Source organism: Vibrio sp. H11, from assembly GCF_004804295.1.
GTDB lineage: Bacteria > Pseudomonadota > Gammaproteobacteria > Enterobacterales > Vibrionaceae > Vibrio > Vibrio ostreae.
Map to the genome: position 1 here is coordinate 345,493 of NZ_SSHN01000003.1, position 57,671 is coordinate 403,163.

General features: G+C 48.9%; 51 protein-coding genes and 1 pseudogene (2 of these 52 only partly in view). 26 read left to right on the plus strand and 26 right to left on the minus strand.

What is annotated here, in order from left to right:
• The 7 genes from E6C74_RS06515 to E6C74_RS06545 form a co-directional block, all read left to right on the plus strand.
• Positions 1 to 497: the 3' portion of an amino acid ABC transporter ATP-binding protein gene (locus E6C74_RS06515; RefSeq protein ID WP_136484011.1), read on the plus strand. The gene continues 229 nt to the left of window position 1, outside the view; 497 of the gene's 726 nt are visible here — the last part of the coding sequence; its start codon lies beyond the left edge, outside the window; it ends in the stop codon at positions 495 to 497.
• A 457-nt stretch (positions 498 to 954) separates the two neighbouring features.
• Positions 955 to 2,127: a D-alanyl-D-alanine carboxypeptidase family protein gene (locus E6C74_RS06520; RefSeq protein ID WP_136483878.1), complete on the plus strand. Its 1,173-nt coding sequence runs from the start codon at positions 955 to 957 to the stop codon at positions 2,125 to 2,127.
• 217 nt (positions 2,128 to 2,344) lie between these two features.
• On the plus strand, positions 2,345 to 2,692 hold the full coding sequence (locus tag E6C74_RS06525) for a helix-turn-helix transcriptional regulator (protein WP_136483879.1): 348 nt from the start codon (positions 2,345 to 2,347) through the stop codon (positions 2,690 to 2,692).
• A 536-nt stretch (positions 2,693 to 3,228) separates the two neighbouring features.
• Complete coding sequence (locus E6C74_RS06530) at positions 3,229 to 3,429, plus strand: DUF1656 domain-containing protein (RefSeq protein WP_136483880.1); 201 nt, start codon at positions 3,229 to 3,231, stop codon at positions 3,427 to 3,429.
• 8 nt (positions 3,430 to 3,437) lie between these two features.
• The gene (locus tag E6C74_RS06535) at positions 3,438 to 4,301 is read left to right on the plus strand and encodes an HlyD family secretion protein (RefSeq protein ID WP_168796973.1); all 864 of its coding nucleotides are present in this window, start codon (positions 3,438 to 3,440) and stop codon (positions 4,299 to 4,301) included.
• Positions 4,302 to 4,306: 5 nt separating this feature from the next.
• Positions 4,307 to 6,373 carry an FUSC family protein gene (locus E6C74_RS06540; RefSeq protein WP_136484013.1) on the plus strand — a complete coding sequence of 689 codons (2,067 nt, stop codon included), beginning with the start codon at positions 4,307 to 4,309 and terminating at the stop codon, positions 6,371 to 6,373.
• A gap of 456 nt (positions 6,374 to 6,829) precedes the next feature.
• A complete protein-coding gene (locus tag E6C74_RS06545; protein WP_136483881.1) occupies positions 6,830 to 7,546 on the plus strand; it encodes a carbonic anhydrase family protein in 717 nt (238 codons plus the stop codon).
• 754 nt (positions 7,547 to 8,300) lie between these two features.
• Here E6C74_RS06545 and E6C74_RS06550 read toward each other — a convergent pair.
• From E6C74_RS06550 to E6C74_RS06585, 8 genes are all read right to left on the minus strand, one after another.
• On the minus strand, positions 8,301 to 9,398 hold the full coding sequence (locus tag E6C74_RS06550) for a nitronate monooxygenase (RefSeq protein WP_136483882.1): 1,098 nt from the start codon (positions 9,396 to 9,398) through the stop codon (positions 8,301 to 8,303).
• Between the two features lie 85 nt (positions 9,399 to 9,483).
• The gene (locus E6C74_RS06555; protein ID WP_136483883.1) at positions 9,484 to 10,098 is read right to left on the minus strand and encodes an outer membrane beta-barrel protein; all 615 of its coding nucleotides are present in this window, start codon (positions 10,096 to 10,098) and stop codon (positions 9,484 to 9,486) included.
• 275 nt (positions 10,099 to 10,373) lie between these two features.
• On the minus strand, positions 10,374 to 10,739 hold the full coding sequence (locus E6C74_RS06560) for an STAS/SEC14 domain-containing protein (protein ID WP_136483884.1): 366 nt from the start codon (positions 10,737 to 10,739) through the stop codon (positions 10,374 to 10,376).
• A 130-nt stretch (positions 10,740 to 10,869) separates the two neighbouring features.
• Complete coding sequence (locus E6C74_RS06565; RefSeq protein ID WP_136483885.1) at positions 10,870 to 11,502, minus strand: response regulator; 633 nt, start codon at positions 11,500 to 11,502, stop codon at positions 10,870 to 10,872.
• Positions 11,502 to 12,887: a HAMP domain-containing sensor histidine kinase gene (locus E6C74_RS06570; RefSeq protein WP_136483886.1), complete on the minus strand. Its 1,386-nt coding sequence runs from the start codon at positions 12,885 to 12,887 to the stop codon at positions 11,502 to 11,504. The genes E6C74_RS06565 and E6C74_RS06570 overlap by 1 nt, the downstream gene beginning before the upstream one ends.
• A gap of 172 nt (positions 12,888 to 13,059) precedes the next feature.
• A complete protein-coding gene (locus E6C74_RS06575; protein WP_136483887.1) occupies positions 13,060 to 14,619 on the minus strand; it encodes a methyl-accepting chemotaxis protein in 1,560 nt (519 codons plus the stop codon).
• Positions 14,620 to 14,897: 278 nt separating this feature from the next.
• Complete coding sequence (locus E6C74_RS06580; RefSeq protein WP_136483888.1) at positions 14,898 to 16,556, minus strand: putative transporter; 1,659 nt, start codon at positions 16,554 to 16,556, stop codon at positions 14,898 to 14,900.
• Between the two features lie 558 nt (positions 16,557 to 17,114).
• On the minus strand, positions 17,115 to 17,294 hold the full coding sequence (locus tag E6C74_RS06585) for a 2-dehydropantoate 2-reductase N-terminal domain-containing protein (protein WP_136483889.1): 180 nt from the start codon (positions 17,292 to 17,294) through the stop codon (positions 17,115 to 17,117).
• A gap of 142 nt (positions 17,295 to 17,436) precedes the next feature.
• Here E6C74_RS06585 and thpR point away from each other — a divergent pair, with 142 nt between their 5' ends.
• The 3 genes from thpR (at position 17,437) to E6C74_RS06600 (ending at position 19,212) form a co-directional block, all read left to right on the plus strand.
• Entirely contained in the window at positions 17,437 to 17,982 is a 546-nt protein-coding gene (gene thpR / locus E6C74_RS06590) for an RNA 2',3'-cyclic phosphodiesterase (protein WP_136483890.1), read from the plus strand.
• A gap of 134 nt (positions 17,983 to 18,116) precedes the next feature.
• Positions 18,117 to 18,473 carry a hypothetical protein gene (locus E6C74_RS06595; protein WP_136483891.1) on the plus strand — a complete coding sequence of 119 codons (357 nt, stop codon included), beginning with the start codon at positions 18,117 to 18,119 and terminating at the stop codon, positions 18,471 to 18,473.
• 160 nt (positions 18,474 to 18,633) lie between these two features.
• Positions 18,634 to 19,212 (plus strand): cold shock and DUF1294 domain-containing protein, encoded by a 579-nt coding sequence (locus E6C74_RS06600; protein WP_136483892.1) that lies wholly within the window; start codon positions 18,634 to 18,636, stop codon positions 19,210 to 19,212.
• On the opposite strand, the gene E6C74_RS06605 is transcribed toward E6C74_RS06600, so the two are convergent.
• Positions 19,209 to 19,571: a DnaJ family domain-containing protein gene (locus E6C74_RS06605; protein ID WP_136483893.1), complete on the minus strand. Its 363-nt coding sequence runs from the start codon at positions 19,569 to 19,571 to the stop codon at positions 19,209 to 19,211. The two genes, E6C74_RS06600 and E6C74_RS06605, sit on opposite strands and share 4 nt — an antisense overlap.
• Positions 19,572 to 19,845: 274 nt before the next feature.
• Here E6C74_RS06605 and E6C74_RS06610 point away from each other — a divergent pair, with 274 nt between their 5' ends.
• Positions 19,846 to 20,400 carry a DUF3750 domain-containing protein gene (locus E6C74_RS06610; RefSeq protein WP_206208384.1) on the plus strand — a complete coding sequence of 185 codons (555 nt, stop codon included), beginning with the start codon at positions 19,846 to 19,848 and terminating at the stop codon, positions 20,398 to 20,400.
• 236 nt (positions 20,401 to 20,636) lie between these two features.
• Here E6C74_RS06610 and E6C74_RS06615 read toward each other — a convergent pair whose 3' ends face one another.
• From E6C74_RS06615 to E6C74_RS06635, 5 genes are all read right to left on the minus strand, one after another.
• Positions 20,637 to 21,635, minus strand: coding sequence for a branched-chain amino acid aminotransferase (locus tag E6C74_RS06615; RefSeq protein ID WP_136483894.1), 999 nt, complete (start codon positions 21,633 to 21,635; stop codon positions 20,637 to 20,639).
• Between the two features lie 335 nt (positions 21,636 to 21,970).
• The gene (locus tag E6C74_RS06620) at positions 21,971 to 22,969 is read right to left on the minus strand and encodes a phospholipase A (protein ID WP_136484015.1); all 999 of its coding nucleotides are present in this window, start codon (positions 22,967 to 22,969) and stop codon (positions 21,971 to 21,973) included.
• A 309-nt stretch (positions 22,970 to 23,278) separates the two neighbouring features.
• The gene (secF, locus tag E6C74_RS06625) at positions 23,279 to 24,181 is read right to left on the minus strand and encodes a protein translocase subunit SecF (protein ID WP_136483895.1); all 903 of its coding nucleotides are present in this window, start codon (positions 24,179 to 24,181) and stop codon (positions 23,279 to 23,281) included.
• A 3-nt stretch (positions 24,182 to 24,184) separates the two neighbouring features.
• On the minus strand, positions 24,185 to 26,020 hold the full coding sequence (secD, locus tag E6C74_RS06630) for a protein translocase subunit SecD (RefSeq protein ID WP_136483896.1): 1,836 nt from the start codon (positions 26,018 to 26,020) through the stop codon (positions 24,185 to 24,187).
• Positions 26,021 to 26,196: 176 nt separating this feature from the next.
• On the minus strand, positions 26,197 to 26,700 hold the full coding sequence (locus E6C74_RS06635) for a hypothetical protein (protein ID WP_136483897.1): 504 nt from the start codon (positions 26,698 to 26,700) through the stop codon (positions 26,197 to 26,199).
• Positions 26,701 to 27,038: 338 nt separating this feature from the next.
• Between E6C74_RS06635 and E6C74_RS06640 the strand changes: the two genes are divergently transcribed.
• From E6C74_RS06640 to bluB, 3 genes are all read left to right on the plus strand, one after another.
• Positions 27,039 to 27,491, plus strand: a complete 453-nt coding sequence (locus tag E6C74_RS06640) for a pyridoxamine 5'-phosphate oxidase family protein (protein ID WP_168796974.1) — start codon at positions 27,039 to 27,041, stop codon at positions 27,489 to 27,491.
• 219 nt (positions 27,492 to 27,710) lie between these two features.
• Positions 27,711 to 29,324: a sensor domain-containing diguanylate cyclase gene (locus tag E6C74_RS06645; protein ID WP_136483898.1), complete on the plus strand. Its 1,614-nt coding sequence runs from the start codon at positions 27,711 to 27,713 to the stop codon at positions 29,322 to 29,324.
• 123 nt (positions 29,325 to 29,447) lie between these two features.
• Positions 29,448 to 30,095 carry a 5,6-dimethylbenzimidazole synthase gene (gene bluB / locus E6C74_RS06650; protein WP_136483899.1) on the plus strand — a complete coding sequence of 216 codons (648 nt, stop codon included), beginning with the start codon at positions 29,448 to 29,450 and terminating at the stop codon, positions 30,093 to 30,095.
• 10 nt (positions 30,096 to 30,105) lie between these two features.
• Here the strand turns inward: bluB and E6C74_RS21260 are convergent.
• A pseudogene (locus E6C74_RS21260) lies at positions 30,106 to 30,438 on the minus strand (IS4 family transposase); the annotation flags it as partial.
• Positions 30,439 to 30,635: 197 nt separating this feature from the next.
• On the opposite strand from E6C74_RS21260, the gene E6C74_RS06655 reads away from it, so the two are divergent.
• The 5 genes from E6C74_RS06655 to E6C74_RS06675 all read left to right on the plus strand — a co-directional run bounded on the left by E6C74_RS06655 (position 30,636) and on the right by E6C74_RS06675 (position 37,938).
• Positions 30,636 to 31,253, plus strand: coding sequence for a TetR/AcrR family transcriptional regulator (locus tag E6C74_RS06655; RefSeq protein WP_136483900.1), 618 nt, complete (start codon positions 30,636 to 30,638; stop codon positions 31,251 to 31,253).
• Between the two features lie 78 nt (positions 31,254 to 31,331).
• Complete coding sequence (locus E6C74_RS06660) at positions 31,332 to 32,447, plus strand: efflux RND transporter periplasmic adaptor subunit (protein ID WP_136483901.1); 1,116 nt, start codon at positions 31,332 to 31,334, stop codon at positions 32,445 to 32,447.
• Positions 32,444 to 35,503: an efflux RND transporter permease subunit gene (locus tag E6C74_RS06665; RefSeq protein WP_136483902.1), complete on the plus strand. Its 3,060-nt coding sequence runs from the start codon at positions 32,444 to 32,446 to the stop codon at positions 35,501 to 35,503. The genes E6C74_RS06660 and E6C74_RS06665 overlap by 4 nt, the downstream gene beginning before the upstream one ends.
• 80 nt (positions 35,504 to 35,583) lie before the next feature.
• Entirely contained in the window at positions 35,584 to 36,870 is a 1,287-nt protein-coding gene (fabF, locus tag E6C74_RS06670; protein ID WP_136483903.1) for a beta-ketoacyl-ACP synthase II, read from the plus strand.
• A gap of 123 nt (positions 36,871 to 36,993) precedes the next feature.
• Positions 36,994 to 37,938 (plus strand): oxidoreductase, encoded by a 945-nt coding sequence (locus E6C74_RS06675; RefSeq protein ID WP_136483904.1) that lies wholly within the window; start codon positions 36,994 to 36,996, stop codon positions 37,936 to 37,938.
• A gap of 156 nt (positions 37,939 to 38,094) precedes the next feature.
• On the opposite strand, the gene E6C74_RS06680 is transcribed toward E6C74_RS06675, so the two are convergent.
• Complete coding sequence (locus E6C74_RS06680) at positions 38,095 to 38,841, minus strand: SDR family oxidoreductase (RefSeq protein ID WP_136483905.1); 747 nt, start codon at positions 38,839 to 38,841, stop codon at positions 38,095 to 38,097.
• Positions 38,842 to 38,982: 141 nt separating this feature from the next.
• Here E6C74_RS06680 and E6C74_RS06685 point away from each other — a divergent pair, with 141 nt between their 5' ends.
• Positions 38,983 to 39,873, plus strand: coding sequence for a LysR family transcriptional regulator (locus E6C74_RS06685; RefSeq protein WP_136483906.1), 891 nt, complete (start codon positions 38,983 to 38,985; stop codon positions 39,871 to 39,873).
• A 177-nt stretch (positions 39,874 to 40,050) separates the two neighbouring features.
• Here the strand turns inward: E6C74_RS06685 and E6C74_RS06690 are convergent, their stop codons facing one another.
• Positions 40,051 to 40,929, minus strand: a complete 879-nt coding sequence (locus E6C74_RS06690) for a LysR substrate-binding domain-containing protein (RefSeq protein ID WP_136483907.1) — start codon at positions 40,927 to 40,929, stop codon at positions 40,051 to 40,053.
• A gap of 108 nt (positions 40,930 to 41,037) precedes the next feature.
• Here E6C74_RS06690 and E6C74_RS06695 point away from each other — a divergent pair, with 108 nt between their 5' ends.
• From E6C74_RS06695 to E6C74_RS06705, 3 genes are all read left to right on the plus strand, one after another.
• The gene (locus E6C74_RS06695; RefSeq protein WP_136483908.1) at positions 41,038 to 41,223 is read left to right on the plus strand and encodes a hypothetical protein; all 186 of its coding nucleotides are present in this window, start codon (positions 41,038 to 41,040) and stop codon (positions 41,221 to 41,223) included.
• A complete protein-coding gene (locus E6C74_RS06700; protein ID WP_136483909.1) occupies positions 41,220 to 41,699 on the plus strand; it encodes a DUF4865 family protein in 480 nt (159 codons plus the stop codon). Before E6C74_RS06695 ends, E6C74_RS06700 begins: the two co-directional genes overlap by 4 nt.
• 237 nt (positions 41,700 to 41,936) lie before the next feature.
• The gene (locus tag E6C74_RS06705) at positions 41,937 to 42,689 is read left to right on the plus strand and encodes an SDR family oxidoreductase (protein WP_136483910.1); all 753 of its coding nucleotides are present in this window, start codon (positions 41,937 to 41,939) and stop codon (positions 42,687 to 42,689) included.
• 100 nt (positions 42,690 to 42,789) lie between these two features.
• On the opposite strand, the gene E6C74_RS06710 is transcribed toward E6C74_RS06705, so the two are convergent.
• From E6C74_RS06710 to E6C74_RS06740, 7 genes are all read right to left on the minus strand, one after another.
• Entirely contained in the window at positions 42,790 to 44,076 is a 1,287-nt protein-coding gene (locus tag E6C74_RS06710; RefSeq protein WP_240798138.1) for a diguanylate cyclase, read from the minus strand.
• 772 nt (positions 44,077 to 44,848) lie between these two features.
• Complete coding sequence (locus tag E6C74_RS06715) at positions 44,849 to 45,049, minus strand: hypothetical protein (protein ID WP_136483912.1); 201 nt, start codon at positions 45,047 to 45,049, stop codon at positions 44,849 to 44,851.
• 11 nt (positions 45,050 to 45,060) lie between these two features.
• Positions 45,061 to 45,210: a hypothetical protein gene (locus tag E6C74_RS20980; protein WP_168796962.1), complete on the minus strand. Its 150-nt coding sequence runs from the start codon at positions 45,208 to 45,210 to the stop codon at positions 45,061 to 45,063.
• A 366-nt stretch (positions 45,211 to 45,576) separates the two neighbouring features.
• The gene (locus E6C74_RS06725; protein ID WP_136483914.1) at positions 45,577 to 45,789 is read right to left on the minus strand and encodes a cold-shock protein; all 213 of its coding nucleotides are present in this window, start codon (positions 45,787 to 45,789) and stop codon (positions 45,577 to 45,579) included.
• Between the two features lie 526 nt (positions 45,790 to 46,315).
• Positions 46,316 to 49,180, minus strand: coding sequence for an aminomethyl-transferring glycine dehydrogenase (gcvP, locus tag E6C74_RS06730; RefSeq protein WP_136483915.1), 2,865 nt, complete (start codon positions 49,178 to 49,180; stop codon positions 46,316 to 46,318).
• 127 nt (positions 49,181 to 49,307) lie between these two features.
• Complete coding sequence (gene gcvH / locus E6C74_RS06735) at positions 49,308 to 49,688, minus strand: glycine cleavage system protein GcvH (RefSeq protein ID WP_136483916.1); 381 nt, start codon at positions 49,686 to 49,688, stop codon at positions 49,308 to 49,310.
• Between the two features lie 261 nt (positions 49,689 to 49,949).
• Positions 49,950 to 51,257, minus strand: coding sequence for a serine hydroxymethyltransferase (locus E6C74_RS06740; protein ID WP_136483917.1), 1,308 nt, complete (start codon positions 51,255 to 51,257; stop codon positions 49,950 to 49,952).
• A 498-nt stretch (positions 51,258 to 51,755) separates the two neighbouring features.
• Between E6C74_RS06740 and E6C74_RS06745 the strand changes: the two genes are divergently transcribed.
• The 3 genes from E6C74_RS06745 to E6C74_RS06755 all read left to right on the plus strand — a co-directional run bounded on the left by E6C74_RS06745 (position 51,756) and on the right by E6C74_RS06755 (position 55,253).
• The gene (locus E6C74_RS06745) at positions 51,756 to 52,379 is read left to right on the plus strand and encodes an XRE family transcriptional regulator (RefSeq protein WP_136483918.1); all 624 of its coding nucleotides are present in this window, start codon (positions 51,756 to 51,758) and stop codon (positions 52,377 to 52,379) included.
• A gap of 399 nt (positions 52,380 to 52,778) precedes the next feature.
• Positions 52,779 to 53,912 (plus strand): glycine cleavage system aminomethyltransferase GcvT, encoded by a 1,134-nt coding sequence (gene gcvT / locus E6C74_RS06750; RefSeq protein ID WP_136483919.1) that lies wholly within the window; start codon positions 52,779 to 52,781, stop codon positions 53,910 to 53,912.
• Positions 53,913 to 54,161: 249 nt separating this feature from the next.
• Positions 54,162 to 55,253, plus strand: coding sequence for a trypsin-like serine protease (locus tag E6C74_RS06755; RefSeq protein WP_168796975.1), 1,092 nt, complete (start codon positions 54,162 to 54,164; stop codon positions 55,251 to 55,253).
• Between the two features lie 98 nt (positions 55,254 to 55,351).
• On the opposite strand, the gene E6C74_RS06760 is transcribed toward E6C74_RS06755, so the two are convergent.
• Complete coding sequence (locus E6C74_RS06760) at positions 55,352 to 56,674, minus strand: GGDEF domain-containing protein (RefSeq protein ID WP_136483921.1); 1,323 nt, start codon at positions 56,672 to 56,674, stop codon at positions 55,352 to 55,354.
• A gap of 114 nt (positions 56,675 to 56,788) precedes the next feature.
• A protein-coding gene (locus tag E6C74_RS06765; RefSeq protein ID WP_136483922.1) for a GGDEF domain-containing phosphodiesterase crosses the window boundary here: on the minus strand, positions 56,789 to 57,671 show its 3' portion. Its footprint extends 839 nt past the window's final position; the window shows 883 of its 1,722 coding nt (coding positions 840-1,722); the start codon falls outside the window, past its right edge — the gene reads right to left on this strand; it ends in the stop codon at positions 56,789 to 56,791.

Consider the following 57,671-nt stretch of genomic DNA (forward strand, 5'->3'; position numbering starts at 1 on the left):
GGCAGAACGTCGGCATGGTGTTCCAGAGCTTCAACTTGTTTCCGCACATGACGGCATTACAGAACGTGATGTTGGCGCCGCTTAAAGTGGCCAAGCGCCAGAACAGCGATGTTATGGTGGATGCCAAAAATCTGCTTAAGCGGGTGGGGTTGGAAGATCGCATGAACAACTACCCGTCTCATCTGTCCGGTGGTCAGCAGCAGCGTGTGGCGATTGCCCGTGCGTTAGCGATGAAGCCTGATCTGATGTTGTTCGATGAGCCGACATCGGCACTGGACCCGGAGATGGTGGGTGAAGTGCTGGATGTGATTAAAGGTCTGGCGAAAGAAGGCATGACCATGGTGATCGTAACCCACGAAATGGGCTTTGCCCGTGAAGTGGCGGATCGTGTCCTGTTTATGGAAGAGGGCAAACTGCTGGTGGATGACCAACCCAAAGCGGTGTTTGATGACCCTCAGCATCCGCGGCTTAAGCAGTTCCTGGCCAAGGTACTGTGACGTTTTATGCGCCCTCACCCGACACTTTGGCGATCAGGTTATAGTTTGTAACCATTTGCCGGGAAATAATCACAAACCGAGCCTCAACAGGCTCGGTTTTTTGTTATCCAAAGCACACTTTCTGTGCCATAGCCTGAATTTTAGCCCGCTTTGGCGCATGATTTCTCTCAGTTTCAGGTGGATTGTAACGATCATTTACAGCTGCGTAAGTCTAAGTAAAGAACACAGCCTTACCGGGTGACTCGGGTACAATAACCACCGTAATGCCCGGCCCTGATGGCCTTACGTTGCGCTGCTTTTTACAGGCGTAACGGATCATCGTATTGGCGCAAACATTTCTGATTGTGATGCGAGTCGTCATGTTGTCAGCACCACAATCAAAAGTCCGATAACCTGATTATCAGGTGGCTGGCAGTACTACAACGTTAATCAATATTAATGGTTCTGGATGCGGGTTATGAAAACAACTGGATGGATGGTCGCCATTTCTGCGACCGGTATGAGCTTATTTTCTGCATGGGCGTCGGCCGAGCCGATCGTGATTCCGAATCCGCCGCAATTGTCTGCCAAAGGGTATGTGCTGATGGATTATCACACCGGGCAAGTCCTGGTTGAGCACAATGGCAATGAAAAAATGAATCCGGCTAGTTTGACTAAGCTGATGACGTCTTATGTCGCTGGTCAGGAGATGAAAAGCGGCAAAATTTCCGCCAGTGATAATGTCACCATCAGCGAACATGCCTGGGCCAAAAACTTCCCCGATTCTTCCAAAATGTTTATTGAGGTAGGGACCAGTGTCAACATGATGGATCTCTACCGCGGCTTAATTGTCCAGTCCGGCAACGATGCCAGCGTCGCGATTGCCGAACATGTGGCAGGGTCGGAAAGTGGCTTTGTCGATTTGATGAATTCATGGGCGCAGCGCCTCGGGTTGAACAATACCGCCTTTACTAACCCGCACGGACTGGACAGCGATGGCCTCTACACCACGCCGTATGATATTGCCAAGCTTGCTCAGGCGATTATCCGTGATTTGCCGGATATCTATCCACTGTATAGCGAAACGTCTTTTACCTACAACGGTATCACGCAGTATAACCGCAATGGTCTGTTGCATGACCGCAGTATGAATGTGGATGGGATGAAAACCGGTTATACCAGTGGCGCTGGTTACAGTCTGGTGACGTCAGCCACCAATGGTAACATGCGCCTTATCTCTGCGGTCATGGGTTCAGGCAGCCAGAAAGGACGTGAGTCGGACAGCAAACAGTTGTTGAGTTATGGCTTTCGTTTTTTTGAAACCGTGGCTCCCCATCAGCAAGGTGAAGCCCTCGAACAGGCACCTATCTGGATGGGAGAGAAAAGCACTGTGGCGGTCGGTGTGCCGCAAACCACATACATTACGGTCATGAAAGGGGAGCTGGCGCAGCTCAGCGGCCTGATTGAAATGGATAAAGAGTTAGAGGCACCAATAGAACAAGGTCAGGTTGTGGGTAAAGTGGTCTATCAGGTGGATGGCCGCAGTGTAGGAGAATCACCTTTGGTCGCACTTGAAAGCGTGCAAAAAGGCAGTTGGTTCAGCCAGGCGATGGACTGGATTAAGCGCTTGTTTGCCAGTCTGTTCTCCTGATTCTCTCAACTGGAATGACTGTGTTCTCAATGCCCGCGATTTGCGGGCGTTACTTTTTGCGGCGTTACTTTGGTGACAGAGAGCTGACATTGAGGGCGATTTGGCTCGCAAACAGAGGCTCGCGGGGCAAACTCTGGACAGAAACTCACTTTCGATTGACATTGTGATTAACTGTTTTTGTCATTTTTATCGCATTGAGTTCAAGCGAGGAAATACGATGGAATTTGGCCCAGAAGATCGTCATGCACTGTACGATATTTGGATGTCCCAAAAAGCAAAAATGCATTTAACCCAGATGGAAATGGCAAAACGGCTGGGTGTCAGTCAGGTGGAATTTTCTAACCTATTACGCGGTAACGCTCCGCTGACCATGTCCTTTGTGACCACCTTCTGCCAGCATTTGCATGTCGAGCCTTACAATGTGCTGCCGACATTAAAAAGTAAGTTTACCTCCGGTGAGCATTTAGTGCGTTTGCAAAATCGCATTACTGTCGACGGTGAAATTCAACGCGTTCAGGTTGATGGCAACCAGGTCATTATCGAATATACCCATCTGTCTCACTAGTCGAGCCGTCTTAGGCCTGTATCACACGTGAGTCGTCACTTCACAACGGATTAAGCAATCCCGCATCAGCCGGATATCCGCTCGTTGTTTGAGCGGGCGATATCCTTTCCTTACAGGCCTTATTCTGACGCTCTGCGGAATCATTTATTCTTTAAAGTTAATAGTCTGCGTCCTGACAGGTGCTTGATGGCTGGCGGCCAAATAGGCACAATGGTGTAATTAGTCACAATTCATTAAGAAGTAACAACTCATTAAGAAGTAACAATTCATTAAGAATAAGCTGTCTTCGTCTGTTTATCCCATTTCGTTCTCTCTTTTTGATGCCGGCACTAAACGGTGGTTACCTGGCGGGATCGCCGATCCAGCAGCCTGCGCTGTCATTGAGTTCTTCAGAATTACGAAAGCGATGGTTGATTGTAACTGAGGCCTGCTTATTCAGCCGGTGTGATCTGCCTGCCGGCGGAGTGTCACCAATTCGGCATATTGTCCTGACTTGGGTATATACTATTAATCTAACCTACTGAGATGATTTCGTTATGTTTGAAGAATTAGCGCTGGGAGGCTTGCTGTTCAGCCCGTTGGTGATGTTTGCACCTATGGCCTTTGCGCTCTCCTGTGTGTCCAGGCTAGTGCTGCACAAGACGGGCGTGTATCAGAAACTGTGGAAAGTAGCTTGGTTTGAGGTCGGGCTGTTTGTCTGTTATCTGGCGATTATTATTCATTTTTTCGGGAGTTAATGTTGAATATGGGAAAAGTATTGCGTATTTGTCTCACTCTGGCGGTGGTTATCATTGCCGTGATTGCCGGCCACTGGGTATGGGATCATTATCTCTACTCACCCTGGACCCGTGATGGCCGAATCCGCGCCCAAGTGATCACCATAGCTCCGGACGTGTCTGGCTGGGTTGATACCCTCAATGTGCAGGATAACCAGCAGGTATCAAAAGGGGAACTCATCTTTAGTGTCGATCCCACCCGCTATGCAGCCAAGATCAAAGAGCTGGAAGCGGAAGTAGAAAACAAACAATACGCGCTCGATCTGGAACGTCACCGCTATGTTCGTCGACAGCAATTGACGGGTAAAAACCTAATCAGCGAAGAGACCGTCGAAAGCGCTCGTATTAATACCGAACTGGCAAAAGCAAGCCTGGATATTGCCAAAGCACAGCTCAATACCGCGCAAATTAACCTCGACCGTACCCAGATTCATGCCCCGGCAGATGGCACGCTGATTAACCTTAATTTACGTGAAGGTAACTACGTCAGTCAGGGGAGTTCGGTCCTGTCGCTGGTGAAAAAAGACTCTTTTTACGTCACCGGGTATTTTGAAGAAACCAAACTGCCGATGATTAAAGTCGGCCAGTCGGCCAAAATCACCCTGATGAGTGGTGGTAAACCGTTAACCGGCAAGGTGGTCAGCATTGGGAAAGCCATCGCGGATACCAATACCAGCAGTAATGGTCAGTTATTGCCTCAGGTGCAGCAAACCTTTAACTGGGTTCGTCTTGCACAGCGTATTCCGGTCGATATCAAGCTCGATCCGCTGGATGAAAACGTCAATATCAGTGCCGGTATGACGGTCTCGATCTATCTGCAAGAGGCTGAGTGAACGTCATGGGTGTGCTGCTTAACACCTTACTGATGCCGAACAAACAGTCGGTGATATTTGCGATAAAAGGGGTGGTCGCGATGGCGCTCTCCCTCTATATCGCCATGTTTCTTAATCTTGATCGCCCATACTGGGCGCTGGTCTCTGCGGTGTTTCTGCAGATCCGCCCGGAAAGTGGTCTGGTGATTGAAAAGGGTATCTGCCAGATTGTCGGTACTCTGGTCGGGGGGATTGTCGGGATCACGATCCTGCAATGGTTTATGCCTTATCCGGAACTGGCGATCGGTTGTCTGGCGCTGTGGCTGGGGATCAACTCAGGCATGGGCGCGATGGTGCGTCGTACCAACTTCATATATCTGTTTGCGATGGCAGGTATCACGGCATGTCTGATTGTGTTGCTGGTGATGGTGTCTCCGGCCACCGCCAGCAGCCAGACCATCTTTGCAGTCGCCCAGGCCCGGGTCAGTGAAATTATTGTGGGTGCGATTTGTGCCGCCCTGGTCAGTAAACTGGTCTTTCCGATGCAGGTTAAAGACGGGCTGCGTGCCCACGCCCGTCATGTGATTAACCAGACCCTGAGTTACCTGAACCTGGAGCTGGATCCGAATGGTTCTCACGATGGCCGCCATCAGCATGTCGATACCATACTGGAGTCGATTGCTGCCATGAGTGATGACCAGAGCGCGGTCGTCTACGAGGGCCCGGATGGGCCGGGTCAAAGCCGCGCTGCCAGCCAGATATCCAATAAAACCCTGTCTCTACTGGCGATGATTCAGATTTTCGGCCGCTTGCAACGTAACCATCCTGATTTGATCGGCGAATATCTGGCAGAAATGCTTGCTGACATGCGTGACTCTTTCAAACGTATGGAAGAAACCAACGACTACAACGAATGTTACAAACAGGCGCAATCTTTGCGCCGCCGCCAGTTGGTGTACAGTAATCAGGCATGTGATTTGACGCCGCTGCAATCAAGGCTGATGAAAGTTTCGCTCGAACTCAGCGCCGATTTGGTGATGATCCTGAAAGGTTATAATGCGCTTATCAGTGCTGTTCCTGTGCGACTCAACGCGCCAACCCAGAAAAGCTACAAGGATCCACTGGTGGGGCTGGTGACTGGCGGTCGAACCATGCTGGTGTTTCTGGTCGGGGCTGGCTTGTGGATTGGCACGGGCTCGACAGCGGTGCTGATGATGATGATCCTGCCGGTTATTTTCTCGATTATGCTGGCACGTCTGCCAATGACGATTCTGATGATCGTTCTGCAGCGTCTGTTGGTCGGGGTCATGATTGCCGTGCCGGTCGCGGTGTTTTACGGCCTTAATCTGTTGGCTCAAAGTAGCGGAGATTATGAAATTCTGGTCATGGTGCTGGCCGGCCCGTATTTCTTTGGCCTGATGGCATTGGCCAACCGGGCGACCATGCCATATGGCCTGGGCTTTTGTATTCCGTTCACGATTTTGATCAGCCCGAGTAATGATATGAGCCGGGCTTTCTCAGTCGATTACACCCTGAGTAACTCGCTGTCGATTTTTGTCGGGGTGACGGTGTTGTACTGGATGTTCAAAATGATCACCGGACCTGGACTACAGCTTATGCAATACCGCCTGCTGCGTGCCACCAAGCAGGATCTGAGTGAGATCATGAATCATCCTTCACCTGAACACTGGTTCAATGCCCGCATGGGCGATCGCTTGTTACGGATTGCGACGTACGATAAAAGTATGGCGGCCCGCACTCGTGATATTACCGAGCTGGCGTTGACCGGTCTTAACCTTGGGCACGTGTCGGTACGTCTGCGGCGTATGGTGGGCAGCGTGGTGGATGAGAATCTGCAGCAAGGTCTGGAGAACTGGCAGAATGCGTTAGCTGAGGCCTTTATGCAGTGCTCAAAAGGGCAGTTCTCCTCGCAATTTAACAAGGCGTGTAATGACTTGCTGACGCAATTACGTTTTTATCCTCTGTTGCCGGGTCAATACGAAATTGTGGAAGGGATGTGCGAACGTCTGACCATGACGTTTGAGCGCCTGACGCAAACCATTGCCGATAATCAGACCCATATCAGCGATTAAGGAAAAATTTGGCTTAAGCTATCCCTTCTGCTTAAGTGATCGTCTGACTGCTTAAACCCGCTCAGTTTCTTTTACCGGAAACGGAGCGGGTTTTTCGTTGGTAGCAGCCAAGAAACTGTGTGTCGCACATGACGCGATTTAGCTTCCAGTTTTACTGGCCACACTCATATTAGCAGTGAGATGTGTGCGATAGTCCTTCCAACTCTCCGCTTCAATCTTATATTTCATCATTCACACAGGATAAAAAGGGTTTTACTGTCTGACGAAATTGACAACCCGTTGTTTTAAATCAAATCCGATACCGGCAGCTGTTGATAACTTACTGCGCATCGATGGATTACCAGTAGGGAATCGTTGTAACCGATAGCTCGCTGTTTATCATTGGGTTGATTGCAACGTGTTGACAACTTACAACGTATTTAACGCCTCAGGGCAACAGAAAACCAAGGAGATACAATGAACAAGCTTTTGCTGGCAATGTCTGTGTGTGCTTTTTACAGTGCCGGAGCGGCGGCATCGGAATGGGGATATGAGGGGAGTCATGGCCCGGCGCATTGGGGCGGTGTTTCACAGACCTGTGCGAAGGGACAAAATCAAAGTCCGGTCGATATTGAAGGCGCCTTACCCGCTAATCTTTCCGCACTCAATGTCAGTTATCAGGGGCAGGTAACCGCTCTGACGAACAATGGTCACACCTTGCAAGCGACGGTAGAAGGTAATAATCAGCTGCAAGTTGATGGTAAAACATTCACCCTCAAGCAGTTTCATTTCCATACTCCGTCGGAAAACCTGATTAAGGCCTATCAATACCCGCTGGAAGCGCATTTTGTGAATGCCGATGAGCAGGGGAATCTGGCCGTGGTCGCGGTTATGTTCGATGTGGGTTCAGAGAATCCTGCTCTCAAGCAATTGACCGAGTCTCTGCCTGATAAGGGGCACACGGTCGATCTGGCTCATCCGTTTGCCGTCGACACGCTGCTGCCGGAGACCAATCATTACTACCGTTTCAACGGTTCTCTCACGACACCACCCTGCAGTGAAGGTGTGCGTTGGTTTGTTATGCAGCAGCCCAAAGCATTGTCGGAGCAACAACGGGCGGTCCTGACCGGTATGATGGGCAAAAACAATCGTCCGATTCAACCGCGTAATGCGCGAATTTTCGTCAGCAACTAACTCCAAACTTACTTATCTCGCGATATTTTTCAGGGTTGAAGAGAAAATTGTTCAACCCTGATATATTTGAGTGATGTTATTTATTGATATGCATTGAATGAAATATAGGTTTACTATTTATAATAATTTATTTTGCTATGGTTCAAATCTAAATATTATTTAAATAAAAAATCCACTCTGAATAAATTCATTCAGAGTGGTGATTAATATAAATCAGAGTTAGCTTTTATTTGGGTTAATAAACCAATACCCTATAAATTGAAAATTGCAAATGATGTTAACATCACCCGTGTCTGCATTAATTTATAACCTTGTGTTTACTTTATCGCTTTATTTTTGCAAAAACAAATGAATCTCATCAGTAAAAATGAAATGATAAATTTCATATTTATCGATATGCCTGTTGTTTGAAGGCGGTTAGGAGACGGCGTGTGAAATTTTTGTCTGAGAAATTAACTGATTATGGAGAGAGTTTCCTGCCAAGTTTAAATTTCTTTGCGGTTTTAATCTTACGTATATTTAATACACCTGAATCGCTATTTTAGTGCGCGTTAACGATCATTCTCAGCAGTGTTTGAATTTAGGTCATGATAGCGCATATCAGCCAGCGCTATTGACGAAGAAATTAGGTTGATTTCTGTGCAAGTTTGATCTTGATGATAACGGTTTGATATTCAGTAACGTCAAAGACTAAGGATACAATAGTGACTCTTTTTCACGTTTGTGTCTGGTGATGAAAATGGTGAGAACTAATTCAGATTGAGTAAGGGTAGGGCTCATCATGCAGGTACTGACAATCGATCATTCCGCTTTCACACGCCAGCAGCAGGGTCAGCTCCGCTGCAGAAATTTCAACGCAGCCAGATGGGTTTTGCCCGCACCATAGTGGAGAAAAGTCATCAAGGCCCTGGCTTTCCGCCAGTTTACGCAAGGCAGTGATTTCGCTGGCGGCATACGGGAAATCAGCGACCGAATCGCTGAGGTAACCTTGCTCGCTCATTAACCGATTGACGATGCCGCGTGCCGGACGACCGGAAAACAGGTTGGTCAGGGCCGTATGTTGCGAGCGCTCACTTTTAATCGCAGCACGATGCAACGACGATGTTTTTGCCTCTGTACACAGCAGGTAAGCCGTGCCGAGTTGAACGGCGCTGGCTCCCAGCATCAGTGCCGCCTGAATGCCACGGCTGTCAGCGATGCCACCGGCAGCAATGACGGGTACCCGCACTTGCTGGGCGATTTGTGGCACCAGTGCGGTAGTACTGATTTGGGTGCTGGTGTCTTGACTGAGGAACATACCGCGATGTCCTCCGGCTTCGACGCCCTGAGCAATAATGGCATCAACACCGCGAGCGTCAAGCCAGTGTGCTTCCTGTAAGGTGGTCGCGGAGGCAAGAATTGTACAGTCCCAATGCTGGATTCGTTTGAGCAGATCCGGCTCCGGCAGCCCGAAATGAAAACTCAGTACCCGGGGGTGAAACGGCTCGATGGCATCGGCGATATCGTGGCTGAACGGCATCCGGCTGGCCCCATTCTCTGCCGCCGGTAACTCGGCGTTCAGTTGCTGAAAATAAGGGCTCAGTGTGGTTTGCCAGCGTTGTTGCTTTTCAGGATCGAAGGCAGGCATGGAGTGGCAGAAAAAGTTGAGATTAAACGGTTTATCCGTTGAACGTTGAATGAGTTTAATTGCCTCCACCATGCCGTCTGCACTCAGCATTGCGCAGGGCAGGGAGCCCAGGCCCCCGGCCTGACACACCGCGATGGCCAGTTCGCTGTCTTGCACACCAGCCATCGGCGCCTGAATAATGGGCAGTTCGCACCCCAACAGCTCGTCAATGTTTCCTGTGTACATACGATCTCCTGAACAATAGCGGCCTGCGAAGATTTTAGATTTTGGTAAAAATAGATGTTGATCGCCGGCAGGCCTGCTCTTTAGATTAAAACTGGTAACCTATACCAATGTAGCCAGTCGACACTGTGATATCTATGTCTTCTACATCTTGTGCTTGAGCGATACGGTATCCGGCATGCAGACTCATGTTGTTGCGAAACGCGACGCCGATCTCCGCACCATACTGGAAGCCGCCCTTAGACGCTGACGCGGAAGCTCCGGTTGATGTGTTTTCTAGTTCAAAGTCAAGATGCCCTATGCCGCCAATCAGACTAACATAAGCATCTACTTGCTTGTAATGCTTAATGAAACGAGGCTTGATGTTAAAAAAAACTGCATCGCCGTCTGCATCGACTAAATCAGCATATTGTACTGTGCCGAAATGGCGGTACTCAATTTCTACGCCCAATTTTACATCGCGATGGGTGTTAAATTCGTATCCGGCGGCGAGGTTGTATCCAAAATCGCCAAAGTCACCGTTTTCTTTGATTTTGCCGTTACCACTTTCCAATTCAGCATCGTTAAAAAATGCCAAGTCTGCGTTTATGTAGACATGGCCGATATCCTGTTTTTTGTCAGTATTGTTATCTTCTTGTGCAAATGCCGCAGCATTGAGACCAAAGATTGTAATTACAGGAAGTAACCAACTGCTTAATTTCATTATTGCCTCTTTATAATATTTTTAGCTCAAATTGCATGAATAGACAGGCTTCTACCTTAGCATAACTGCAATGAATTGATATGTAACTGCTTGTTTTAAAGATGATATGGATAACAAAAATTATCGTCAATGGTGATGCTTGGCAGGAAAGTTAAAAGAATGACGGGAGAGTGGAAGAATGACAGAGGAGTGAAAGATGGGGCAAAAGAAGCGGATTAGCCGCAGCGGCCGGGGTAGCCCGGCCCTTCGTCGAACGGCTGCTTCGCCAGAACTGATCAGCTGTTTAGCCAGGCTTCAGCCTGCGCTTTTTCGCTGCGGTCAAACGCCTTGATTTCGATATGGGGCATCAGTTTCCCCTCCAGTTCACTGGCGGTTTTGATCCACTGTTTATCGGACAGAATCGCGGCCTTATTGAAACGTCGCATCAGGGCAATTAATTCAGGCATCTGTTTCAGTTCAACCCAGATGGCATCCAGTGTTGGCAGATGATAATCGATGACATCGTACAGCATCACGCCATTTTGCATGCCTTCACCCTGGGTCAGCAGTTGATCCAAAGCGAAAGTCATGCCTTCTTTATCAAGAGTACCGCTGATTTGAATATCGAGGCGGTTTTCTCCATGACGGTTAACGGAAAACATAGGTCACCCCCTTTCTGGCTTGAAACAAGCTCCATTTAAAGAATAGGGCTTAGGGTTTCACCTTGCCAATAAGGGCAAGGTGAACTTGTGCGATTTACGCTGTCCGCGCCGCGTTACACGTGATCACGATTCACAGCAGCAAGCTGGCGTATATTTGCTGGCCCTGTGCGGTCAGAGAATAGACCCGCTTTTCTTCTTTAACCACCAGGCCGCTGTTGACCAGTTGGCGTAAGTGAAAGTTAAATTTGGTATGATCTTCGACCCCCACCATGCGACACAAATCCATAAATTTGACTTTGCGGTGTAATTTGAGCTGTTTCACCACGGTGCGTCGAATCGGATTGGAGAGGGCGCTGAAGATCTGGTCATGATGACGTTCTTCAATCTGGGCTTTCGGGCTGCGCTCAGCATGGACCCGTTTCAGAGTCACCGACAAGGTGGCCAGATTAAACGGCTTGGTGAGAAACTCATCCGCGCCTTTTTTCATGGCATCAACGGCCAGATCGACGGTGGCAAAAGCGGTGGTGATGACAATGCCGATGTTAGGTTGCAGGCGGCGTAGTGTTGTCAGCGCATCAATACCTGTCATGCCACCCATCACGACATCAAACAGAGCCAGTTCGAACGGCTGCCTGGCCGCGGCATCCAGGGCATCTTCAGCATTATCAAAAGCAGTCACTTCAAACGATTCCAGTGCCAAAGCTTCAAGCAGGACTTCACGCAGTTGTGGATCGTCTTCTGCCAGTAACAGTTTTAAAGTCATCAAATACTCCTCGGAATGCGAACTTCCACCGTCAGGCCGTTATCGTGGTTATAGAGCAGTAGTTCGCCGTTGTGTTGCATAATGATTTGTTTGCATAGCGCCAGGCCCATACCGGTTCCTTCACCTTTGGGTTTAGTGGTAAAAAACGGTTGGGTCGCCTTATGTAACAGGGCATCCGGCATTCCACTCCCACAGTCAGTGAAGGTGACGATGGCGTATTGTTGATTCTGAATAGCCCGGATACGCAATACCTTGGTGCCATGACTGGCATCAACGCTGTTACCAATCAGGTTGCTGAACACTTCTTCCAGCAAGCCGGCATCACCGGAAATGCCCAACTGATGGTCAACGTCAACCTGCACATCGAACTCTTCCAGCCGGTATTGATTGAGCGTTAAAGCTTGCTCAATGAGCTGTGACAGGTTGACGGGCTGACGCTGAATCGGTCTGTGGTGCGCATAGTTGAGTACCTCCTGGCTGATTTCTGCAGCGCGGTTCAAGCCAAAGCGGATACGGTCAATCTGGCGCTTGTGATTGGCATTATCAATCAGTTGGCGCTCGAGTAAATCACAGCTCATCATGGCACTGCTAAGCGGCGTTTTGATCTCGTGGGCAATCGCCGAGGTCAGTTCGCCAAGCTCGCGCAATTTGGCATCCTGCAGAGACAATTGCAGGTTTGACTGCAACTGCTGGTCGTGCTCACGGTCAAAAACACGCAGTGTATGCCAGAGGCTGAGCATCACGGCATAAGCACAGACCAGACGCAGAAGATGTACCCACAAAGGTTCAGTGCCCTCTCCGAGCAGGCTGGCGCAAAGCGCGTAGCTGATCAGTGATAATCCTAGTGCCTGAAACGGTAGCGGTGAGCCGTAGCCGTTGCCAGCGATACGATGTGCATAAGAAAAAAGCGTGCAGCCGGCTAGAATGCTGAATCCGACGCCCAAGGTCCAATAAAGATAGTTACTGGCATAGTGCACAAACACCGGATAGCTGAATTGGCTGTATAACCAGCACAGGTGGCTGAGTAAAATGATTGTCAGCAGCCCGATAACACGTTTAATCCGGCGTAGCAGAGACGCTTTCCAGCGTGTCAGTTCCAGCATGCGCCAGGCAAAGTAAGCCAAGGGCATAAATGAGAGCGCCAATTTGAGCACTAGGAATGTTTCCAACTGCCGGGTCAAAGCGAATTCATGCTGATAGAGATCGAAATAGAGTTCAGACCACAGATGCGCAGCATGAACAAGCCCGAACAGGGCGAAAATCGGCAGTACTTTGGCAATTAGAATTTGGCTGTTGTTGAGGTTACGCGAGAAAATAGCGAAAGCGATGGCAAAAAAAGCCAGTCCGGAAAGAAGATAAAGTTTGAAAATGATAAGCAGGTCCATGTCGGGAGTCTAATTAACCTGGTCAACACTATCAATTGGCAAACTTGCTCAAAACCTCACAGTTAGATTGCAGTAATCGCAGCTGTGGCACGCTTTCACCGCGGTGGAAATGAAAAATTCGCCCCGCCGATCAAAGCAGACGGGCCGAATGAGGTCTCAAGGGCAGGCCGGATTACTGTGGTGGTGCATAACCAAGGCGCATTCCGCCCCAGTGACGGCCGTTAACGTAAACGGGTACCGAGATATCGTGCATCACTTCTCCGGTGTCGCGTTTATAAGTTTGCAGTAACATGGTCTGCTGATGCTGGCCGCATCGCATGCCGACCCGGTCCGAAAAGATACGCTTGGTGCGGTTGCCAAGCATATCCTGCTGCGGGTTGCCGGTCAGTGGCTGACAGAACTGATTATTGTGAGTCGGGACGTAACCATGGTCGTCGGTCGCAATGGCATAAACCATCTCTGGACGCTGAGTCAGAACCGGCTCCTGCATGGAAGGAAGGACCGAGTCACAATACTGATCAAATGCGGTCTGATATTTGGCCGGCTGGGTGTTGCCAACGGGTTGATACTGACGGTCAAACAGCGCCTGCTGCGATATCACGCCACTGGCGATGTCCTGTTCGAATTTTTTACCCACCGCCGTTGCCAGCGTCGAGGCCAGTTCATAGAAAGGCCGGTGCATGGATTGCGGATAGTGTTCGACCAGGACCGCGTTACTGTGCTCGGCAAGTTGCATTAAATGTTCTGCTTCGGTCTGTAGTTCGAGCAGTTCGTGATCACTGGCTGATAATTCCTGCTGACTATGGGTAATGGAACGGGCGATCTGACGCAGGCTCTGCTCATTAGTGGCTACGTCGTCACTGATGGCACTCATCTGTTGTTCTACCTGTTGCGACTGGCTGGCGATCGTTTCCAGGCGTTGGCTGACACTTTCCACTCGTGCGACACCTTGTGTCACATTGGTAGACAACTCACCAATCGATGCGGTCACCTGACGCGTCTGAGCGAAAATTTGCCCGACAATCGTCGAAACTTCTTCGGTGCTGCGGGCGGTGCGTTCTGCCAGATTACGCACTTCATCGGCAACCACAGCAAAACCGCGCCCACTTTCCCCGGCCCGTGCCGCTTCAATTGCGGCGTTGAGAGCCAGCAGGTTGGTTTGAGCGGCAATACTTTCAATCACCTCGACCACGGTTTCGATACGTTCAACCTGAGATTCCAGGGTCTTGATTTGATCGACCGATGCGTCTGTCTGATGACTGAGCTGCTGCATACTTTGCACCGCTTGATCCAGCTCTGCCCGCCCTTCTTCACTGGTCGCCCGCATCACTTGAGTGGCCTGTAGCGCTGAGCTGGTGTGCGATGCGCTGACTGCCAGCGTGTCGGTAATCGCTTCTGAGCTGTCAGAAATCCGCTCGATTGATGTAACCTGACGCGATGTCTGTTGTTTTACCGTATCAAGTGCATACGACACTTTCGCAGCACTGACGGCATTTTTGTTCAGTTCAGCACCGATCTGAGCAGCGATCAGGGCATTGTCGTCGCTGGCGTATGAGTCGGTTTGCCTGTTTGTATGCTGGCTGCGCATTTGCCAGGGAGCGAGTAACAGTGGGATAGCAGCGCTGAGAAAAATGAAGCCGCCACTTTCGATGCCGAGCCGCCAGCCACCCGCCAGAGTGAGCGCTGCACCCAGCGTGGTTGCCAAGGCTAAACGTTGTTGAGTCGATAACATACTTCGTCCTAATCATTATTATTGTGTTTCGTTTGTTGGACTATAACGTGATTAGTGTGCCGGAGACGGTGAGCTTGTGCCGTCTTTCACTAAAGTATGATGGTGAGCTTGACTGAAATATGCTGACAATGCGGCGCTGTTAGCACTCTTGCCAGGCAAGTTTGCTGAGTGAGTTCACAAGCGCCTGAGTGAGAAAATGAGTCATGCGGCGGGGCCAATACCGCGGTATTGGCCGACCTGACACCGGGACAAAGAGTCACAGGCTCTACAAAATCGAGTCACAGGCTCCACAAAATCAAGGCCAGAATTTGTGGTGAGAGGATGCGTAGACACATGACGAGAGGATAAACTGTGGCATAGGCCAACGCCGAAGCACCGCTCTCTTCATGGATCGCATTGGCAAAGGCCAGTGCTGGTGGATCGGTCATCGAACCGGCCAGCATGCCGCAGATGGTCAGGTAATTCAACTGACCGAACAAACGGGCCATAATGCCAACAGTCAGTAATGGGATTGCGGTGATCATCATGCCATAACCCATCCAGCTCAGGCCGTCACCCTCCACCAGCGTGGCGACAAAATTGCCGCCGGATTTGAGTCCGACTACGGCCAGAAACAGCACAATACCGATTTCGCGCAGCGCCAGGTTGGCGCTGGGTGGCATAAACCAGTACAGCTTACCAATGCTGCCAATCCGGGCCAGAATCAAGGCAACGATCAGCGGGCCACCCGCCAAACCGAGTTTTATCGCGGCGGGAAAGCCGGGCAGATAAAACGGAATAGAGCCAAGCAGCACGCCAAGACCAATGCCGACAAACACTGGCAGCATCTGCACCTGTTGCAGTTTTTGGTGAGCATTACCGACAATACCGCTCACCGCTTCAATGGCGTCCTGACGGCCGACCAGATTAAGAATGTCACCGAATTGCAGTGTCGACTGACTGGTCGGCACCAGCTCAATCCCGGCGCGGTTAAGACGAGAGACCACCACATCGTATTTCTGTTTCAGATCGAGATCGCGCAGTTTCTTACCCAGTACGATCTCATTGGTCACCACCAGACGTTGGACCCGCAATTCTGTGCCTCGGGTCGACAGGGATGCATCGACTTCTTCGCCGATCACCAGCCGGGCTTTATCGAGCGCCTTTTTATCGCCGACCAAGTGCAGCAGATCGTCGACTTCGACTCTCGATTCTGGTTTAGGGACATGCAGAGTATCGCCCCGTTTGAGGCGCGAACACACAATGTCGCCTTCACTCAGGGCCGGAATGTCTTGGAGGAATAAGCCATTCAGGTTGGGGTTACGCACTGCCACGTTCATGGTGTGCAGGCTCTCTTTTTTATGCCCGTTGTGCGTCTCGAACTCCTGAGCTTCGTGATTAATATTGACGCGAAACATCATTCTCAGCAGCCACATGGTCAGCAGAATACCGCAGATACCAAACGGATAAGCGATAGCGTAGCCCATCCCGGTCAGGTCAAGCAGGCTGCGTTGTTCACCCAGTTCGGTCAGAATCTGCTGGCCGGCACCCAGCGAAGGGGTATTGGTGACGGCACCGGAAAAGACGCCGAGTATCACCGGCAGAGGGACATCAAACAGATAGTACAGACCAACCGTCACAGTGCAGCCGAGCAGCACAGTCAGCACGGCAAAGCCATTCAGCTTGAGGCCGGAACTGCGCAGCGAAGAAAAGAAGCCCGGCCCTACCTGAATGCCTATGGTGTAAACAAATAGGATCAGGCCGAATTCCTGGATAAAGTGCAGGGTCTCATAGTTGAGCGTGACGCCCCACACCCCGGTATAGTGACCAACCAGAATACCGCCAAACAGTACTCCGCCAATCCCAAGACCAACGCCGTAGATCCGCCAGTTCCCAATCCACAAGCCCAGCACTGCCACCAGCGCCAGAATGCTGATAGAAAGCGCAATATCACTCATAGTGAAGCTCCTGATTTCATTTAAAATCGCGGGAGGGCAAATCACCATGAACGGCGGACAGAGGCAGGCTTTCGCACAGTACTGTGTGCGGCGCCCGTATAGACGGCACCGTATTACAGCGGTTACACCGGTAACAACTGCAACCATAACAGCGTTCAGGTCTGCGGCTGAAGGGTTCAAATACTGCCAGCGATTTCCAGCAGAAGAGTATTCTGTGCCAACCTGCAATCTGAGTCTCGGTTATGTTGTCCCGGTATCAGGTCATGACAGTTTTGGTATTGCCCTTAACTGATACTGAGTATGAATGTATTACGGGGGCAAAGTTAACCGGGTTGATGCAAAATTGTGCGCCTGGGCAAAAATAAATTCTACGTGATAACTAACTGTTAAATATAAGTAAATGGTGTTAACTGGCTGGCGTGGTTGATGCTGGTTGGCTGTCTTCATGCCCAGCACAGGTAGCGCAGAAAATATGTGCCCAGGTTGTACTTTTGACACAAATTACCTCGCCAAAAGTGCAACCTGAAGATGAGTGTTGCGCACCTTTAGCGTTCTGGCTTAGTTGAGCTGGCCGCTGGCGTGTTGCAGCAAACGCATGATCAGTTCGGTATGGTGCAGTGACAGCCCCTGCGATTGTAACGCTTTGAGATGTTCATCCCGGGCAACAAACACCACCGGATGTCCGGCCTTCATCAGGCGAGTTGCGTAATAACAGCCGATGCCACCGGCACCGGTCATGGCAAATTGGACCTTATTCTCTCCTTGAAACTTGGTCTCTTTTAAAGATGATGCTTATCAGGTTAAATCATTTGCATCTCAGAACCAGAGCTGTATGCCATGATGAGGTATGCTTATATCGATCATCTGACGGAGAACGGCGATGTCCGACAACACACGGTGCTTCTTTGCGCTGACTTTCGATACGAAGGCGCAGGAGATGCTGCAACGCAGCCGCGATACACTGAAAAGAAACGCTGCACACGGCAGTTTTACCCACGATGGCAATTTTCACCTCACGCTGGAATTTATCGGCGCAGTCAGCGATGCCGATTTAGCACAGTTGGGGGGATTACTGACTCAGTTGGAGAGCGAACCACCCCATTTGCTACACAGTCGTCAACTGGGTCATTTCGATATCAAAGGCGGGCGGCTGATCTGGCTGGGTGTAAAGCCGGACGCCAGGTTAATGGCGTTGCAGGCTGAGCTGCGCGGGTTACTTGCGTTAAATGGCTTTACACCGGAAAACCGGCGCTATCGCCCTCATATCACACTGGGGCGTCGTGTCGAGCTGTATCAGTCGATGGATGCGCTGGGTATGCCGGACACGGATTTGTCAGTGCATTCTGTGGCTTTGATGGAAAGTGCTCATGTAAACGGAAAACTGCGCTATCAGCCACGGTATGAAAGGCTGGTGGCTCAAAGTTAACGCATGCGGCGGTTGCATGATGGAGAATGGACTACAATTGAGGAGATCTTGGCGGCGACTTTATTCGATCACGATGCGGTTGAACATTGAGTTCGTCAGCAAAGCAAACCTCATAACAAGAAGCGAGAACGGCAATGAAAAATGTAACCTCAGTCATGCTGCTTGGATTGGTGCTGGGATTTTCCGCCAGTGCGATGGCCAATCATCATAAGCAGGGTGAAAACATGATGTCTGACAGTGCGAAGCAGAATAGTCAGGGCATGATGATGTCGAATCAAGAAATGGAGCAAATGCACAAAGATATGATGGGCATGTCCGAAGAAGAGCGTGCGCAGTATAAAATGAAGCTGCAGGACTGCGAAAAATCAGGCCGCAGTGCTAAAGAGTGTGAAGCTAAACTGGAACGTCATATGGATCGTGATGACAACAAAGATAAAATGATGGATCAGGATAAGATGATGAAACAGGATAAAAAGAGTAAAACCTATTAAACCTCAGTCATCCCTTAGCGCCAGAAAGGCGAACACGGTTGTTCGCCTTTTTTAATGCCTGTTTTGCGCGGATTTACGTCAAACTGACTTAGCGCTTGTCTCTAACGCTCAGATATCAGTTAAACTCAGGCAAAACAACAGGCTGGGAAATTCCAATTATATGCAGGGTAAAATCAGCGAGTGGTATGACGATAAAGGCTATGGTTTTATTGTGACGCCGGAGCGCAAACGCAAAATCTTTGTCCATGTATCGGAGCTGAGAAAAAAGGGCTTACGGCCCAAAGTGAATGCCAAAGTCTGCTTTGAGCTTGGGCGTGACAGCCAGGGGCGTATCAATGCGGTGAATGTTAACATGCAAGGGGCCGCCAGCCTTCCGCTAGCGGTGGTATTCGGCTGTGCGTTTGTAGTGTTTGTCAGTGGTACAACCCTGCTGATGGGCGGCGCGGTGGTCTTTATCCCGCTCTATCTGCTGCTCAGCCTGGTTACCTACCTGGTGTATGCCAGGGATAAAAATGCGGCGCTGCAGGGCACCTGGCGCATACCGGAAAAAACCTTGCACCTTTTAGCGTTGGCAGGCGGCTGGCCCGGAGCACTGTGGGCACAGAATCAGCTACGGCATAAATCGCAAAAGCAACCGTTTAAGGCTATTCTCTGGCTGACCATCGTTTTGAATATCGCGGCCTTCAGCTGGACGTTGTCTCAGCCGGGCCACGCCTTGATTCAGCATTGGTTACCTTAATGCTCTCCGGTTTGTAAGGAGCGTAAGTAGCGGTGCAAGAAGCGGGTGTCCACACCTTGCATCCGCATTCGTAGTTCTAATTGGCGCAGTTTATGTTCTGCATCACAGCGCTGCGGTGATCCTTCCGCGCAACGGGCCATTAGATCACATAACGACATTGCCTGATTACGCTCAGCAAGCTCCGGCGGAATATAACCGGCATTCTTCAACACCCGATAGCCCATACGCAGTTGCTCGGGCACCATGCTGTCATCATCTAACTGCAATGGCTCACCTTTGCCGGGTAAATCATCCATGTTGCCGTTATCAAACGCCGCCTGAATGCGCTGTTCTGCGATTTTGTCGACCAGTGTACTCATCAGTTTCTCCTGTTTGAGTGATCAGCTTACTCACTCAAGGCCGTATATCAATAGGGATAGCCTGTGGCCTGCTGCACAACTGACCCTGGTGGTGAATGAAATACCATGCAACATTTTTGTTGTTTATTGACGATTTTAATCAGGACTCCGGGTTTGATAGGGTAAAAGGGCGAAGGTAAAGAAAGCGTTAAGATAACCAGAGGCTAAAATAACGAGAGTGTTTCAGATCAACGAGAGAGTTTCAGAACAATAAGTGATGGCAGAGGGGATGAGCATGAGGAAGAAGCTGGGTTTTAACCGTATGGTGCAGATTTTATTGGTGTCAGTCGCGGCGATGCTCAGTGGCTGTACCCAGAGCGACTGGCGTTCTGCCAGCCGTGAACCGGCAGGCATCGCCCCTGATCCGCAGAATGACAAACAGGCGGTGATTGAGTTTTACGCCGCTGATGCGTTCAGTTGGCGCGGCTGGTTTGCCGTGCATACCTGGATGGCGCTCAAACCGCAGGATGCTGAAGAATATACCGTGTACGAGGTGGTTGGTTGGCGGGTTGACCGCGGTCAGCCGGCACTCTATCAGTACCAGACGGTAACGCCTGACCGTTACTGGTACGGCGCAAAACCTGAAAAAGTACTGTCGATTCAGGGCGAAAAAGCTGAGCAGTTGATCCCGAAAGTACAGAAAGTGGTAGGCTTGTATCCGTGGGCCAATGAATACACCCTGTTTCCGGGACCAAACAGCAATACTTTCCCGGCCTGGGTCGGTAAGCAAGTGCCGGAACTGGGGCTGAAAATGCCGTTTCGTGCCATCGGCAGCGGCTACGCAGATTAACCCTTAATATCAAGCTTGCCTAAGCAAACGTATATTGGCTAAACAAGGTAAGAGTGACCAAGCAAACCAAGCTTAGCCATATAGGCAAAAATTGCGCAAAACAAAAAGCCCGCTATGACAGCGGGCTTTTGAGTTTTTGTGGTTGGCGTATGACGGCTGTCAGGTCAGTCACTTTAAACGAACGACTGATTTAAGTGATGGACCTGTCCGGCAAACGACACACGGCTAACCCGACACTAAGCGATTTTAGTCAGCCAGTTGTGGGTATCTGGCGCTTTACCCCACTGAATATCATTCAGTGTCTGGCGCAGTTTCTGTGCGATAGGGCCAATCTCGCCGCTGCCGACTTTGTAATCTTTACCGTTGTGGATCAGAGTGCCGACAGAGGTCAGAACTGCAGCCGTACCAGACAGCATGGCTTCCACTCCTGGTTTAGCAGCGCGCTCCAGCAACTCTTCAACAGAGACTTCTCGTTCAGTGACCGTCATGCCCAGATCTTTAGCAATGGTCAGGATGCTTGAACGGGTTACGCCGTGCAGGAAGGTTGAGTCCAGTGCTTTGGTGATGATCTCGTTACCGTCAACCAGCAGGAAGTTTGCCGCGCCAGTTTCAGTGATGTAACCGTTTGGACAAAACAGAACCTGGTCGGCCTGATATTTTTGTTTTGCTTCCAGAGTTGGAGCCAGCGCACTGGCGTAGTTACCGCCGCTCTTGATCATACCCATGTGTGGTGCGCAGCGCTGACCTTCTTCGTCCAGCAGCAGACGCAGAGCGTGTGCGCCGCCAGCGAAGTAATCACCTACTGGCGACAACAGGATATACATCATTGAAGAGACGGAAGCTGCCGCCGCCTTACCAATAGCAGGCTCTGTACCAATGTGCGTTGGACGAATGTACATAGAGCCTGGTGGTTGTGGAACGTCAGAAGCGAATTCTGCAACGATATCAGTGATCATCTGCGAGACTTGCGCCTTGTCCAGCTCAGGTAGAGATAGCAACTTGCTGCTTTGTGAGAAACGCTCAACGTTCTGATCCATACGGAAAACATGCACACTGCCGTCTTCGTGACGGAATGCTTTCAGGCCTTCAAAACAAGTACTTGAGTAGTGCAGTACGTGTGCGCCCGGATGCAGTGAGATGCTGTCTGATGAAACGATCTGAGCGTCAGTCCATTGATTATTTTCGTATGTTGCTAAAGCCATTTTAGGCATGAACACGCTACCAAAAGCCGCCATTATTATGATTTCCTAATTACTGTATTTATTTGATGAAGTGTTAGATTAAGTTTGGGCAGGCGAGAGATTAGTCGTCCAAGACTTAATATCAAAATACTAAAACAGATTCCGTCAGTAAGAAAGTAAAAGTCACAGATTCGGGCGTTCTGTGTGCCAGTCCCTTTAATCGCAGGGCTGTGCTTACCGGGCAGAGGGGAGGAAAGACGTCAATTCACCGCTTTTGGCTATATGTTATCAGGGCAATGATTGATGGTATTAATCATTGTGCCTGCTTGTCGACGGCGAGCAGAAAAGGGCTTAGCGTTGTCGCTCAGCCCTTTGAGCATGCTCGCTGATTAAAGGATATCGGTTATCGCGATCCCGAGGCCAAAACGCTGCTGCTTATGGTTGTAATCAATCAGGTTCTCACCGTAGCCGGTGGAGTATTTCGCATAGCCGCGCACCTTGCCCCAGATAGGGAAGGTCATGCCTAGCTCCGCGTAGCCGTTGTGGGTCTCAAAGTTTTCCCGGCCCATGAAGTTCAATGCCACACTGTCCCATTTATACACTGCGCTGAGCTCGAAATTGCCCATGTAGTCACGGATATCCGGGTTGTCATCACCGTCCGGGTCGTCGGCGTAACCCTTACTGTCTTCCGGAATACGCCACCAAGGGCGGAAGTTGACCGCCAGACGATTCTTTTCATAGGTAAATGAACCGTAGATACGGTTCCAACTGCGTGACAGATCCTGGCGCTGGCCGTTGGACTGATGCTCAATGCCAACCCCGAGCCAGGTGTTGCCGCCAAAGGGTTTCCAAACGGTCGGCGTGAAGTAGAACAGTTCCGGCTGGTAGTTGGTTTCACGGAAAGGGCGCGAAATGGACCCGGCGTAAACCTGCCAGTAGGAACGCAGGGTGAAACCAAAGAACAGGGCATCATCTTCAAACAGCAGATCGGTGTAATTCAGCGGGATTTTAAAACTGATTTGAAATTCGGCTTCCGCTTTACGCAGATCCTCGGCCCAGCCAGTGTCCTGATAAGCCTCGCGGTTAACGCTGTCGGTATAGGTGAGCGGCAGAATATAGTTCATCTTGTGTGGGGTTATCACAAACGGCTGGAACTCGGTGCTTTTTTCTAATTCCCGCCGTTGAGTCAGCAGCTCCGGCTCCTCAGTCGGTTCTTCTTCCTCTGGCAGTTCACAGCGCTGACGCACTTCATCTATGGTCATTTCACCGCTCTGTCCGCGAGTGGCGTTAAGCAGACAGCGGTCATAATCGGACAGTTCTTCCGCTTCGATGAATGGTGACAGAAATAGTGTGGCTAGCAATGTCGTCTGTAGCATCGTCGTCTGCAGCGTCGTCATCTTTAGCGTCGCTTCCATGTGGGTTCCTTGGCAAAAAGTGGTAGTTAAACCTCTGAAGTATAATTGCTATTTTCTTGATTGTTGTAAAAGCAGTGTTATTGCTACGCTAAATATCCTCTCTTAGCAAGAGATGTATCACAGTTATTTAGTCGGATTATCACTGGTATTTCAAAACTAACGTTTCTTTATTGCAAAATTGACGTGGTAAAAAAGGGACATGCGATCAGGCATGTCCCTTTTTGCTGCCTGGCAATCCGTTGAGATTCACAGGCCAAAATGGTTGTTTAGGTTTAACCCGGTTTACGGGGCTAAATCCACTTCCACCGGCAGGTAATGACGAGGCTCAAGTTTGAGCCATTCCGGCAACACGGTACCGATTGAAATCGAGGACCAGGTGCCGGAAATAATCCCGATGAACATGGCGGTTGCAAAACCTTCCAACGGCGCGCCGCCCATCAGCCATAGTGCCGCAACGGTGATCAGCGTCGTACCTGAGGTGACCATGGTGCGCGAGAACGTCGCGACAACGGCCTGATCGTTGATCTCCTCGGTTGGCGTGCTCTGTCTGGCTACCAGCAGTTCACGAATCCGGTCAGCAATGATGATCGAATCGTTGAGTGAGTAGCCGAGAATCGCCAGCACTGCGGCGAACACCGTCAGGTTGAATTCCATTTGGGTCAGAGCAAAGAAGCCCAGTACCAGTACCACATCGTGGATCAGCGCCAGTAACGCGCCACTTGCCAGACGCCACTCAAAGCGGAAACAGAGGTAACCAAGGATACACAGCATACTGATCAGCAGAGCCAGGCCGCCTTGATCAACCAGATCCTGGCCGACCTGCGATCCGACCATACTGTTGCTGATGATGTCTACGTTATCAGACACCTGGTGCAGAAGCTGATTGATATCCGCTGCGGCCTGGCCTTCAGTTGCCAGCGGGTAGCGAATCACCCAGCGACCCTCTTCGCCGGATTTGGTGACCGATGTGGACTCTCCCAATGCCGGCTGCAGCACATTGAGTAAATCATGGTTGGTGACCGTCTGGCTGATCACGGCTTCTGTAACCATACCGCCGGTAAAATCCAGTCCCATATTAAGGCCACGCATGGCAAAAGCGGCCAGAGAAATCACCATTAGCGAGATAGACACCAGGCTGGTGATGTAGCGAATACGACGAATGCGAGTTTTAAGAAATTGAAGCATGATTTATACCCTTACATCACGACGGCCGTCGCGTCCCCAAATCAGATTAATTAGTGCGCGTGAAGCGAACACGCCGGTAAACATACTGGTCAGCAGACCCAGTCCCAGAGTCAGAGCAAAGCCCTGAATCGGACCGTTACCGATGGAGTAGAGGATAAGTGCCGTGATCATGGTGGTGATATTGGCATCGAGGATAGTACTGAACGCGCTGCTAAAGCCGAGATCAATCGCCTGAGCGAAGCTGCGCCCTTCAGCCAGCTTATCTTTGATACGCTCAAAAATCAGTACGTTGGTGTCGACCGCCATACCGACAGTCAGTACCAGTCCGGCAATCCCCGGCAGGGTCAGCACTGCACCCGGCAGCAGACCAATCAGCCCGAGCAAAGAGACCATGTTGATCACCAGCGCGGTATTGGCAACCCAGCCCAGGCGGCGGTACCACAGCGCCATAAAGGTCAGGGTCATGGCAAGGCCTAACGCTAGGGCGGCAAAGCCATTGTGAATGTTCTCTGCACCGAGTGAGGCGCCGATAGTGCGTTCTTCGACAATGGTGACCGGCGCTGTCAGCGAGCCGGCACGCAGCAGCAGAGCCAGCTGCTGGGCTTCATCGGTCGAACCTGCTCCGGTAATGCGGAACTGACTGCCCAGCTGTGACTGGATGGTCGCGACACTGATTACCCGTTCGCTGCGCTCGGTTTCACCGCGCGCGTTGGTTTTGTATTCGCGATACACGGTCGCCATCGGTTTGCCGATGTGTTTGCCGGAGAAATCACTCATTACCTTGCCGCCAGCATGATCGAGAGAAATGTTGACTTCAGAGAAGCCCATTTTATCGACCCCGGCACGGGCATTGACAATGTGATCGCCGGTCAGAACCGGACGTTTATTGAGAACGACGGCTTTACCGTCGTTATCCTTGAGTACCAGATTATCGCGTGACAAAGCTTCTTCGCCGGTTTTGGCTTCATAGAATGCCAGGCTGGCGGTTGCACCGATCACATTTTTTGCCTGGGACGGATCCTGGACACCCGGCAGTTCGATACGGATGCTGTGTTCACCCTGGCGTTGGACCAGAGCCTCCGTAATGCCGAGTTCTTCAATTCGGTCACGCATGATTTTCAGGTTTTGCTGAATCGTCGCAGACTGAAAATCGAGCTTATTCTGTGCGGTCGGCAGCACGCTGAGCGTATTTGACTGACGCTTGATTTCCCAACCGGTGTAGTTCTGCTTCAGGTAAGTGATAATTTTGCCCAGCGCTTCATCTGACTGGGTATCAACCTGCAATCCCTCCACACCCTGCGCAGCGACACGTACGCCACGCAGGCGCTCGCTGCGCAGCATATCTTTGACCTCGTCAATCATGGTATCGCGCTGCTCCTGGAATGCTTTATCGACGTCCACATTGAGCAAAAACTGTACGCCGCCACGTAAATCCAGGCCAAGCTTAATCGGATTAAAGCCCAGATTCTGCAGCCATTGCGGCGCAACCGAAACATAAGAGTAAGTAATACTGTCATTGGCGCTGAGCTGCGTATCCAGCACTTTGCGGGCATGGGCCTGATCGGTCTCGTTATCAAATACCAGCACCAGACTGTCGCCTTGTTGGGTAATTTTTTGCGCCTGAATGCCTTGCTGGCTCAGATACCGGTTGACGGAAGTTACATCAGACAAAGTGCTGTTAGGTTGTGATGACTGAATCTGGATCGATGGTTGCTCGCCATACCAGGTTGGAATTGCACTCAGGGCCAGCACCACCACGGTGACGACAAGCACCACGTATTTCCAGGCCGAATAGTGGTTAAGCACACGTTTTGGTGCTTTGGTTGGGTTTTTCTTCATAGATATCCCCTCGGCAAACGAGCCGAGTTTAAAAGCGGTAATGTGCAGCGTTGAAGAGGGCTTGTTACGTCAGTGCAATGAATATCGTATTCGGCACTGCGCTGGGTACGAGCACATCATGCAACGCTGGAATGATCAGCGCGTGTTATCAGGCGCCGATAATGGTTTCGGGAATATCAGCAGAAATACTGGCTGTTTAACGCCACATACATGGCATTGGTCTCTTTCCAGCCGGAAAGACGATAGGAGGAATGAAAGTCCTGATATGGAGCAGGAGAAGTCGACTGCGCCAGATGGATTGTCTGGTGAGGATCGGTAACGGGATAGAAGGACGCGACAGTATCAAGCAGATCCGGGTCGCCATCGTAGCTGTTATAACCTTCTCGTCCGTTATAGCCTTCTCGTCCGTTATAGCCTTCTCGTCCGTTATAACCTGCGCTCCGGGCCCAGCGAACAGAATTGATCAGTGCCGCTTTGGATCCGGCGTGATGGGTTTCGCTCTGTGGTGCCTGAGGCTGGGCCGGAGATTCTGGTTCGTCACTCTGATGTAGCAGCGCGCTCAGCGTTGCGGCGGCTTTACCTGATGCTGATTTGTTATTATCCAGCGACGCCAAGGCCTGCGCAGGCAAAACCAGCGCAATCAGCGATAACCAGAAAATACGAATCATGTGCCAGGACATACAGCGCCTACTTCAATAACAAGCTCGCAGTGTAAGGCCGGGCGTGACGGGGCTCAAGTAAAATTTTGGTCATTTGCATCGGGTTTTGCATGCGGCCGCTCTGATTTCAGCTGACTTATCAACCTGTCTGGTGACTGCAAGATGGCACCCTCATCAAAGTCACACTGACAAGAATCATGTTATTGCACGTAAAATATGTGCTTGGTTGCAAAAGTTAAAATAACTTTAAGCATGGCATATTGTATCTGGCCAGACGTTAATCTATGGTTTTGAATGTATTTTGCGCAATTTTACTCGCCTAGAACTGCAGAACGACAGAGCCACAAAGCGAACGGGAGATGATGATGAACCTTAGGGAATATGCACAAAAAAGTGTGCTGTGCTGGCTGGCGACAACGGATGCGGATGCCACACCCAATGTTTCACCCAAAGAGATGTTTACTTTTGTCGACGACGAGCTGATGCTGATCGCCAATATCGCATCACCACAAAGTGAACAGAATATATTCTCCAATGCCAAAGTGTGCGTCTCATTTATCGATATCTTTGAGCAACGCGGATTCAAAGTGCAGGGTATCGCGCGAGTGGTGAAAGCGCAGGACAGCTGCTGGGAAGGGTATTTAACGCACTTGCGTCAGATGGCGGATGAGCGTTATCCGATACAGAGCATCTTTGAAATTCGCGTTGAGTCAGTGGCAAAAGTGCAGGCGCCGAGTTATTTCCTTTTTGCCGATACTACGCCAGAGAGTCAGGTTGAAAGCGCTCTGAAAACTTATCAGGTAGAGCGTTGATTGCGATAAATCAGGGTTTACGGCGTTAAAATACCGAACTTGGTCGCCATCATTCGGCTTGGGGAGGCGCTTATCCAATCTTAAAATTGTTAACAAGCTGCAATGGTTTCGAATTGAGAAAAAGACGTTATAAGACATTAGTTGCAGGTTCAGCTGGAGTCGTTTAGATTGGGTGCAAAGGCCAGTGACAGGCCAGCGAAAGATGGAGACAGTGGGCACATGTTGGATAAATTAAATTTGGGAAAACTGATCCTGGTTTTGTGTGTATTCAGCGTAGTGGTGACCCTGTTTAATGCGTTTTACTCCATTTATCGCGTACAGCATGATCTGATCATCAATAACACGCTGGAATCCAATCGTGTTTACGCGGAAAAAATGGCAGAAATGACGGATGCATTTATCGATTCGGCCATGTCGCAGCTTAAATACAGTGCCCAGTCGCTCAGCACGGAAATGCAGGACACTAAATTCCTCAGCAAGGAAGTGGATCGGCTGAAAAACCAGACCGATTCCTTTAACTCCGCCTTTATCGTCAATGCTGACGGCGTGATCGTGTCCATTTCGCCCGAAACCATTGAGGTGAAAGGGATACGTTTAACCAGCGACAGGGCTTTACAATCCCTGCGCTCACAAGAGCCGCTCGTGACCAATCCGTTTGTTTCACCGGCCGGCAACTACCTCATCAGTATTTCCTATCCCATTTTTGCCGCAAATGGTGACTACTTAGGCTATGTGGCAGGTAGTATCTATCTGGAACAGAAGAACATTTTAACCACCTTACTTGGAAAACACAGTTATAAAGACGGTTCTTATCTGTATGTTGTCGACCGCGGGCATACACTGATTTACCATCCGGATAAGCGCAGAGTCGGCCAGGTGATTGTGAACAACAAGGCAATTAATACCGTACTGGAAGGTGAAAAGGGCAGCCAGACTATGTTGAACTCGCAGGGCTTCGAAATGCTGGCGGGTTACGCTCCTGTAGCTCTCGCTGGGTGGGGCATTGTCGCCCAGCGCCCCAAAGAGCTGACCCTCTCCACTCTGGATCAGCAGATGTGGAATGTTGTTCTGGAAACGCTGCCAATCGCCCTGCTAACCCTGCTGATTATTTGGATCTCGGCGTTCTTCATTTCCAAACCGTTATGGCAACTGGCGAGCGCGGTGAGAAACTTCGACAGTCACTCCGCGGCAATGGATGATCTGACCCAGATAAAACCGTGGTACTTTGAAGCCTCGCATCTGAAGCGCACCTTCCTTAATGCGTTGGGTATTGTGTCTAACACCATAGATCAACTGCAGAACGATACACTGACCGACCCGATGACCGGTTTACTCAACCGCCGTGGTTTAGAGAAAGCCGTTGACCGCCTGTGTGGGCAGCATACCCCGTTTGCAGTGCTGGCTTTGGATGTGGATTACTTCAAACGAGTCAATGATACCTTTGGTCATGATGTCGGGGACGAACTGCTCAAAAGCGTCGCCCAGATAATTAAGAAACAGGCGCGTGATAACGATGTGGTGTGCCGGGCGGGTGGTGAAGAATTTATTGCTTTCCTCACTAAGACCGATGTAAACCAGGCGTTTAATGCCGCGGAGCGGATTCGTAAAACGATTGAAAACTATCCGTTTGACGCCGTAGGGCAGGTCACCATTTCGATTGGTGTCTCTTATTGGGACAGCGCCGGTGAACCCATCAATGCCATCCTGAAAAACGCCGATGATGCACTGTACCAGGCGAAACATAACGGCCGTAACCGAACGGAAATCAAAGCGTCGTCGGCAAGAGATGACACGCCTCCGCCCTTGGGGGCAAAAGGCTTGCCTTTACGCTGATAATTGATGCTATTGAAAGGTGCTATTGCTAATTTGGTCATTAAAGTTGGCTGCTTTGGAGATTAAAAGTAGTAATATGCTCGCGTTAATTGCAGAATCCCCGCTTCGTGTTACGAGGTGACTATGAGAATTAACGAAACCGAGAGAGATGCCCTGTATAAAGTAATTTTTTCGCGCCGCGATGTGCGCCGCGACTTTATACCTGAACCGATACCGGATGAGGTTGTAGAACGGATACTCATGGCCGGGCATCACGCACCGAGCGTAGGCTTTATGCAGCCGTGGGATTTTATCCTGGTCACCGATCCTAATACCAAGCAGGCAATTAAGGCCGGCTACCAATCTGCCAGTGCGGAATCTGCCGAGCAGTTTGCCGCTGATAAGCAACAAACCTACAAGAGCTTTAAGCTGGAAGGTATCATGGAAGCCCCGCTCGGCATCTGTGTGACCTGCGATCGCCAACGCAATGGCCCAGTGGTAATTGGCCGGACCATCAAACCAGAAATGGACCTCTACAGTACCGTGTGTGCGATCCAGAACATGTGGCTGGCGGCGCGTGCGGAAAACTTAGGTTTTGGCTGGGTGAGTATTATTCATTATGAGGTCTTGCGCGATACGCTGGATATTCCGGAGGAAATCGAAATCATCGGTTATCTGTGCCTCGGCTATGTATCGAAATTCAATGACAAACCCGAGCTGGAACAATTTGGCTGGTTACCGCGGGAAGACATCAATTCGCTAATCCATAGAGGCAAATGGTCACAGAAATAACGTAAACCCTCTGATACATCAAGAATCGCAGGCCATCAACATTCCCCAAAACTCTTGTGTCACGAGTTCTGGAGTGTTACTTCTCAAGGTAAGCTGATTTTGAAGCATGTCCTATGTCATTCCACGATATCCCAGCTCAATTTCACAACGATGACTGTCAAGCTCCGCTATATCTGCCCCGGATATTTCGTTGCGTTCGTCATAGACGTTAATAAACGGACTTCTTTTCCTTTGATGGTCTTGGCGATTAACCTTACTTGGATTGTTTTGGTGGCGTCTACCCACTGCGTTGAGCTTGCAGTGGCAACGTAAGTTCAACCAACTCTCGCCTTCGACCTAGTTTGGCTATCACTGTAAGTTGTTCTTCTTGGAATCCTCGCCATCAAGTTTTCAGGGAAGCGGCGATAGTAGCCACTTGTTGCGGACGGAGGATTATCTTTAGAGCGAGTGTGACTAAATTACAATTTATTCACTCGTTGTTATCGTATCCATGAAGGGTTAGAATTTACAATTTAATTAATGAAAGTCAGAGATAAGGCTATGAATGACGAATATAACCACTCCAGTTTGAAGCGAGGCCCAGTCGCGCATGATGTGCGGGATCAGATAGTTATCGCCGCCACAGAACATTTCAGCCGCTACGGTTACGGTAAAACCACTGTCTCAGATTTGGCAAAATCAATCGGTTTTTCAAAGGCATATATATACAAGTTCTTTTCTTCTAAACAGGCTATTGGCGAAAGTATCTGTACAAACTGCTTAGGTGGGATTGAGGCCGATGTTCGAAAAGCGATAGAAGATGTTGATCAGGCGCCAGAGAAGCTGCGTCGGATGTTTAAAGAAATTGTTCAGGCAAGCTTTCGTTTATTTTCTCAAGACCAAAAGCTCTATGAAATTGCAGCATCCGCTGCCGCTGAACGTTGGCAGGCAACCATTCAGTATGAGCAAAACATCAAGGCGTTACTGCAAGAAATTCTTCGAGAAGGGCGCCAAGCGGGGGATTTTGAGCGTAAAACACCATTAGATGAAATGACGACAGCTATTTATCTTGTCATGCGACCTTATATGAATCCTCTTATGCTGCAATACAATTTTGACGTGATTGAAGAGGCCCCGGTACAGCTCTCTAATCTGGTTCTTCGCAGTCTTGCTCCGTAGCCTAAAAGTGACCATTGACTAAATTGGTCACTAGAATGATAATTGCACTCCTGAACAGTCCTTCATGGAGGCTTATGTATGTCTCGTCACAACATACTGAAAATCGCAATTATCACTGCTTTACCGCTGGCCTTAACGGCTTGCGGTGAAGAAAAGCAAGCCGATCCCCGTACTGAAGCGCCTCTGGTGCGGACCGTTACGATCGCTGCGTCCAGCGCCGAATCGCGCTCTTTCACTGGTGTCATAGCGGCTCGAATAGAAAGCGACCTTGGTTTTCGAGTATCAGGTAAGGTACTAAAACGCCTGGTGGACACCGGACAGGTTGTGAAAAAGGGACAAGTGTTGATGCAGCTTGATCCTATCGACCTGCAACTTGCCGCTCACGCCCAACAAGAAGCTGTTGTAGCGGCTAGGGTAAGAGCCAAACAAGTGGCAGAAGATGAGGCTCGTTACCGAAAGTTACGCGGTACTGGGGCTATATCAGATTCTGCTTATGATGAAGTAAAAGCGGCGGCGGATACCGCACAGGCTCAGCTTCGTGCAGCCCAAGCGCAAGCGGAAGTAGCAATCAATGCTACCCATTATACGGATCTTGTTGCCGATGCTGATGGGACCGTAGTTGAAACCCTTGCTGAGCCGGGACAAGTTGTGAGCGCCGGTCAGATAGTGGTCCGAGTTGCGCATGCAGGAGCTCGGGAAGCGGTGATCCAGTTACCTGAAACCTTGCGTCCTGCATTGGGTTCCCCTGGGCAAGCTCATCTTTTTGGCCGTCCTGATATGACGTCGGTTGCAACGCTCAGACAGCTTTCAGATGCCGCAGACCCCGCCACCCGTACTTTTGAAGCAAGATATGTGCTTAATGGCGCACTGCAAAATGCGCCTTTGGGCTCAACCGTTACCATTAACGCAACCAACGAACGTTCCGTTTCAACAACAGGGTTGCAAGTACCGATTGGTGCGTTGTTTGATGCGGGTAAAGGAACTGGCGTTTGGAGTGTCGATGGCGAGCCAGCCAAAGTCTCTTGGCATCCCGTCACGGTTATAGATCTTGACGATGATTCTGCGCTTGTTAGTGGCTCAATCCAACATGGTGCTCAAGTCGTCGCTCTCGGCGCTCATCTGTTACGCGACGGTGAACAGGTGCGAGTTGCGGTTTCTTCTTCCGGGTCTGTTGCAGAGGGATCGCGTCCATGAGCGAGAGTCGTTTCAACCTTTCCGCGCTCGCAGTACGTGAACGCGCCGTCACGCTATTTCTCATACTGTTGATTTCTATTGCTGGCGTAACCTCATTCTTTAAGCTAGGCCGCGCTGAGGATCCTTCTTTTACCATCAAGGTGATGACAATTGTCACCGCCTGGCCCGGAGCGACTGCTCAGGAAATGCAGGAGCAGGTTGCCGAGAAGATCGAAAAACGGATGCAGGAGCTAAGTTGGTATGACCGTACCGAAACCTTCACGCGTCCGGGACTCGCCTTTACCACGTTGACCTTGTTGGATAAAACGCCTCCATCTGAAGTACAGCAGCAGTTTTATCAGGCCCGCAAAAAAATCGGCGACGAAATTCGTAATCTTCCTGCTGGTGTCATGGGGCCATTCATTAATGACGAATATTCCGATGTCACTTTTGCGCTGTATGCACTCAAAGCCAAAGGCGAGTCGCAACGATTACTGGTTCGTGATGCAGAATCTCTGCGTCAACGTCTGCTTCATGTCCCTGGGGTTAAAAAGGTTAATATTATCGGTGAACAGCCAGAACGTATTTATGTGGAGTTTTCTCATGAACGTTTGGCAACATTAGGAGTAAGTCCACAAGAAGTTTTTGCTGCGCTCAACAATCAAAACGTGCTGACGCCCGCAGGTTCGGTTGAAACCAAAGGACCAGAAGTTTTTATTCGTTTGGACGGGGCTTTCGACAACTTAAAAAAAATACGCGATACCCCTATTGTTGTGAAAGGGCAGACGTTAAAGCTGTCAGATATTGCCACGGTAAAGCGCGGTTATGAAGATCCGGCTACATTCATGGTCCGTAATGGCGGCGAGCCCGCGCTGTTACTGGGTATCGTTATGCGTGATGGCTGGAATGGCCTTGATTTGGGCAAATCGCTTGACGAGGAAGTTGGCGGGATTAATGCCGAAATGCCTTTGGGTATGAGCCTATCCAAGGTAACCGATCAGGCCGTGAACATTCATGCGGCAGTCGATGAGTTTATGATCAAATTCTTCGCGGCATTGGCTGTTGTGATGCTGGTAAGCTTTGTGAGTATGGGATGGCGTCCAGGTATTATTGTTGCTGCGGCTGTGCCTTTAACGCTTGCCATTGTTTTTGTTGTCATGCTGGCGACGGGGAAGAACTTTGACCGTATCACGCTCGGCTCTTTGATTCTGGCATTGGGGTTACTGGTCGATGACGCCATCATTGCTATCGAAATGATGGTGGTGAAAATGGAGGAAGGTTATAGCCGTATCGCCGCGTCATCCTATGCCTGGAGTCTGACTGCAGCCCCCATGCTATCAGGAACACTGGTTACCGCGGTTGGATTTATGCCCAACGGTTTTGCACGTTCTGCTGCCGGTGAATATACCAGCAATATGTTCTGGATCGTCGGTACAGCACTCATCGCATCCTGGGTCGTGGCAGTGGTATTTACGCCATACCTGGGGGTGAAGCTATTGCCCGACTTTAAGAAAGTCGAAGGTGGGCATGGCGCAATTTATAATACGCCACGTTACAACCAATTCCGCCGGTTTCTGGGGCGGGTCATTGCTAAAAAATGGTGGGTAGCGTTATCAGTCGTAAGCCTGTTTGTTATAGCTGTACTGGGGATGTCGGTCGTTAAGAAGCAGTTTTTCCCTATTTCTGACCGACCGGAAGTGTTGGTTGAAGTGCAGATGCCTTACGGTACTTCCATCACTCAGACCAGCGCTGCTGCAGCCAAAGTTGAACAGTGGTTAGCGCAACAAAAAGAAGCCAGGATTGTGACCACTTATATCGGTCAGGGGGCGCCAAGGTTCTTCTTCTCGGTGGGCCCAGAGCTCCCTGATCCTTCTTTTGCCAAAATTGTTATTCGTACTGACAACCAAGAAGAGCGCGAGGTGTTAAAACATCGTCTGCGCCGAGCTATCGCTGATGGTTTAGCGCCGGAAGCAAGAGTGCGTGTGACTCAACTGGTATTCGGCCCTTACTCACCATTTCCAGTGGCGTATCGGGTAACCGGTCCTAATCCAGATACATTGCGCGACATTGCGAATGAAGTACAGCAGGTTATGAAAGCAAGTCCCATGATGCGCACTGTGAACTCAGATTGGGGAACTCGTGTGCCTACCGTACATTTCTCATTGCAGCAGGACAGACTTCAGGCTCTGGGGTTGAACTCCAGTAGTGTCGCTCAACAGTTACAGTTCTTGTTAAACGGTGTTCCCGTAACGAGTGTGCGGGAAGATATTCGTACTGTTCAGGTGATCGCTCGCTCATCGGGCGAAACACGGCTTGATCCGTCTCAAATAGAAAACTTCACGTTAGCAGGTGTCCACGGGGAACGTATTCCTTTATCCCAGATAGGAAATGTTGAGATACAAATGGAAGAGCCGATCATGCGCCGTCGAGATCGGGTACCAACGATTACTGTGCGCGGTGATATTGCCGAAGGCTTACAACCGCCAGACGTATCGCATGTTATTACTCAGCAGTTACAACCTATTATACAAAAATTGCCTAGCGGCTATCACATCGTGGAAGCGGGTTCTATAGAGGAATCAGGCAAGGCCAGTGTCGCCATGTTGCCGATTTTCCCCATCATGATTGCTATCACGCTACTGATTATCATCCTCCAAGTGCGCTCATTTGCCGGCATGGTGATGGTGTTTTTAACCAGTCCTTTGGGACTCATTGGTGTGGTGCCTACTTTGCTTTTGTTCCAGCAACCGTTCGGCATTAATGCATTGGTTGGATTGATAGCATTGTCTGGCATTTTAATGCGTAACACGCTCATTTTACTTGGCCAAATCCGTCATAACGAATTATCCGGATTGGACCCGCTCAATGCAGTCGTTGAAGCTACGGTTCAACGTGCCCGCCCTGTAATCCTTACAGCGTTGGCCGCAATTCTAGCCTTTATTCCACTCACACACTCTGTGTTCTGGGGAACATTGGCTTACACGCTGATTGGTGGGACGTTTGCCGGAACCGTTTTAACATTGGTTTTCTTACCTGCCATGTATTCGATTTGGTTCAAGATAAGGTCAAACGCTTGAGAAACGTATCATGCAAAGAAGCTTATGCGACTGCCTACTATCGAGCCATATGTAAAAGGAAATAACACTAGAGGTCATCCATGAACAGAGCTGAAGAAATGAGAATTGTCATCACAGGAATGGGGACCGTAAGTCCCTTAGGGGTTGGTACAGAGGCAACATGGCAGCGCTTATTAGCTGGGCAGTCAGGTATTCGGATATTGTCCGATGAGTTAACGGCTGGCATAGGAACAGCGGTGGGAGGTCGAGTCCCCAGCTTGGAAGAAGATCCACTCGCTGGCTACAACCCCGATCATTTCATTGCGACGAAAGAACGGAAAAAGATGGATCGCTTCATCGAATTTGCCCTGGTTGCTGCCGAAGAAGCATTGACACAAGCTAATTGGCGCCCGGTTACGCAAGAGGAACAAGAACGAACCGCCACTATTATTGCCTCTGGTGTGGGCGGTTTTGGCGCGATTGCAGAAGCTGTTCGCACCACGGATTCCCGTGGTCCTCGTCGTCTATCACCTTTTACTGCCCCTTCGTTTTTAGCCAACATGGCGGCAGGGCAAGTTTCCATAAAATATGGATTTAAAGGTCCATTGGGTGCCCCCGTCACCGCTTGTGCCGCTGGGGTTCAGGCTATAGGGGATGCGGCTCGGATGATTCGCAGTGGCGAGGCTGATATTGCAATATGCGGTGGAACAGAGGCCGCAGTTGACCGAGTTACTCTCGGATGTTTTGCTGCTGCTCGCGCGCTATCGACAGGCTTTAACGATAATCCTCAACAGGCTTCACGCCCGTTTGATCGAGACCGGGACGGATTTGTGATGGCTGAAGGCGCGGGATTGCTGGTCATTGAGTCGTTGGCGCATGCACAAGCTAGGGGGGCTCGGCCTTTAGCTGAAATTGTTGGGTATGGTACCAGCGCTGATGCATATCACTTAACCGCAGGCCCAGAAGACGGTAATGGTGCCGAGCGCGCCATGAAAAAAGCGCTCAAACAAGCAGGTATTGATCCACACGAGATACAGCATATCAACGCCCATGCGACTTCTACACAAGTTGGCGATAAAAGCGAACTGGCGGCTATCAAGGCGGTATTTAGTGAAGGTTCTTCCCCGGCTATCACGTCAACTAAGTCGAGTACCGGTCATTTATTGGGCGCCGCCGGAGGGATTGAGGCTATCTTTAGCGTGCTTTCTCTTCGCGATCAGATTGTTCCGCCAACGTTAAACCTTATCAGCCCAGATACGGCAGCGGATGGCCTTGATTTGGTTGCCTTGCACGCGCGTAAAATGCAAATCCAGCATGCACTGTCAAACGGGTTTGGGTTTGGTGGAGTGAATGCCAGTATTGTATTGCGACGTTGGTCGTCTGTCTGACGCATATCACTCAGTCGCAGCGTTATTACTTTACGCAGGCGTTGTTCTATAAAGGAAGAGGACTTCCAAGTCGATTTTACTTAAAAATGAGTGGGCATCCACTCAATAAGGAAGTGTGAAAATATGTCAAAGTTAACTGGGTTTACGGAAGCCAATGTCCCTGATCAATCGGGCAAATGTTTCATTGTCACCGGAGCAAACACAGGTATCGGCTTTGAAGTCGCCCGAGTGCTCGCTGCACGTGGTGCTCGGGTTATTATGGCTTGTAGGTCAAAGGAAAAGGCGACGCAAGCCATCGCCCAAATTCAACAGTTAAGCCCTACTGCCGATCTATCTTTTCTGCCTTACGATCAGAGCAATATTGATAGTATCCGTGAGGCTGCTAGTCAATTATCGAAAGAATCACGTATTGATGTGCTAATCAATAATGCAGGCGTGATGACCCCGCCTTTGACACATACCAAACAAGGCTATGAACTTCAATTTGGCGTTAATCATCTAGGATGTTTTGCGTTCACAGCTCTTCTGCTGCCTACACTTGCCAAAACTAAAGGGAGCCGAGTGGTGGTGACTTCTAGCATAGCCCATCGACATGCGAGCATAGATTGGGATGATCTTAATGCTGAGAGGAGCTACAACCGAACACAGCGTTATGCTGCTAGTAAACTGGCCAATGCGTTATTTTTGTTTGAGCTGGATCGTCGTCTGCGTGCTTCTGGCTCATCAATCATCGCGGTCGGCTGCCACCCGGGATTAGCTGCGACCAATCTTGGTCGTTATATGGGACCTATCCAAATGCTATTGCCACTGGTGGGTTTATTGCTCAACAACGCCGCACAGGGCGCTTGGCCCACGCTACAGGCCGCAACCGCTCCAGTACTATCCGGTGGTTATTATGGGCCGATTGGCTTTGGCGGTATACGAGGTGTGTCTGGGGAGTCTGCTCGCACAGCGCGGGCAACGGATGAAGCACTTGCTCGTCGACTCTGGGATATCTCTGTTGCCATGACGGGAATTGATCCCGGATTACCGCAGTGCACGCCATCGTTCAAGAGTGACAGGCAATGAAAGAGTGACATTGAGGACCTAACGACAACAAAGCCCGCTAACAAATGTTGACGGGCTTTCCAGAGGAAGTGCTATAGGAAGATCGGTATCGGGGTGATCTAAATGACAACGAGACCTTAGCTTGTGGCAACAGCGGAAGACATACCTCAGACTGAGTTAAAGTAAGCTACCGCCATTAATCACAATTTCCGACCCCACGGTCCAGGCTGAATCGTCGGAAGCCAAATAAAGCACCGCTTTTGCCACTTCCTCTGGCTTACCAAAACGGCCAGCGGGGATTGTTGCAACGATATCTTTCATTACTTGGTCATAGTAAGCATCTGGAATACCCGCTTTGTCGTAAAGCGGCGTATCAACTGGGCCAGGGCTTACTGCATTGATGCGGATCCCACGAGCAATTAGCTCGTTAGAAAGTGTTTTCGACATATTAAGTAATGCCGCTTTGGTTGAGCCATAAACAGAAGAGTTTACTGGCCCTGTGTGAGCATTGATCGATGTATTAAAGACCACGGATGCAGAGCTCGCGAACACCGGCAGTAATGCCTGCATCAGGAAATAAGGACCTTTAACATTGATGTTAAAAATGCGGTCGAAATTGTCTTCTGTCCACGTTTCGATTGGCATATAGGCAGATATGCCAGCATTTAGGAAAGCGATATCCAATTCACCAAAGTGAGCCTTAACAGCCTGAGCTAGCTCTTTCTGTGCATCCACGTTAGCAGAATCAGCGCTCAGTACTAAAACATCGCTACCCAGTTCCGCTTTCGCTTTTTCGATAGAATCAGGGTTAACGCCAGTAACAATTACACGAGCACCTTCTGAAAGGAAAAGCTTAGCGGTCTCAAGACCAATACCACTTGTTCCACCGGTAATAAGAGTGCGTTTGCCTTGTAATTTGGACATATAAAGTCTCCTAGAGGTTATCTGGATCAGTCAATTCGCTGATCGGCAGGAGCTTTACTATAGGTTTATGTATAACCGTAGATAAGATGGATTTTTCGAATATGACTCATGCTAAATATGCATAAATAACAGGACTGTTGAATGGATCGATTATTGTTGATGACGTGTTTCGTTCGCACGGTTGAGACTGGAAGTTTTTCGGCGGCTGGGCGAGATTTGGGGCTAGGGCAACCTAACGTCAGCCGTTATGTTGCAGCGCTTGAGAATTACCTACAAACCAGATTACTTAACCGTTCAACCCGCAAACTTGCTCTGACTCCAGAAGGAGAACGCTATTATGTAGAGGCGCGGCGTATTCTTGAAGCCGTGGAGGAATCCGAATCCTCATTGCGGGATAACATTGCTCCATCTGGGTTATTGCGGGTTGCCTGTCCGACGGCACTGGCACATACATTCTTGGTTCCACATCTAGCAAGTTTTCTGGAATGTTATCCAGAATTGACACTCGATCTCCAAATTAATGATCGCTATGTCAATTTAGTCGACGAGGGGGCTGAGCTGGCGATTCGCATTGGTCATCTGGACGACAGCGCAATGCGGGCGCGCCGTTTGGCAATGTTCGAACGGGTGTGTGTGGCAAGCAAAGCTTATTTGGCCAAACGGGGCATCCCCAAAACGCCAAATGAACTGAGAGAGCACGATTGCTTGATTTATACTCTGCTGTCAACGGGATCCACATGGCATTTTAAGGGAGAAGATATCCCTGTTTCTGGGAGGTTGCGAGTGAGTTCTCCGGAAGCCATACGTGCATGTGTAAATTCAGGACTAGGGATCGCCCAAGGCCCAGAATGGCTATACGAGGAAGGACTGAAAAATGGTAATCTTCAACTACTACTGAGTGATTACACAGCTCCACCAGTGCCCATTCAAGCTGTTTATCTGGCCAATCGCCTTCTTCCCAAACGAGCCGTTGTTTTCATGGATTTCGTTGCTCGTATATTTGCCAACAAGTCGACACTAACAACGCAATGAAGGTTGATCTGATACATTATTATTGGATCCCAATTTAAACAGCTTTTCTAGACCTAAGGTTGTTTGCTATTTCAAATGTAGCAAAGTCACTGATAAATTGTTGCCCACGGACGTTTCAGTGCATCCAGCAAAAAACTGGCACCGATGTACGCTATGAAAAGACTCTTTGGCGCTAATTTAATCAGTTTGTTTTTCGAGATAAAGAATAAGTTGTTGTTTTAATTCGTCATATAACTGGCTTTGTACTTTTTCTAACTTATATTGGTTACGATCGAGGCACAACCTAAGCTTTCCTAGTGTCGGTAAACCATCCAACTTACTAATATTATTCGGGTGACTGAAAGAAGAGCGCACCGTAATTCCTAATCCAGCATCAACAGCACTCCATAAGTTGCTCAGACTTCGGCCAACAAAGGTGATTTTCCACGGAATTCCATCTCGATCTAATGCTGCTGTGGCTTGTTGTCTGATCGTGCAAGCGCCATCAAGCATAACCAATGGTACAGGTTTTGAGGTATCAATAGGTTCTTTAAAATATTTGTTTGCTGGCCCAAACCAGTACAGTGGTAATTCTGCCAGAAGCTCACTATATGGCGCCGATTTCTCACCTCTCCAGCCTAATGAAAAATCTAACTCACCAGATTGAATGCCATCCATCAGCTCCTGATGGCGCCCAACAATGGATTGCAATTGTAAGTTTGGATGTGAGCGAGAAAATACACCTAACAGTTGTGGCAATAGCACATCACTAAAATCTTCTTGTAAACCAAAAACTACTTTTCCCGTCAATGAATTTTCCACTAACTGGTTCAGAGCTTCGTCATTTAACTGAAGCATGCGCCGGGCATAAGCCAGAATGATTTCACCTGCTTCAGTAGGCTCCAGGTGTCGGCCGATTTTGGTCACTAATGGTGTATGGCACTGCTGCTCAAGCTTTTTTAGTTGGGCGCTGGCTGCAGAAGGTGAACGATTAAGTCGTTCAGCCGCAGTTGCAAAACTGCCTAACTCAATTCCTAGGACAAAACATCGTAAGGCATCTAAATCCAGACTTCGCATATTCAATCATCCTAAATTTCAAAATCATTAATCAAAATAGTTTTGATTTTTTATATTAAAAAATCAACTTATTCTTTTCCAGCCGATGAAATCAGCTAGGGAAAATATATGGATACAAAACAAAAACACTTAATGGAACTGCTTGCCAAACTCGTTCTACAATTTCATCAACTAACGGTAGAGCTATTGTTTGGACAGGTCAGTAAAGAAGATAGTATTCAATTCAATGGAATTGAATACAGGTCTTTCTCTTCTAGTCAATCATGGAAAGATGCCGTGGGGACAATAAAATGATAGCAATGCAATATAGAATCGTTCTGCCATCGGATTATCCGATGGAAAAAATAGAAACTCGTATCAGAGAAAAAGGAAATTTGTTAGATGGATACCCCGGTTTAGTTTTTAAGGCCTACCTTTATGCACGAAAAGATGCTGAATATTATTCCAACAGCAACAGTTATGCTCCATTTTACGTATGGAAAGATCATCACTCTATGGTGACTTTTCTGAGAAGTGAAGGATTTAACGGATTGTGTGAGCAATTTGGTCGACCGGAAGTCAGGATGTGGTTTATCGAGGATGAACCAACAATACCAAATTCAAAATGTTCGCTTGCATGTATAGACCATCAGGTCTGTGAGGATGCGGATATTCATGGTGTTAACTTTACCTCCTGGGAAACGGTGAGTATCTCGTGGTTCAGTCAACCAGAGTTAGCTGAGAAAATGAGCGGCGACATCTATTCTATCGGTTATATCGCCCACGGTTAAATTTGATGAACAATTAAAAATGGTACTCGTTTTTCATTGAACCAGGTTCAGGGCGAATCTGGCTTATTATTTTTACCCTTTTGTAGTTCAGAGCTGACACTTGTTCTTATCCTATCATTAAGATTTCCGCTACCTAAATTGTCCGAAGATACACATGGCCGTCATTTGTATTTTTTTACAATTCAGTAACGAAGTTAGTTAGAATCAGCTAATAATTTATTCAGATTCAAGGTAAACATGGAAGATCAAAAAGTAGCAATTATCACAGGTGGGGGGCGGGGGATTGGTGCTGCCACCGCAAAATTGTTTTCTCAAAATGGTTACGCAGTATGCATCAATTATAAGTCTGACTCGGAAGCTGCAACCTACTTAGCTAAGGACATTACATCTCAAGGAGGCAAATGCATTGTAGTGCAGGCCGATGTATCTCAAGAATCGGATGTGCTTCGCTTGTTTGATACTGTTGACAAAGAGTTAGGTTCTTTGACCGTACTAGTAAACAATGCCGGTATCCTACAGAAACAGATGCGATTAGAAGAAATGAGCGCTGATAGAATCAATGCCATTCTTATCAATAACGTAACCAGTTATTTTTTGTGTAGTCGTGAAGCCGTCAAACGAATGTCAAAGAGTTATGGCGGGCTAGGTGGTGCTATTATTAATGTTTCTTCGGGAGCTGCACGTTCTGGTTCTCCAAATGAATATATTGATTATGCTGCATCAAAGGGAGCGATTGACACATTAACAAAAGGTTTGTCGTTAGAAGTGGCTGCCGAAGGAATCAGGGTTAACTGTGTTCGTCCCGGATTAATTTACACAGATATGCATGCTGATGGAGGAGAGCCTGGACGGATAGAGAGGTTAAAAAGCAAAATCCCACTTCAGCGAGGAGGTTTGCCTGAAGAGGTCGCTGAAGCAATTTATTGGTTAGCATCTGAAAAATCGACGTTTTCAACGGGTAACTATCTGGATTTAACAGGTGGTTTATAACTCGCTTCTGCTTAGAGCTAGCTACGCCAGCTAGCTCAGAAGTGTCGATTATCTGTCTCCATCAAAACTAAATATCGATCTATGCCTGATTTATACTACTTCAGAGCGGATCGCTGGCTCGCATCTCATTTTTGTTCTGATACATGCTTTTATCTGCTTTGGACAGAATTTCGTGGATGATCGACTTATCCGCTTTGCCCTTGAATGTATAGAACCCAACGCTGGAGGATAACGGAATCTGTTCGCCTTGCCACTGCAGCGGTGAAGTCTTAATTAAAAGCTGTATTTTATCAATCAGTTGCTCAACATCGTCCGGGTTGTGCATGCGTGGCAGAATGACAATGAACTCGTCCCCGCCCATTCTGGAGATAAAGTCCGATGAACGTGTCGATTTTTGTAGCAACATTGCGATGTGTTTTAACACGGCGTCGCCGGCTTCATGGCCGTAAGTATCGTTGATCTTTTTGAACTTGTTGAGGTCAATATTTAGAATCGTAAACACAATGTTGGCGCTATTTTTCGCCATGATGCGGTTAAGCTCATTGAACAGATAACGGCGGTTCGGTAAATGGGTGAGGTCATCCTGCAAAGAATGTTTCTGAGCACGAAAATAGTTACTGATAAAAAATACGATCAGCAGAAAACCGGCTGCAAAGATAATGGTGCCCAGTGTCATAAACAGACTTTTGAAGCTGTTTATGTTCTCAATCTCATGTAGGTCTTTATATTTGGCAAACAGAGTCCAGCTGCCGTTAGGCAGACTTATCGGATACTGGATGTCAAAATCAGACAGAACAGCTCTATTACCTTCAATTAATTTCTGTTCGATCTCATCATGGCCGTTGGCAACCAGCGCTATGTCCGCTCCTTTAATGTTATGCAGGTTGGACAGGGCAATCAGTTTGTCGTAGCTAATCACCACGCTCAAACCGCCCCAATACTGGGTATTGTAAGGTACATCGGTAAATATCGGATAGCGGGCGATAATCGCTTTGCCGCCCTGTACCAGTTCTAACGGCCCTGCCAGGAAGACTTTTTTATTCTGTCTGGCAATTTGCACGGTTCTGTACTGATGGGGGACGGTTCGGAAGTCCAGCCCAATTGCTTTTTCGTTGCTTTGCAGTGGGTAAACGTAATGGATTACATCGTTCGGCGCTAAACTTATGTTCCTGATTAGTTGCGCTTTTGCCAGGAATTGTTCGCCTACTTTGTTCCAGTTGTGGGTCGCGAATTGGGGATCGAGCGCCACCACCGAAGCAAAGCTGTCTGCCAGGTAGGTGTCGCGAAAGATGTTGGCCTCAATACTGTATCTGACTAAGGCAATGTCGTGTTGGATGGCTTCTTTTTCTTGCTGGGCTTGGTTGTCAATAAACTTATCCGTCGTCAAGGTGATGACCGTGTAAGAAAAGAAAAGGTACGCTATGGTTAATACACCGTAAGACCATCGGCTCATTTTATAGGATTTGATAGCATTACTCTCTTAGGTGGATAAGTACGACAACGCTTGTTGCTCAATAGTTATTCATTGTGTCAATAAGGTCAAGTGATAACCGGGTTATCTGATTTCATGACATATCGGCAGTTATGAGATTCCGTCACAGTTGCAAGCGGGCTGAGTGACTGAAAATTATGATAGATTTTAGCCATTTAATCAATAAAAGCCAAAAAGGCGACCTTAGGTTCGCCTTTTTATGCTACTTGAGTAAGTCTCAGATCTTATCAAAACCGATGCTAGACAACATGGGATCATGTTGGAAGTGGAAAGTGTAAACTAGGTGCCAGCGTTAAAGATGAATGGACTTGGGAGTTACCGATGACGGCCTCGCTCAAACTTATATCTGTTGGGAAACAAAAGTTCGCTTGATGCTTAAGAAGCAACATAGGTCCATGCTGCTAAGCGTTAATGACATTGCTTGATTTTCGCTCTCTCGCTATCGGTAAAGAGCGAACTACCGTGATTTTTAGCCGCTAATGAGTCGACGGCTTCTGAATGTAGTCAGATTGGGTTTGTCCATGTTGACCTCCTTATTGAAGAGTATGGTCAACATTAGTAGTGCCGTATTTAGCAGCATTTATACTGATGCTTGATAGAAGCAAACAGTAATAGAAATAAATAGAGGTATACCTTAGCCAGAATGTCGCTAAGCTATTGTAAATGTTTAGAACTTATTGATGTATCGTTCAGCGCTTGCGAATAACTTATCACATACTTTCTTCTGAGCCACAAACTCAGAAGTACCTTCGGCCATCTCATCTAGGACTTCTTTTGCTGCCTGGTATTCAGCGGCCATCTGCGCAAATCGTTCTTCAAAGTTGTTTTTTTGGATCTTTTTGCTCGATTTTTTGCTTGGTTTTCTCATGTCACTCTTCCTTATAAATCCCAAAGCTTCTTTTGTTCTCGTTCTAACAAAATATGCTCAATTTTTTTTCTTATCTTATGAATGCTCTCTGTGCTGTCATCTTTAGTAAGAGTCTTGCCCTTGACCATCTTAGAGTTGGTTCCTGCTAATGGTTTCTTCAAGCTCAATATCCTTCATTCATTTGAATTGAAAAACAACCTAAAGTCCTTCCCTGTGAATCTTTTATTTCACCAGAATTGTTCAATTCACAAAATGAAAAATTTAAGTCAAATAAGTGGGTTTCTAATTTGGGGAGGATATGGCGTTTTAAAACATCGCTATTTAGCTGATGTATCGTTGATGACCATGAGGTCTTATTTTGATGAAGGAAATATTTAACTGTGAACAATTAACTTTCCCTTTTGGTATTTTTGTTCACGTAAAACGTAATACCAGTAAATTTTTCTATTAGTTTTTCTGATTATAAACTCCCAGCTAAAGACTTAACAGAAAGCTCTCACCAAGAGGCAAGAGCTTTACTGATAGACTTATACTGCTGTAACGTTAGCCGCTTGCGGGCCCTTGTTACCTTGTTCTACGTCGAACGATACTTTTTGACCTTCTGTTAAGGTTTTGAAGCCATCGCTAGCGATTGAACGGAAGTGAACAAACAGGTCAGCACCACCATTGTCTGGAGTGATAAAGCCGAAGCCTTTTGTTTCGTTAAACCATTTTACTAGACCAGTTGTTTTATTAGACATATATATCTCGATAGATTGATTAAGTTAAAAAGAAAGCTACTAAATAAGGAATGAAGAAAAAGTTATCGCAGGATAGATATGACGACTTGGATCGAAAAACAACTGAGAAGATCTTGAACTAAATAATTTATCAATAGCTCACTGTTAGAGCTGCCGACACTATACACGATATAGAGATAATAGATATTTATTTCTCAATTAAATTTTTTTGTCCTTTTAAATCAATAACTTAAATCAATAACTTAAATCAATAATTCAAATCAACTTTGTTTTTTAGGCGGGCTATTGCTGAATTCAAACCAGCCGTGTTTTGAGTACAAACAACGAAAACAGTGTATTTAATATGCGTTCGTACACGGAATCAGACTTCGAATTGGGAGATGACAGCTCGCTTTGAGGATTGCCCCTGTAGGTTTGCCAGTCATAAATCACTGGCAGAAGCTTCTTTTAACCATCTACGTGCATTTATAACACGGACAAAAAAGGCGAACATCCGTTCGCCTTTTCAATGTTACAGCAAATGATCTTAGTCTTGGTAGGAATCAATGCTCGGGCAAGAACAGATCAGATTACGGTCGCCGTACACGTTATCCACGCGGTTTACGGTTGGCCAGTACTTGGCTTCTTTTGCTTGCTTTGAAGGGAAGCAGGCGATATCGCGTGAGTACGGGTGAGTCCATTCATCGCTTGCCAGGTCAACCTGGGTGTGTGGAGCGTTCACCAGCGGGTTGTCTTCCAGCGGCCATTCACCGGCGTGAACTTTGCTGATCTCTTCACGGATAGCGATCATCGCGTCACAGAAGCGATCCAGTTCTGCCAGATCTTCTGATTCGGTTGGCTCAACCATCAGAGTACCCGCAACCGGGAACGACATGGTTGGCGCATGGAAACCGTAATCCATCAGACGCTTAGCGATGTCTTCTTCGCTGATGCCCGTTTCTTCTTTCAGCGGACGGATATCGATAATACATTCGTGCGCGACGCGGCCGTTAGCACCACGGTACAGAACCGGGTAGTGCGGCAGCAGGCGTTCCATCACGTAGTTCGCGTTCAGGATAGCCACTTCCGTGGCTTTAGTCAGGCCTTCAGCGCCCATCATCGCGATGTAAGCCCACGAGATTGGCAGGATAGAGGCGCTGCCCAGGTCAGCTGCTGCGACTGCAAAGTCAGAACCTTCCACACCGCCTTCAATGTGGCCCGGCAGGAATGGCGCTAGGTGTGATTTCACACCGATAGGGCCCATACCCGGACCGCCGCCGCCGTGCGGAATACAGAAGGTTTTGTGCAGGTTAAGGTGCGACACATCAGAGCCGATGAAGCCCGGAGAAGTCAGACCGACCTGAGCGTTCATGTTCGCGCCGTCCAGGTAAACCTGGCCGCCGGCTGCGTGGACCATGTCACATACTTTACGTACCTGCTCTTCATACACACCGTGCGTAGAAGGGTAGGTGATCATAATAGCCGACAGGTTGTCCTGATGTTTCTCGATCTTGGCGGCCAGATCGTCGATGTCGACGTTACCGTTCTGGTCACATTTCACCACGACCACTTTCATCGATACCATTGAGGCGGTTGCCGGATTGGTGCCGTGCGCTGAGCTTGGGATCAGACATACGTTACGGTGACCTTCGCCACGGCTTTCGTGGTAACGCTGAATAGCAATAAGGCCAGCGTATTCACCCGACGCACCTGAGTTAGGTTGCAGTGAGAACGCATCGTAACCGGTGATTTCACACAGTTTTTGCTTCAGATCGCTGGCCAGGGCTGCGTAACCGGCCGCCTGTTCTTTTGGTGCGAACGGGTGGATAGAACCGAATTCCGGCCAGGTGACAGGAATCATCTCGGCGGCCGCGTTCAGTTTCATGGTACAGCTGCCCAGCGGGATCATGCCATGGGTCAGTGAGAAGTCTTTGTTTTCCAGCTTTTTCAGGTAACGCATCATTTGCGTTTCGCTGTGGTGCGTGTTGAATACCGGGTGAGTCAGGTAGGATGACGTGCGACGACAATCTTCCGGAATTGCTGCGAATTCGTTCGACTCGATGGCTGCTGACAGCGCGGTAACGCTTTCCGTCACGCCGAATACTGCAAACAGCGCTTCAACGTCAGCCACGCTGGTGGTTTCATCCAGGCTGATACCCAGTTGCTCTGGCAGTTTACGCAGGTTGATGTCTGCCTGCAGAGCTTTCTGGTACAGAGCTTCCGTGTTGCTGCCGCTGTTCAGAGTGATGGTATCGAAGAAGCTGTTGTGCGCCAGCTCAAAGCCCGCTTTAGTCAGGCCCGCGGCCAGGATTGCGGTCATGTGGTGAGTACGGCGAGCGATAGTACGCAGGCCTTCAGCGCCGTGGAATACCGCGTAGAACGATGCCATGTTTGCCAGCAGAGCCTGTGCAGTACAGATGTTCGACGTCGCTTTCTCGCGGCGGATGTGCTGTTCACGGGTCTGCATTGCCATACGCAGTGCCTGGTTGCCTTTCTTATCGATAGACACACCGATAACACGGCCTGGCATGGTACGTTTGTGCGCGTCACGCGTTGCCATGAACGCTGCATGCGGACCGCCGTAACCCATAGGTACGCCGAAACGCTGTGCGGAACCGATAACGACGTCTGCGCCCATTTCACCGGCTGGCTTAAGCAGGGTGCTGGCCAGCAGATCAGTCGCAACAGTGACTAAGGTTTTGTTCGCGTGTGCTTTTTCGATGATGTTGGTCAGATCGCGCACTTCACCTGTGGTGCTTGGGTATTGCAGCAGAGCGCCAAACACATCTTGTTCCGCCAGGCAATCGATTGCGCCAATTTGCACTTCAAAGCCCAGGAAGCCTGCGCGGGTCTTCACCACTTCAATGGTTTGCGGGTGCACATCGTCTGCCACGAAGAAGACTTTGCTTTTGCTCTTGCCGGCACGGTGACACAGAGCCATTGCTTCGGCAGCGGCCGTCGCTTCATCCAGCAGGGACGCGTTCGCGATTTCCATGCCGGTCAGGTCCATCACCATCTGCTGGTAGTTAAGCAGCGATTCCAGACGACCTTGTGAGATCTCTGGCTGGTATGGGGTGTAAGCTGTGTACCAGCCTGGGTTTTCCAGGACATTACGCAGGATCACGTTTGGTGTGAAGGTGTTGTAGTAACCCTGACCGATGTAGGTACGCTTGATCTGGTTCTGTTTTGCGAACACTTTCATTGCGTTCAGCATGTCGGCTTCGCTTTGAGCCGGGGCCAGGTTCATCGGCGCTTCCAGACGGATATTGGCTGGAACGGTTTCTTTGATCAGAGCGTCAAGGCTGGCGGCCTTGATGGTGTTAAGCATTTTTTGCTGATCGTCAGCATTGGGACCGTTGTGGCGAGCAACGAATTCATTTTGTGTGCTTAGGCTGTGAAGTAATTCTGTCATTGTCCTTTACCTTTTCTACCCGGAACAGCTGGCGGCGAGCGCTTTACTGGGCCGGGTACAGAACCGCCGTTTCGGGCTGGGCGGTTTTGAAAAGCCGCCCGCAGGGCGACTTGATAACCAGAGACGATTAGTCTTCTTCGATAGAGCTCAGGTATTCCTCAGCGTCTTTCAGGTCGTCCAGTTCAGATGGATCAGACAGTTTTACTTTAACGATCCAACCGCCTTCATAAGATTCTTCGTTGATTAGCTCAGGGCTGTCCTGAAGCTCTTCGTTCACTTCTACGATCACGCCGCTTACCGGTGCGTAGATGTCTGAAGCTGCTTTTACAGATTCAACCAGAGAGAAGCTTTCGCCAGCTTCGCATTCGCTGTCCACTTCTGGCAGTTCAACGAATACGACGTCACCCAGCATTTCCTGTGCATGCTCAGAAATACCGATGGTTACGGTACCGTCACCGTTATCACGTACCCATTCGTGGCTATCTGTAAACTTCAGTGTTTTGTCCATTGCATTATCTCCAAAATATATCTCTAAATTGCAGCCTTCCCAATTGTGTCGCGGGGTGGTTCTTCGGGATACGACACTCAGTTTCCGGCTAAGCTAACTGTTGTTCAGGCAGAGTGCCTGCTGGCAGCCTGCTTTCAAATCTAACGACGGTTTTTTACAACTTTACTTCTTTGTTCAATGACATGATGCAGGGGCCGTGCCCGCATCATGCTTAACGCTTATTTCTTTTGTAGAGCGTCAAATGACTGGTAAAACGGTCATTTATTGGTAGAGCGGGAAGCGCTGGCATAGCGCCTTAACCTGTTTGCGCACCCGTTGTTCCACTTCCGGGTTACCTTGCGGGCTTGCGACCAGACCATCCAGCACGTCGCCAATCCACTCACCAATCTGTTTAAACTCTTCACTGCCAAAACCACGGCTGGTGCCCGCAGGTGTACCTAAACGGATACCAGAAGTAATCATAGGCTTCTCTTCGTCAAAAGGGATGCCATTTTTGTTACATGTGATACCGGCACGTTCCAGTGCCTGCTCGACCAGGTTGCCTTTCAGGCCTTTCGGACGCAGGTCCACCAACATCAGGTGGGTATCGGTTCCGCCGGTCACGATGTCACAACCGCGAGTCTGCAATACTTCCGCTAAGGTTTTTGCGTTGTTGATCACTGAATCAATATAGGTTGCAAACTCAGGGCCTAATGCCTCACCAAATGCGACCGCTTTCGCGGCAATAACGTGCATCAGAGGGCCGCCCTGCAGGCCAGGGAATACCGCTGAATTGATCTTCTTAATGATCTCTGCGTGATTGGTCAGAATCATGCCGCCACGTGGCCCGCGCAGTGTTTTGTGCGTTGTGGTGGTGACCACGTCGGCAAATGGCAGCGGGCTGGGATGCGCACCAGTTGCGACCAGGCCGGCAATGTGCGCCATATCGACCATCAGCAGAGCGCCGACTTCATCGGCAATGGCGCGGAATTTTGCGAAATCAATGGTACGCGGAATGGCAGAGCCACCGGCAATGATGAGCTTTGGCTGGTTTTCCAGGGCTAACTGACGCACTTGATCGTAGTCGATCTCCATGCTGTCGCGGCTTACACCGTATTGCACCGCATTAAACCATTTTCCAGACAGAGCAGGGCGGGCGCCGTGGGTCAGGTGGCCACCAGCATCAAGCGACATCCCCATGATGGTATCGCCCGGTTGGAGCAGAGCCAGCATCACTGCGCCGTTTGCCTGAGCACCGGAGTGCGGTTGAACGTTCACGTATTCGCAATTGAACAGTTTCTTGGCGCGTTCGATGGCAATGGCTTCGACGCTGTCGACGTGCTCACAACCACCGTAGTAACGGCGGCCAGGATAACCTTCAGCATATTTATTGGTCAGGCAGGTGCCTTGGGCTTGCATGACTGCTTTAGAAACGATGTTCTCGGAAGCAATCAGTTCAATTTGTTCGTTTTGGCGGGCGAATTCATCCTGAATGCCGGCAAATACTGCGTCGTCAGTAGCCGCAAGATTAGTGGAGAAGAAGCTCTCCAGGCGATGATTTTGGTAAGCTTTATTTGCGTTGGCGTTCATAGTAGATGACCTTCCAATAATCTGACGAGCCTGGTGCGTCGTGCTGCTCGTCGGTCCTTTTAAACGGTCTGGCTGACGCCAAACCCTGCTTAAGTGGATTGTTCCCTAAATCACCTACCCATCTGACAAATCAGGTATCTGGCGATTCGGCGCTGACATTAAAAAATGAGCAAATCGAGCAATCTGCGGGTTCGCTGCTTTTATCATCTGTCCGGCGCTATTTTGTCTGGGTAGAAGCCCTAAAAACCAGGGCAAAACCCGCTACCAAATGTTAAATCCATTCCATCCGGAGGCGGTAAGCTGCATCTCTACATCTAACATGGATGTAACATACTCTTTGCTGTGTGAACAATCAATCAAAAATTTCCTATAGGAAACACAGATGTCGTTTTTGCTATGCAAAGCACGCTTTATTTCCAATTGTGGTCTTTAATCAACCAGTCGCTTCGTGCAACAATGCGGTTCTGATACAGGAAGGATAGATAATCGAGGGAAAGCATGTCTGAAGACATTTATGATGAGTACCCATCTTTGACACTGGCCAAGGAAGCAGGCGAGCAACACATTGAACCGTTAAAGCTGGGACATCGAATCAAAGATATTCGTGCCAAGCTGGGTATAACACTGGAAGAAGCCAGTCAGCGTACTGGCCTGGCGCGCTCAACGCTAAGCAAGATCGAGAACGAGCAAATTTCACCGACGTTTCAGGCAATGCAGAAACTGGCGAATGGCTTGCAGATTGATATGCCACAACTGTTTGAACCGCCTAAGAAAATGACCGCAAGTGGTCGTCGTGATATCACCAGAAATGATCAAGGTAAACCGCATCCGACCCAAACTTACGAGCACGAGCTGTTGGCAACCCAGTTGTCGAATAAAAGAATGATGCCATTTAAAAGTCGCATCCGTGCCCGCAGTTTTGAAGAATACAGTGACTGGGTTCGCCACGATGGCGAGGAGTTTCTGTTGATTCTGGAAGGTGAGGTGATGTTCTATTCTGAGTTCTACGAGCCGGTGGTTCTGGAGCAAGGAGACAGTGTTTACTACGATGCCAACATGGGGCATATGCTGGTTTCGCTGAGTGCAGAGGATGCTCAAATCCTCTGGGTGACGGCGAAATAGCCAGTTAATACAGAAGTTATAGCCAAAACAAAAAGTTTCCTATAGTGAAAGCAACCGTTTGCTTTTTGTTGTAATTTAAACAAAAATACGCCGCAGTGATGATTAACCCGTCACTGCGGCGTTTTTATTGGGCTCCGATAATGTGATTGAGTTGTTAATTATGACAATTTGCGCTGTTTGGAACTTGTTAATTCGGTCAAAGTGGCGCATGCTTGTTTACTATAGGAAACACGTTTTCCTGCACGGAAACTTTTAGCAATGATTGCGCAAAGCTCACCCGATGGAGTGCAATCAACGGCATATTGTTTTTACCCGCAATGATGCAGGGTTAATACCGCAGTCATGCCGGGTAAATTAGTGGCTACACTCAAAGCGGAGTCTGGCTATATGGAGAGAAAAATGACTCAGGAACATGCGACACAAGAACTCTTGACTACACCGTTACACGCGCTTCATATTGAAGCTGGTGCCAAAATGGTGCCTTTTGCGGGTTATGATATGCCGGTGCAATACGCTTTGGGCGTGAAAAAAGAGCATCTCCATACCCGTGATGCGGCTGGTCTGTTTGATGTTTCTCACATGGGTCAGCTTCGTCTACGTGGTGAAGGTGCCGCTGCTGCTCTGGAAACTCTGGTACCGGTTGACATCATCGACCTGCCACAAGGCAAGCAGCGTTATGCTTTCTTTACTAATGATGAAGGCGGCATTCTCGACGATCTTATGGTTGCTAATCTGGGCGATCATCTTTTTGTTGTGGTCAACGCGGCCTGTAAAGAGCAGGACATCGCTCACCTGAATGCTCATTTGCCAGCCGGTGTTGAGATGGAAATCATCGCAGATCGTGCTTTGCTGGCGATTCAGGGCCCGAAAGCGGCTGAGGTAATGGCTCGCCTGCAGCCAGCTCTGGCAGAGATGCGCTTTATGGATGTGCAGCAAATCAGTATCGATGGTGTTGACTGCATTATCAGTCGCAGTGGATACACAGGTGAAGATGGCTACGAAATTTCGGTTCCGTCTGACCAGGCACAGGCATTTGCTCGTACTCTGACTGCTTTTGACGAAGTGGAGTGGATTGGTCTGGGCGCACGTGACTCACTGCGTCTGGAGTGTGGCCTGTGTCTGTACGGCCACGAACTGGATGAAACCACGACTCCGGTTGAAGCCAGCCTGTTGTGGGCAATTCAGCCGGTGCGCCGTCAGGGCGGGGCGCGTGAGGGTGGTTTCCCGGGAGCCGACATCATTCTGCAGCAGATCGCGACTAAAGATGTGGTGCGCAAACGTGTCGGCCTGGTTGGTCAGACTAAAGCACCTGTGCGTGAAGGGACGGAATTGTTTGATGCTGAAGGTGCACCGATTGGTACCGTGACCAGTGGTACTGCGGGTCCGACAGCGGGCAAGCCGGTTTCGATGGCTTATGTGCGCGCTGATCTGGCTGATGTTGGTACTGAAGTGTTTGCTGAAGTCCGTGGTAAGATGCTGCCAATGCTGGTGGAAAAACTGCCGTTTGTACCACAGCGTTATTACCGTGGTTAATTATTGAACGATTTGTTTTGCAATCCGGTGAATATGTGGTACAAGGCTTCTGGGCCATCGTTATAGCAACGATACGCATAAACACCTTGGTGTCATTATTTGCATAAATCGGCCCTGTGTTTCACAGGGCCTTTTATTTTACATTGAATTATATTGATACTTACATTAATAATAACAATTAAAACCTTAACTAAATTAAGCGAACTCAACAACGTCCTGTCTTTAAGTAGTCACTAAAGGATGATTAATATGAATAAATGGGTAGCCGGTTCGGCATTGTTCTGGTCACTGGGTCTGGCATCGGGCGTACAGGCAGATTCGGAAGTCAGTACGTATATTGTTAATGGTGAAAACACGACCATTTCGGCTTACGCATCGTTCGCCAGTCTGTTTTACAACAGTATCGGATTTCCCCGTGAGTCTGATAATGGGCAATATGGTCAGCGCAGCTTTTGCGGCGCCACCATGCTGGACTCAACTCACGTGTTAACGGCAGCTCATTGCTTGTATGATGAGGATGGAGAACTTAACTATGAGTACATGCTCTACACGACCGTCGGGCAGGCAACTAATGAAGCTGACTACGCTCTGTACGGCACCACCGTACGTGCTGAACAATTTTTTATCCACCCTAATTTTCAAGATACTGCATCCAGTTTATGGGCGAATGATATTGCTATTATAAAAATGGAGAGTACTCTCAATCCTCAAGGTACAGTGGCACGGCCCAATGATGAGAGTTACCGTCTCGGTTCTGATGGCAGTGATAATGATACTAACGATTATGCGTTTAAGATTGTCGGTCATGGCAATATTGAAACGGATATTGATGGTACAAGTCAGTTGCAAGTGGCGGACATGACTTACGTCCCAAATGACACCTGTGATAACGGGCTGTCATTACTAAGCAATAAGCAGATTTGCTTTAAAGGCGCGAGTACTGACCCGGATACCAATCTAGACAGCGGGACCTGTCAGGGCGATTCCGGCGGTCCGGTTTACTGGGATAGTGGGAATGGGTTAATTCAGGTTGGCATTACCAGTTTTGGTCCGGCCCGTTGTGGGGTCGGTTTCTCTGGCTCTGATGTGACCGCTGTATTTACCGAAATCTATGACTATCGTAACTGGATTGACCGCGTACTAGCAGGTAGTGAAACGGCCACGTTTGTCGGTACGGATGAAAAGCGTCAAGCTTTTGCCAACGGCACCTTTGACCCAGAGATGCCTTCGGGTATTGCGGTGCCTTCAAGCGGTGGTGGCGGCGGTTCACTTGGTCCTTGGTTGTTAGCCATGCTGGCTGGCGTTGCGCTTTGGCGCAGACGACAGACTGTAGAGCTATGAGCTTGATTTGTCCGGCTTAACGACAATGATGAAACCAGCGCCTGGCCTGAATGCCGGGCGTTTTTTATTTCTCCATTTTTCTTGATTACGGCTTTACCTTACGCTGCCTGACTGATGATCAGGTTTCGGCCATTCTGTTTTGCCTGATACAGCAAGACATCTGCTTGCTTAAGTGCCTCGTCAAGTGAGTCGTTCACCGGCCAGACACCGCCCGAAATCGTCACGTTGGGTTTCTGGATAAAACGGGCGACATCGTCTCCGATGCGCTCAAAGATGTTGACTGCCTGCTGCGCCGATTCGGTTTTGACCACCACAACGAACTCTTCACCGCCAAAACGAAAGGCGTAATCGGTGATTCTTATCCGGCTTTTTATTACTGATGAGACGCGCTTGATCACCTGATCGCCAATATCATGGCCGTATTTATCATTAACCGCTTTAAAATGATCGATATCGAGAATACAGGCGTAGTAGCCTTGTTGTGCGGTAAGTTGCGCACTGACTTTTTTCAGATAGTGGCGGTTGTGAAGGCCGGACAGTTCATCGGTATAGGTGATTTTAGTCAGCTCCAGCTTGTCTTTGCGTAACCGATAGAGGTAGAGACTTACCCCGGCCGTGATACTGCCCAGGAGCAGCACCAGATAAAAATAGGGGGGCACCAGCTCATGATTATCAACCACTTTGATTAGGTAACTGGTGTGATTACTGAACAGCTTAAATTTACGGTAAATAAAACTGACATCGTCATATTCCATGATTCCGGCGTTACGGTTGCTGAGTTGCAGGTCGCGCCAGGCCTGGGGATATTTGGTGGCGATTGAGTCCAAGGCCTTTAAGCTTCGGTCAGTGCTTGAATAGACAGTGCCGTCCTCTCCCAGCAATAGGATATCCTTACGCGACACTTCAGAGAATTCACTCAGGTCAGCTTCAAGCACCAGATAGCCGATGTGACGAGTGCCCTGATAGAGCGCTTTAAACTCGGTTAAAAGGCGGGAATGAGGGGCGATAAACAGTTGTATTTGCTGTTTGTTCAGGTCACTGGTGTAATAACGGTTATATTGCTCGATTAATCTGGCGTAGCGTATGTCATCGGGTTGCGTCGAGATAATTTTCAGGGACTTAACCAAGGTTTGTGTGCTGAGCAGCTGCTTTGAAACATCATTAAACTGTTGTGGTTCGCTAAAGTAATCGATGGCGATCTGAGTATCGGCCAGGGCAAGCAGGCTATCTGCCGTAGAGCGCTTGAGTAACAGGGTGTCTTGTAGCGTGCTGAGTTGCATACTGAAGTCTGCCTGCTTGTCAGCTTTGATAAAACGCATCGGAGTATTGATCAAAAAAATGATCACCAGCGTAAACAGCAGGCATTTCACTTCAAGATGAAACGATGATGAAGTCGAGAGAGGAGTCTGATTGAGGATCATACGCTGAAACAATTCCTTATGTTTCGGCGATAATATGGAGCAATATCACTAAAATCCACTCTGAAGCCATGAATCATTTGTGACCTGCAGAGTTAATCTGAGCTACCTCACAACTTAGTCCTTGTTTAGTGTAAGATTGCTCGACAAGGTATAACGGCTGGCACTCGCGAGCGACAGAGGCTTGGAAAACCAGTAACCCTGTAGGTACGATGCGCCCATTGCCTTGAATTTCTGATACATGGATCCGGTCTCAATCCCTTCAATCACAATATCGACGCCTTTGCTTTTAGAAAGCTGAATGATAAATTGCAGATATTGTTCAGATGATTGATTAGTCAACGTTTTAGCGGCCATTGAGCGATCGATTTTGATTTGATTGAGCGGCAGATCGAAAAAACTGTTGATTGAGCTGAAGCCGCTGCCGAAGTCATCCAGAGAGAGCTGAAATCCCAGGTTGCTAAGAGTGACTAATTGCTCGAGTGCGTTCTTGTTACCATCCAGAATCACGGTTTCGGTCAGCTCGAGCACGATAGATTGCGGAGCGATTCCGGCTTGCTCGGCCATTTTTTGTATCGTGGCAGGGAAAGCGGTATTGAGTAACTGCAATACCGATACATTGATGTTGACCCGGATACTCAGCCCGTTAATTCTGTTATAGCGTTCGATGAATTCACACGCTTTGCCAAATACCTGATAGCCTACATCTGTGATCAGGCCTTTCTTCTCGGCCACCGGAATAAACTCATCCGGAAAGATTTCACCAAATTCTTTAGAACGCCAGCGTACCAAGGCTTCAAAACTAGAAACCTGCCCGGTCTGGGCGTTGAGTATTGGCTGGAATTTGACCGACAAAGAGCGTGAACTCAGAGCTTCTTTCAGTCCGCGTTCAATGAAGAAATAGCGATCCACGCGTTTTTGTGTTTTTCCACTGTACAGTTCAACCCGTGAGCGGTTGGTTTCACGTGCATACTGGCAAGTGCGTGAGGCGATATTGACG

Bases quoted from the DNA above. Each gene is read 5' to 3' on its own strand.
- E6C74_RS06595 (WP_136483891.1), top strand. From the start codon at position 18,117: ATGAAAAATGTAACCTCAGTCATGCTGCTTGGATTGGTGCTGGGATTT.
- E6C74_RS06690 (WP_136483907.1), bottom strand. From the start codon at position 40,929: ATGCGAAGTCTGGATTTAGATGCCTTACGATGTTTTGTCCTAGGAATT.
- E6C74_RS06535 (WP_168796973.1), top strand. From the start codon at position 3,438: ATGGGAAAAGTATTGCGTATTTGTCTCACTCTGGCGGTGGTTATCATT.
- E6C74_RS06575 (WP_136483887.1), bottom strand. From the start codon at position 14,619: ATGTTATCGACTCAACAACGTTTAGCCTTGGCAACCACGCTGGGTGCA.
- E6C74_RS06635 (WP_136483897.1), bottom strand. From the start codon at position 26,700: ATGTCCTGGCACATGATTCGTATTTTCTGGTTATCGCTGATTGCGCTG.
- gcvP (WP_136483915.1), bottom strand. From the start codon at position 49,180: ATGACAGAATTACTTCACAGCCTAAGCACACAAAATGAATTCGTTGCT.
- gcvH (WP_136483916.1), bottom strand. From the start codon at position 49,688: ATGGACAAAACACTGAAGTTTACAGATAGCCACGAATGGGTACGTGAT.
- E6C74_RS06545 (WP_136483881.1), top strand. From the start codon at position 6,830: ATGAACAAGCTTTTGCTGGCAATGTCTGTGTGTGCTTTTTACAGTGCC.
- E6C74_RS06605 (WP_136483893.1), bottom strand. From the start codon at position 19,571: ATGAGTACACTGGTCGACAAAATCGCAGAACAGCGCATTCAGGCGGCG.
- E6C74_RS06680 (WP_136483905.1), bottom strand. From the start codon at position 38,841: ATGTCCAAATTACAAGGCAAACGCACTCTTATTACCGGTGGAACAAGT.
- E6C74_RS06570 (WP_136483886.1), bottom strand. From the start codon at position 12,887: ATGGACCTGCTTATCATTTTCAAACTTTATCTTCTTTCCGGACTGGCT.
- E6C74_RS06740 (WP_136483917.1), bottom strand. From the start codon at position 51,257: ATGAACGCCAACGCAAATAAAGCTTACCAAAATCATCGCCTGGAGAGC.
- E6C74_RS06560 (WP_136483884.1), bottom strand. From the start codon at position 10,739: ATGTTTTCCGTTAACCGTCATGGAGAAAACCGCCTCGATATTCAAATC.
- E6C74_RS06760 (WP_136483921.1), bottom strand. From the start codon at position 56,674: ATGATCCTCAATCAGACTCCTCTCTCGACTTCATCATCGTTTCATCTT.
- E6C74_RS06580 (WP_136483888.1), bottom strand. From the start codon at position 16,556: ATGAGTGATATTGCGCTTTCTATCAGCATTCTGGCGCTGGTGGCAGTG.
- E6C74_RS06520 (WP_136483878.1), top strand. From the start codon at position 955: ATGAAAACAACTGGATGGATGGTCGCCATTTCTGCGACCGGTATGAGC.
- E6C74_RS06540 (WP_136484013.1), top strand. From the start codon at position 4,307: ATGGGTGTGCTGCTTAACACCTTACTGATGCCGAACAAACAGTCGGTG.
- E6C74_RS06565 (WP_136483885.1), bottom strand. From the start codon at position 11,502: ATGACTTTAAAACTGTTACTGGCAGAAGACGATCCACAACTGCGTGAA.
- E6C74_RS06615 (WP_136483894.1), bottom strand. From the start codon at position 21,635: ATGGCGGCTTTTGGTAGCGTGTTCATGCCTAAAATGGCTTTAGCAACA.
- E6C74_RS06705 (WP_136483910.1), top strand. From the start codon at position 41,937: ATGGAAGATCAAAAAGTAGCAATTATCACAGGTGGGGGGCGGGGGATT.
- secF (WP_136483895.1), bottom strand. From the start codon at position 24,181: ATGCTTCAATTTCTTAAAACTCGCATTCGTCGTATTCGCTACATCACC.
- E6C74_RS06660 (WP_136483901.1), top strand. From the start codon at position 31,332: ATGTCTCGTCACAACATACTGAAAATCGCAATTATCACTGCTTTACCG.
- E6C74_RS06695 (WP_136483908.1), top strand. From the start codon at position 41,038: ATGGATACAAAACAAAAACACTTAATGGAACTGCTTGCCAAACTCGTT.
- bluB (WP_136483899.1), top strand. From the start codon at position 29,448: ATGAGAATTAACGAAACCGAGAGAGATGCCCTGTATAAAGTAATTTTT.
- E6C74_RS06700 (WP_136483909.1), top strand. From the start codon at position 41,220: ATGATAGCAATGCAATATAGAATCGTTCTGCCATCGGATTATCCGATG.
- thpR (WP_136483890.1), top strand. From the start codon at position 17,437: ATGTCCGACAACACACGGTGCTTCTTTGCGCTGACTTTCGATACGAAG.
- E6C74_RS06600 (WP_136483892.1), top strand. From the start codon at position 18,634: ATGCAGGGTAAAATCAGCGAGTGGTATGACGATAAAGGCTATGGTTTT.
- E6C74_RS06685 (WP_136483906.1), top strand. From the start codon at position 38,983: ATGGATCGATTATTGTTGATGACGTGTTTCGTTCGCACGGTTGAGACT.
- E6C74_RS06745 (WP_136483918.1), top strand. From the start codon at position 51,756: ATGTCTGAAGACATTTATGATGAGTACCCATCTTTGACACTGGCCAAG.
- E6C74_RS06610 (WP_206208384.1), top strand. From the start codon at position 19,846: ATGAGGAAGAAGCTGGGTTTTAACCGTATGGTGCAGATTTTATTGGTG.
- E6C74_RS06755 (WP_168796975.1), top strand. From the start codon at position 54,162: ATGAATAAATGGGTAGCCGGTTCGGCATTGTTCTGGTCACTGGGTCTG.
- E6C74_RS06525 (WP_136483879.1), top strand. From the start codon at position 2,345: ATGGAATTTGGCCCAGAAGATCGTCATGCACTGTACGATATTTGGATG.
- E6C74_RS06530 (WP_136483880.1), top strand. From the start codon at position 3,229: ATGTTTGAAGAATTAGCGCTGGGAGGCTTGCTGTTCAGCCCGTTGGTG.
- E6C74_RS06585 (WP_136483889.1), bottom strand. From the start codon at position 17,294: ATGACCGGTGCCGGTGGCATCGGCTGTTATTACGCAACTCGCCTGATG.
- E6C74_RS06640 (WP_168796974.1), top strand. From the start codon at position 27,039: ATGATGATGAACCTTAGGGAATATGCACAAAAAAGTGTGCTGTGCTGG.
- E6C74_RS06550 (WP_136483882.1), bottom strand. From the start codon at position 9,398: ATGTACACAGGAAACATTGACGAGCTGTTGGGGTGCGAACTGCCCATT.
- E6C74_RS06655 (WP_136483900.1), top strand. From the start codon at position 30,636: ATGAATGACGAATATAACCACTCCAGTTTGAAGCGAGGCCCAGTCGCG.
- E6C74_RS06555 (WP_136483883.1), bottom strand. From the start codon at position 10,098: ATGAAATTAAGCAGTTGGTTACTTCCTGTAATTACAATCTTTGGTCTC.
- E6C74_RS06715 (WP_136483912.1), bottom strand. From the start codon at position 45,049: ATGAGAAAACCAAGCAAAAAATCGAGCAAAAAGATCCAAAAAAACAAC.
- gcvT (WP_136483919.1), top strand. From the start codon at position 52,779: ATGACTCAGGAACATGCGACACAAGAACTCTTGACTACACCGTTACAC.
- E6C74_RS06675 (WP_136483904.1), top strand. From the start codon at position 36,994: ATGTCAAAGTTAACTGGGTTTACGGAAGCCAATGTCCCTGATCAATCG.
- secD (WP_136483896.1), bottom strand. From the start codon at position 26,020: ATGAAGAAAAACCCAACCAAAGCACCAAAACGTGTGCTTAACCACTAT.
- E6C74_RS06665 (WP_136483902.1), top strand. From the start codon at position 32,444: ATGAGCGAGAGTCGTTTCAACCTTTCCGCGCTCGCAGTACGTGAACGC.
- E6C74_RS06725 (WP_136483914.1), bottom strand. From the start codon at position 45,789: ATGTCTAATAAAACAACTGGTCTAGTAAAATGGTTTAACGAAACAAAA.
- E6C74_RS06645 (WP_136483898.1), top strand. From the start codon at position 27,711: ATGTTGGATAAATTAAATTTGGGAAAACTGATCCTGGTTTTGTGTGTA.
- fabF (WP_136483903.1), top strand. From the start codon at position 35,584: ATGAACAGAGCTGAAGAAATGAGAATTGTCATCACAGGAATGGGGACC.